Here is a 57671-nt window from a genome sequence, read left to right as displayed (position 1 = left end):
TCCGCGAGCGGGAGCGGCGGGGTTCGGGGCTACTTCTGGGGGATGAGGATCCACATCGCCAGGTAGATCAGGAACTGCGGGCCGGGGAGCAGGCAGGAGGCGACGAAGACCAGGCGGACGACGTTGGGGTTCCAGCCGTAACGTTCGGCGAGGCCACCGCAGACGCCTGCGATCCACTTGTTGCTGGTCGAACGGGTGAGGCGGCGGGCGGGGGCGGTCATGGTGTTGCCTTCCTGTGGAGCGGTGATATCTCCACTGTGCCGCCGGAGCACCCTCACCCGCATCGGTCCACAGACCCATTCACACCCTGATTTCGCAGGGCCCCGACCTCAGGGTCAGACCCCGAGACGGGCACAATTGTCGCGGTGAGCACGACATTGCACGCCAGCGGCCTGTCCGCGGGGCACGCCGAACGAACCCTGTTCGCCGACCTCGATTTCACTCTCGCCCCCGGCGATGTGATCGGACTGGTCGGGGTGAACGGCGCGGGCAAGTCGACGCTGCTGCGGATGCTGGCCGAGCGCGACCCGGGCGAGGGCACCATCGCGCTGAGTCCGCCCGACGCGACCGTCGGCTACCTGACGCAGGAGCCGGAGCGTATCGAGGGCGAGACGGTGCTCGAATTCCTGTCGCGCCGAACCGGAGTCGCGCACGCCCAGCGGGTGATGGACGCGGCGGCCGAACGCCTCGGCGACGGCGGCGACGACGACTACTCACCCGCGTTGGAACATTGGCTGGCATTGGGCGGCGCGGATCTCGATCAGCGCGCCGAAGAGGTCGCCGCGGACCTGGGACTGACCAACGGCTTGGCCAGTGGCCTCGATACCCCGATGACGGGCCTGTCCGGCGGCCAGGCGGCACGCGCGGGGCTGGCGTCGGTGTTGTTGTCGCGCTTCGACATTCTGCTGCTCGACGAGCCGACCAACGACCTCGATCTCGACGGCCTCGACCGGCTGGAACGGTTCGTCACCGGTGTGCGGGTACCGCTCATGGTGATCAGCCACGATCGAGAGTTCCTGGCGCGCACCGTCAACAGCGTCCTCGAACTCGATCTGGCTCAGCAGCAAACGGGCTTCTACGATGGCGGCTACGACGCCTACCTCGCCGAACGCGAGATCGCCCGCAAGCACGCCCGGGAGGCCTACGACGAATTCGCCGACACCAAGGCGGGTTTGGAGACGCGCGCACAGATGCAGCGCAACTGGCTCGAACACGGCGTGCGCAATGCCCGCCGCAAGGGCAAGAACGACTCCGACAAGATGGGCCGCAAAACCCGCGCGGAATCCACCGAGAAGCAGGCCGCCAAGGCCCGTCAGACCCAGCGCCGCATCGAACGCCTCGACGTGGTCGACGAGCCGCGCAAGGAATGGGAACTGCGGATGGAGATCGCGACCGCGCCCCGCAGCGGCGCGGTGGTCGCGACCGCCAACAACGCCACCCTCGCGCGCGGCGAGTTCACCCTCGGCCCCATCACCACCCAGATCGACTGGGCCGACCGGATCGTGCTCACCGGTGCCAACGGCTCGGGCAAGTCGACCCTGCTCGGACTGCTGCTCGGCAAGATCACGCCCGATTCCGGTTCGGCCGCACTGGGTTCCGGTGTCGAGATCGGTGAGGTCGACCAGGCCCGTGGGCTGTTCCGGGGCCACGACGCGCTGGCCGACACCTTCGCCGCGGCGATGCCCGACTGGCCCGACGCCGAGGTACGCACACTGCTGGCCAAGTTCGGCCTGCGCGGCCCGCACGTGACCCGCGCCTGCGACACCCTCTCGCCCGGCGAACGCACCCGCGCGGCGCTGGCCCTGCTCCAGGCGCGCGGGGTGAACCTGCTCGTCCTCGACGAACCGACCAACCACCTCGACCTGCCCGCGATCGAACAGCTCGAGCAAGCCGTCGAATCCTTCACCGGCACTTTGATTCTGGTGACACACGATCGCCGGATGCTGGATTCTGTGCGCGCGACCCGCCGTTGGCACATGTCCGGCGGGCTACTCACCGAGGAATAGGCGCATGGACTACACATTGGGCATCGATACCCGCATCACCCTGCTCATCACCGGGTTCGTCTTCCTGAGCGCATTGTTGCTCGGAGTCTGGAAATACCACGGCATCCGGGTCGACGGCGCGGCACACGTCTATGTCGACATCGCCCACCGCGCCGCGCTGATGTACTCCTTCTCGGGCATCCTGCTCGCGGTGTTCACCGAGCTCAGCGCCTGGCCGACGGCCGTCAACCTGACCGCCGACCTGATCGTGCTCGCGTTCTTCGTCGGCGCGATCGCCAGTTATGCCCGCCACGGGCTGGCCCGTGACACCACCAACCAGTTCGACGGGCAGATCTCCGCGGGACTGCGGCTGTCGATGTACGGGCTGATCGCGGGCGAGATCGGTGGGTTCGCCGTCCTGTTCAGCGGTTTCCTGGTCGGTCAGTTCTGATCAGAACGACTGCACCGCAACAGTTTCGCCGGCACCGAACAGGTCGACCTCGGAACCGAGTTTCGCCCCGATCAGGCCGACGACGACGGTGACGCCGAGTACGGCGATCACCGCGATGAACGAACGCGAACGTGGCACCCGCGCCGCCGCGAACGGCCGGGTCTGGGCTAGCGGCTCATAGGCGGACTGGCCGTAGCCTTCGTCCCGGATCGGCACGGTGTGCGAATACCCTTGCGGCACTTCCCGGCATCCCGGTCGTCCACAGGCACCGCCACAGCGGTGCGGCTGGTCGGCCTCGCCGTACTCGTACGGGTACTGATCCTGATAGCTACGGGCAGGCGGCGGCGGCACCATGTCAGCCCCCTTCGAATCGTGACTGCGCGCCGAAACAACCGCCTGCGCCGAGCAGCACACACGCGCCAGGGGGCACACAGGTCCTGATGGCGTATCCCGATACTAGTGGCGACCAGTGGAACACGCCACAGATCCCGATCACCGCGACTAGACCGCGGCGACCCGCTTGGCCAGATCGTCGGCGAGCTGACGTGCCTGCGCCGGATCGGTGGCCTCCACCATCACCCGCACCAACTGTTCGGTCCCGCTGGGCCGCAACAGAACCCGTCCGGTCTCCCCCAGGATCCGTTCCGCTTCGGCGACAGCCTCACGCACCTCCGACGCCGCCGCGACGGCGGCCTTGTCGGACACCGCGACATTCACCAGTACCTGCGGCACCGTGGTCATCACCGAGGCGAGCGAGGCCAACGTGCGCCGGGTCTGTGCCATCCGCGCCATCAATCGTAGGCCGGTGAGCACCCCGTCACCGGTGGTGCCGAACCGCGGGAACACCACGTGCCCGGACTGTTCGCCGCCCAGGCTGTACCCGCCGCGCCGCAACTCCTCGAGCACGTACCGATCGCCGACAGCGGCGGTGATCACGGTGATCTCGGCGGCGCGCATCGCGATGTGCAGGCCGAGGTTGCTCATCACGGTGGCAACGAGCGTGTTGTCGACGAGCTCGCCCGCCTCGCGCATCGCCAGCGCGAGCACAGCCATGATCGCGTCACCGTCGACGATCTCGCCCGCCGCGTCCACCGCGAGGCAACGATCGGCGTCACCGTCGAGCGCGATGCCCAGGTCGGCGCCGTGTTCGAGGACCGCGCGGCGCACCGTGTCCAGATGCGTGGAACCGCAACCATCATTGATGTTGAGCCCGTTGGGTTCGGCGTTGATCGCGATCACCCTCGCACCGGCCTCGCGATATACCTGCGGCGCCACCTCGGCGCCCGCGCCGTGAGCGCAGTCGACAACGACGGTCAGCGCGGACAGATCTTGCCCGGTGGATTCGAGCAGATGCTCGACATAGCGTTCATGGGTGCCTTCGACGGTGTAGTCACCACGCACCCGGCCGATACCCGCGCCGGTCGGGCGCACGGTCACGCCTTCGGCGACCAGGGCTTCGATCCGAGCTTCGATCACGTCGTCGAGCTTGTGCCCGCCCGCGGCGAAGATCTTGATCCCGTTGTCGGGCATGGGATTGTGCGAGGCGGAGATCATCACGCCGAAGCACGCGTCGTACAGGCCGGTCAGATAGGCCACGGCCGGAGTGGGCAGCACGCCCACCGAGAGGACATCGACGCCGACGGAGGTCAGGCCCGCGGTCACCGCGGCCTCGAGCATCTCGCCGCTGGCACGCGGATCGCGACCGAGCACCGCGACCGGGCGCTTCTTGCCGCGCGAGAGCACCTGCGCTGCCGCGGCGGCGACGCGCATCGCCAGTTCCGGGCTCAGCGACTCGTTGGCGAGCCCACGAACACCATCTGTGCCGAACAGCCGTCCCATACAACCCTCTACCCGTAGTCGATTCCCCAGATACAGCACGAGAGCAGGCGACCAGCCGTGCTGGAAGCCTGCTCTCGCACACGTGCTCCGCCGACCGTACCGTCTCGACCAAGTTAAGCGAAGACGGCGGCCGGCAGACCGTAAATCAGCGCTTCGAGTACTGAGGCGCCTTACGGGCCTTCTTCAGGCCGTACTTCTTACGCTCGGTGGCACGCGGGTCACGCGTCAGGAAGCCGGCACGCTTGAGGGCGGGACGGTCGTCCGGGGTGACCACGATCAGCGCGCGGGCGATAGCCAGACGCAGGGCGCCTGCCTGACCCGACGGGCCGCCACCGACCAGGCGAGCGTAGATGTCGAAGTTCTCGACACGCTCGACCAGAACCAGCGGGGACTTCACGAGCTGCTGGTGCACCTTGTTCGGGAAGTAATCCTCGATGGTGCGGCCGTTGAGCTCGAAGTTGCCCGAACCGGGCACCATGCGAACGCGAACGACGGCTTCCTTACGACGGCCGACGGTCTGCACCGGGCGGTCGAGGGCGAGCGGCTCGAAAGCCAGCTCTTCTTCGACGTATTCGCCTTCGGCGTAGCCTTCACCGTCTTCGACGATCTCGACGATGACCTCTTCGGCCACATCGAACTCTTCGGCTGCGAACTCTTCAGGAGCGGTCACTGGGCCACCTGCTTGATCTCGAACGGAACCGGCTGCTGCGCGGCGTGGGGGTGGTTCGGGCCTGCGTAGACCTTCAGCTTGCCCGCGATCGCGTTACCCAGCTTGTTCTTCGGGATCATGCCCTTGACGGCCTTCTCCACGAGACGATCGGGACGGGTCGCCAACACCTCGCCGACAGTGCGCGACTTGAGGCCGCCCGGGTGTCCGCTGTGGTGGTGGATGAGCTTGTCGTTCTTCTTGTTGCCGGAGATGGCAACCTTTTCCGCGTTGATGATGATGACGAAGTCGCCACCATCGACGTGGGGTGCGTAGGTCGGCTTGCCCTTGCCGCGCAGCAGGCCAGCGGCCTGCACGGCGAGACGGCCGAGGACTACGTCAGTGGCGTCGATGACGTACCACTTGCGGGTGACGTCACCCGCCTTGGGGCTGTACGTAGGCACAGTGGATCCCTGTCTGTCGTCGGTGTTGCCGGCCCTGATGTGTGGATCGAGACTGCCCTGGCGGCCGGTGGAGACCCAGGACATCGAGGAGACGCCGATCCGCGAACGGTTCGACGTTCCACACGCCAACGAGCCACGATACCAGCCACGCATCACCGACCCACCATCGGGCGATGCCGACCGCTACGGACGCGACGCGAGTGCCCCGCGGAGCTAGATGACCACCGGCGGGCCGGGGTCGGTCGCCCGCGCGGGACCGGGAATCAGGTAGCGCAGAGTGTCGATGCCGGGGGTGGCGCAGGCGCGGTCGTCGCCGATGAGCAGGCCGCGCGCGGTCGCGATGCCCTCGCGCGGGACCGTGTCGGCATACGGGGTGAACGCGCAGCTCACCTGCTCGGCGGCGGAGGCGACGGCGGGATCCGGCTGGAACGCGACCAGCGCGAGCGCGCCCACCACGGCCGGTGTGCCGAAGAACCCCTTCTTCACCTTGCCGAGCAGTTTGGCGCGACGGTCCTCGCCCTCGGCGTCGTCGTGCTCGAGCGCGTGCCGTGGTGCGCCACCGGCGGGCCTCGGGGGCTGCCCGGCGGGCGGTCCGGCCACGAAGCCGGCGGGTCCGGGCGGCTGGGCGGCGGGCGGTGCGGCGGGTTGGGCACCCCACCCGACCTGCGCGGCGACCGCCTGGCCGGGGTGGTTCGGCTCCGGGTAGTCGTCGTCTTCCTCGAGGTCGGGCTCGGTGACCAGCAGATGCGCGGCACCGAGGACCAGCGCGTGCATCGGGTGGTCGGCCACGTGCAGGCGCTGGCCGAGATGGTTCTGGAAGGCGAAGCGCAGGGCGTCGTTGAAGCAGACGTTGCCCGCGAGCAGCACCGTCGAGGTATCGGCGCCGATCGAACGGGCCGCGGCCATCGCCTCGATCACCACGTTGTCGGCGGTACGAGCGTCGCGCAGGGCCTCGGCGCCGACCGCGACCTCCGTCGATTCGGTCGGCTGCTCGTCGTCGCCGTGTACCGCGACCACGAGCAGCGACCGACCGTCGGAATAGATACCGGTGGCGCCGATACCGGTGCGATGCCGTTCGCTGGGCGGGGAGACCAGGCCGAGCGCGCGCACATAGCCCGAGAGCGCGACACTTTCCGGCAGTGGTTCCACGATCACGTCGAGTTGCTCGACGAGCGCGGCGTAGACGTCGACCTTGTCCTCGGGCCAGCTGTCCGGATACGGCAGGGCCACCACCTGCGGCTTGCCCTGTAGGTATTTGCCGATCGCCGCGAGCGGGTTGTAGAGCCGCGCCCGGAAGACCAGTTCGGCCGGCCAGGTGGCGCCGGCGATCACGATCTGCGGGTGGCCGAGGATGTCGCGCACATCGGCGATCGCCATCCCCAGATCCGGTCGCTGCCGGTCGACACCGGCGGTGTGCAATCTGCCCGCGGCATCGGCGAGCAGATAGGCGGGCGGGGTGTATGTGCCCTCGACCTGTACCGGCCGGACCGGGGTCGCGCCGCCACCCGCGGCCACGGACACCACGTCCCACCCCAGATGTAGGGCCCCAACTCGAACGGTCACAGGCTCAAGTGTGCCCGGTCGACGGCGGACACGCGCATCTTGCCCGCCGAAACGATGCTGACCTGGCGGATCGCGCCGCTCATGCCTGCGACTTCTTGAGTCGTAGTCGGCTCCAGGTGATGAGCGCGAGGATCGAGGTGATCACGACGAGCATCACGATGTCGAGAATCCAGATCCCGATCGAATGGGTCCACAGTGCGTCGTCTTGCGAGCCGAAAACCAGCGTCTTCAAATCGACGGTCGACGCACCAGCCGCGTAGCCCCAGCGTGAGGGGAACAGGTACGACACCTGCTCGAGGCCGACCCGGTCGGTCACGGGGATCAGACCGCCCGCCATCACCAGCTGCACCATGATCATCACCACGAGCATCGGCATCACCTGCTCGTTGGACTTGGCCAGACTCGACATCAGCAGGCCGAACACCACGCAGCACACCGCGGTCATCGCGATGTCGAAATACAGCTCGACGCTGCCGCTAGGAAGCAGCGCACCCGCGCCCGGCGGCTTCTTGCCGAGGAACGTGATGCCGATCAGTACCGCCGACTGCAGGAACGCAGTCACGCTGAAAACAACGATCTTGGCCATCAGATAGGCCGAGGGCAGCAGGCCGACCGCGCGTTCCCGCTGGAAGATCGACCGTTCACCGACCAGGTCACGCACGGTGAGGGTGGCGCCCATGAAGCACGCGCCGAGGATGAGCACCACCAGCAACTGCTGGGCCTCGCCGCCGCTTTCGCGCCCGAACGAGCCATCGGGCAGCTGTACCAGCGCACCTTCGGTGAACCCGTCACTACCCGGCACCACCAGCGACAACGCGCCGAGGATGAACGGCAGCACCACCAAGAAGATCAGATACCCACGGTCGGAGAAGATCAACCGCAACTGCCTGCGCGCCAACGTGCTGAACTGCCGCATCGCACTCGACTGCGGCGGCGCACCCACGTTGCCGCGGTTCGGTTGCGCGGGCGGTGGCGGCGGCACATACGCCTGCCTGGACCGATACTTCGCGAAGGCCTGATCCGGGTTCGCCGCGACCTCGGCGAAGATCTCCGCCCAGTCGCTGGTCCCCATCGCCGCACCGACACCACCCGGATGACCGGCGAAGGCCGTCTTACCACCGGGAGCGAGCAGTACCACCTGGTCACACATGTCCAGGCAGGCGACCGAGTGGGTCACCACGATCACCACCCGGCCCGCGTCGGCCAGCTCGCGCAGCATCTGCATGACCTGCCGATCCAGCGCCGGGTCCAGACCCGAGGTCGGCTCGTCGAGGATCAACAGCGACGGACCGGTGAGCAACTCCATCGCCACCGACGCGCGCTTGCGCTGACCACCGGAGAGCCGGTCCACCCTGGTGTCGGCGTGCTGGGTGAGCGAAAGCTCTTGCAGCACACCGTCGATCACCTTCTGCCGGTCGGTCTTGGTGGTATCCGGGGGCAACCGGAGCTCGGCCGCGAAGCCGAGGGCCTGGCGAACCGTGAGCTGACGGTGCAGCACGTCGTCCTGGGGCACCATGCCGATGCGCGAACGCAGCGCCTCGTACTCGGCGTGCAGATTGCGACCCTCGAAGGTCACCACACCGCCGGACGGCTGGGTATTGCCCGCGATCAGCTTCGACAGCGTCGACTTGCCCGCACCCGAGGGCCCGATCAGCGCGGTCAACGTGCCGCGCCCCGCCGTCATGTTCACATCGACGAGCAGTTGCTTGTTGTTCTCGACCGTGAACCCGACGCCGTGCACCGACAGCCCCTGCTCGGCGACCGGTTTCTGCCGATGCGCCAGCGCGCCCTGGGTGACGACGAAGTCGATGTTGCCGATGGTGACGATGTCGCGCTCGCGCAGCACCGAGCGCTGCTGACGGTGACCGTTGACGAAGGTGCCGTTGGCCGAGCCGAGATCCTCGATCACCAGGCCCTCGGGCGAGGACAGCAGCTTCGCGTGCGCACGCGAAGCCAGCGGATCGTTCACCACGATCTGGTTGTCCGAGGTGCGGCCGATGCTCAGGCCGCCGGGCGGAACACGGTCACCACGCGCGACCGGCTCGGTCGAGGCGGCCTTGCGCACCGGCGGCAGCATCGACGAATCGGCGCGGCGGGTCATGTTGATGTTGTCCTGCGGCTGCGCGGGCAATTGTGAGGTCGGCACGTACTGCGGCTGCTGCGCTTGTGGGCGCGAAGGCGGCTGGAAGCCGGGACGCTGCTGCGGCGGGCGCGGCGGTTGCTGATACGGCTGTTGCTGATGGGGCTGTTGCTGCGGCTGCGAGGGTGGTGCGACCATGGTCGCCGCGTGGCGCGCCCCCGGCGCCGCGGGAACCAGGTGCAACAGCGGTCCGGTGATCGCGTCGCCCAGACGTACCTGAGTGGGCCGGTCGATCGACACGGGCTGGTTCAGCCTGCGCGCGTCGACGAAGACGCCGTTCGTGCTCCCGTTGTCGGCGAGCACCCAGGCGCCGTTGCTGAAACGCAGGGTGGCGTGCACGCGCGAGACCAGCGGGCTGTCCACGAACAGGCTGACCTCGGGCGCGCGGCCCATGGTGATCTGCTGGCTCGCTTCGAAGACTCGTTCGGTTCCATCATGGCGCACGGTGATGGTCTGCGCCCCCGGTGAAGACATGGAGCGGATACTATGCCATCGCCCGGACATCGGCGGTGCCCCCGAGACGGCTTTGCGCCCGATCCGGCGATCGACCTGCACGTGTATCCGGCCGACCAGGGGGACGTATGCCGAAAGCCCAAGTGTTCGTTGCGATTTCTGTCGTGCTATGCGCGCTGATGGGTGTCGGCTGCACGCGGGCGATCGACGGGCACGGAGTCTCGATCTACGCCGACCCGTTCCAGGTGGCAGGCCTGCCCACCACCGGCGGGCCGAACGGTCCACGCACCGGCGTCGCCGATTCGCCCCTCACCGCCACCAATGGCGACGGCGGCGAAGTAGACCAGCTGGCGCTCAACGCGATCGCCGACATCCAGTCCTACTGGCAGGCCGGGTTCGGCGCGGAATTCCCCGGTGAGACCTTCGACCCGGTCGAGAAACTGATCTCGTGGAACGCCCGCGCCACCCGAAGCCAAGCGGTCGAATTCTGCAAGGAGACCACCTACCACCTGGTCAACGCCGCCTACTGCCGCAGCGACAACTCCATCGGCTGGGACCGCGAGATGCTGCTGCCCACCATGAGCGAGACCTTCGGCACGATGTCGGTGGTGATGGTGCTCGCCCACGAATACGGCCACGCCATCCAGACCATGGCCAAGATGGTCACCAAGAAGACGCCGGTCCTGGTGAAGGAACAGCAGGCCGACTGCTTCGCGGGCGCATTCATGCGTCACGTCGCCGAGGGCAAGTCGGAGCACTTCACGATCAACACGTCCGACGGCCTGAATTCCGTTCTCGCCGCCACTGTTTCGATTCGCGACTCCGATCCCGACGACCCGGAGAGCGTGCACGGTTCGGCCTTCGAACGCGTCACCGCCGTGCAGATCGGGTTCACCGACGGGCCGCGTGGCTGCAAGGGCATCGACGAGGACGAGATCGACTCGCGTCGCGGCACTCTCCCACAGAGCTTCTCCGGCGACAGCGGTCGCGGCGAATACCCCGTCTCCAAGGAAAACCTCGTCGAGTTGAGCAAGGCACTGCAGGCCATCCTGCCGGTGAAAGACGCGCCGACCTACGACTACGCGGGCTCGCGCATCGACTGCACAGACGGCGCGGTCACCGATCCGGTCACCTACTGCCCCGCCAAGAACACCATCGCCACCGATGTGGCGGGGCTGGCCGAACGCGGCTCCACCGGCACCGACGACGACGGCCCGCTGCCGGTGAAGGTCAGCGGCGACTACAACGGCTACGTGGTGTTCATCTCGCGCTACACCCTGGCCGTGCAGCGCAGTCAGGGCCAGCAACTGACCGGGGCGAAAACCGGCCTGCGCGCGGCCTGCCTGTCCGGGGTCGTCACCGGCCGCCTCGCCCAGCCGGGTCGCCCGGTGAGCCAGGGCGACATCCAACTGTCCGCGGGCGACCTCGACGAAGCTGTCTCCGGCCTGCTCACCGACGGACTGGCCGCCAGCGACGCCGAAGGCAACACGGTCCCCAGCGGATTCTCCCGCGTCGACGCCTTCCGAGCCGGGGTCCTCAACGGCGAAACCACCTGCATGTCCCGGTACAGCTGAATATTTGGAGCGCTGGCGCGCTCGAGTTCGCGGCCCTGGCGGTCCCGTCGATCAGGCGCCGTTGCTTGCTCCTTCGTCGCCTACGCAACGGCACCTGATCGACGGGACGGCCGCGAACCGCCGCTGCGCGGCGGACCCTCCTCAGGGTCGGGTCGTTTGGGCTGGGAGTGCGGTAGGTGCTGAGGGGTCTGTCAGCCGAAGGGGGGTGGGGCGGCGGGTTCGTAGCGTAGGACTCGGTTGCCGATCATCACCTCGGTGCCGGGGACGAGCACCATCGGCTGATTCGGTGTGAGGCGGACCCAGTCTCGATAGCCGGGGTGCCTGCTGCGGGTTCCGTTGGTGGAACCGCGGTCGATGAGCTGTACGTCCCAATTCACCAGGTGCACTTCGGCGTGCGCGCGCGACATGCCACCGGAGGTGTCGTCGATGCGCAGCGGGACGAGTCCGCGCAGGGCGGCCTCGGAGTTCTCCGGGTCACGACCGATCACCGCGTCGGCGGCCATCAGGTAGGTCATGCCGTCGTCGAGCACGAGCATGCCCAGCGGCGGGCGAACCACCTCGGCCAGCGCCTGGGTCTGGTCGACCGGCATGCCGCACACCGTGCAGAACGCCGAGCGCGGATCGCTGGGATGCGCCCGCGCGCATTTGAATCCCATCACCTTCACCGCCAGCACCGTCGATTTGGCGGTGGCCTCGAGCCTACGTTGCAGGTCGGGATCCGGTTCGGGTGCGGGATTGGTTCCGGCGAGCCGGGTTTCGGCGTGGTGCGGGTCGGCGACAGGTGTGTCGACGGTGCCGTGCGCGGTGCCGGTGACAGCGTCGAGCATCGACGTGGCCGGTTGCATTCCCGTTGCCGGCTGCTCGGCGTGACGCGAATCCGAGTGCGGCGCACGAGGTTCGCGATCGATACGCGCGGTAGGCAATGGCGGCCCCTGTGTTCGGCCCGCCGGATCCGCTGTCCGCACCCGGCTGCGCACGTCGTTGGACCACACCACGGCCCCGCCCGCCTGCGCGATTCCCTCGACCAGCCAACCGATTCCGCGCTCGGGCGGCAGATCCGGGATGCGGCCCTTCGCGTCGTCGACGAACAGCGCGACAGCCTTCGCAGGCTCCGAGGCCACCCGGTCGACGGTGAACGCGGCATCGCTGCCGCGGTAGTACTCCGACCCCCGGTCATCGGCGAGCAGCGCCGTCACCGAGCCGTGCAGGAAGATCGCCACGCCGCCGTTGTCGGCGGCCGAGAGCACCCCGAAATCGATCGGCACCCCCGGCGAGATCTGCTCGGCGTACTTCATCAGCCATCGGGTCGCCTCACGCGCCACCACCGAACCCGGCCCCGACGGCGCCTGCTCGTGTGCCTCACGCACCAACTCCGCCAGCGATTCCAGCGCGATCGCCGCGGTATCGCCCGGCGTGAGCTTGCCCTGCCCGCGATGGGCGACCACGATCACCGCGTCCGCGACCCGCGCGACCGCGTGACTTCCGAGCACCACTTCGACCTGCCGATCCCTCACAGGTATCGGCCTCCACCGGAACTGCACAGCAGGGGGGTCGCCATGTCATCCAGAGTATGGCAAGCACCCCACATCGGTCCCCCTGGGCGGGTTCGGTCCGGTAACTTCATATCGAGTGGGCGCAGCCGCGAAGCGTTCGTCGGTCTCGTGCGCGGAGCCGCACCGATGGCGGAGGTTCGTACCCGCCGAGGACATCAAGGGGCTTGTGATGATCGATTCGACCACAGTTCGCATCGCGCTCGCCATGTGTGGCGCCCTGATCACCCTCACCGGCTGTGCGGTCAGCGGCACACCCGTCGCCGGTGAACCCGATGTGCGTGGACTCGAGACCGGGACTTTCGCCACCGACCGGCACACCTACACCGACACCGCGGGCAGCAGAGGCGCGATCGTCGAAGGTGCACGGATGTCGGCGGCGGTAGTGCCCGCGGTGCGCATCGATCCCTCGCTGTCGCACGGACGCGGTGGTGTGGTCATCCCGGATATCGAACGCGCGCTGGATTTCGTGGCGAACGTGTCCGAACCCGTTCTGGACAAGCGCGGATTCATCACCGGCTACGTCGCACTCGGTGCCGACCGCGCCGATCCCGACGGCCAGACCCGTCCCGGCCCTGACACGACCGCGCTCACCACGGCCCTGTTCCGCTTCCCCACCGCGACCGCCGCCACCCTCGCCGCGCGCGAACTCGAGGAGGTCGACCTGGCCGTCTCCCCCGACAACCGCACACTCGCCTCCACCAAGTATCCCGACGCCTACCTGCATTGGCGCCCCGGCGTTCCCACCATCGGCGCGTTCCTGGCCCACGAAGAGTTCGTGATCTCGCTGTTCATCCAGCGCCCCCGCGCCGACGCGGCCGACCTCACGTCCTGGATCGACAAGAACCTCGCCGCCGAACTCGCCCAGCTCGCCCAGTTCGACCCCACCCCCACCGACAAGATCGCCGATCTGCCCGTCGACCCCACCGGGCTGCTGGCCCGCGCCGTAGTCGACGACCGTTCCACCATCCACCCCGGCCAGTTCTCGTTCGCCTCCTACGCCCCCGAACATCTCATCAACAAGGCAGCCGACCTCACCGCTCGCCAAAACCTGGTCGAGGCAACCGGAGTCGAAGCGCACGCGGTCGTCGAAGGCGGTGCCGTCACCCGGGTCCGCGACCAGTCCGCCGCTCAATCGCTCATGCGAGGGCTCATCGACTCGGCGGGCCACTATGACCCGATCACCGCCCCCGCCGACGTCCCCACCTCGACCTGCTTGAAACTCAACGACAACGGCAACAAGGAAGACGACTACGTCTACCGCTGCTATGTCGCCTACAAGCGCTATCTGGCCATGGTCAGCGCCGACGGCGAACCCGAGGTCCGTCAGAAGATCACCGCCCAGTACGCCTTGCTGGCCAACAGCCTGTGAGTCGGCTACCGGCAGGCAAGGCTGCCCCTGCGCTGATGCCGTGACGTAGGATTCCGCCCGACCATCGTTTCGGGGAGGAATGATCGCGTTGCGCGCCACGAGAGTCGCCTGTGTACTGGCGACCGCACTGCTGACCACCATCGTCGCTGCCTGCGGGGGTCCCGCCGAGGTCGCCGCCACCGATGCCCCGGTGGACCTCGCCACGCTCGACGTCGGGAACTATCCGACCCAGCCCCGCCAGGTCGGAACGGTCGCGAACATGGATCAGGCCCGATTCATCGAGGCCGAACGCCTCGGCGATTTCGTGCCGACGCCCGCCGACATCGACCCCCGGTTCGTGCACACCAATCCGTCGATCGCGTCGGTCTTCCTCGACGCCGACGCCGCGCTCGGCAAGATCATGGCAGTCGACCGCTTCGCCGAGGTCGCCCCCGATTTCATCGGCGGTTTCGTGAGCTCGGCCGCATCGAAGCCCAACAATATGGGCCTGGACATGGTGAACGCGGTGATGATCTTCCCCGACGCGCAGAAGGCCGCCACCGCGGCGACCGAACTGGAAAAACTCGATTTCGGCTACGCCCCGAACAATCAGCGCATCGAGATCCCCGGATACCCCGCGGCCATCGCTCACTGGCAACCCGACCAGCAGTCCATCGGGTCATGGTTCGCCACCGGCCATTTGGTCATCTACACCTGGTTCTACGACTACCTGAAGATCTGGCTGGAGAAGGTCGACGAACAGGCCCTGCTCGACCTCACCCGCAAGAGCCTCGACACGATCGTCCCGTCGGTCGCGAAGTTCACCCCCACCCCCAGCGCCGAGCTGATGACACTGCAACGTGACCGCGACGGCATGCTCGGCCGCACCGCACCCCGCCCCCGCGAGGATTCCTGGATCAACCCACCCGGCGTCTACGCCGGACGCACCGCCCGCCACTTCCTCTCCGACCCGGTGAGCGCCGAGAAAATGATCGACGACCACGGCGTGGACCTCTACGCGAACGACGGCGCCGAGGTCTACCGGGCCCGTGACATCGTCGGCGCCCAGGGTGTCCGCGACGAACTCGGCGGCGTCACCCGAAAATTCACCGCGTCCGCGCCACCGAAGAACCTGCCGAGCGCCCAGTGCAAGGAATACATCGGCAGGAAGCAACGGATCGCGATCCGCTTCTACTGCGCGGTGTCCTACGACCGCTACGCCGCCTACGTGTGGTCCCACCAGCTCCTCGACGCCCAGCAGCGAATCTCCGCCCAGTACGCATTGTTGGTGAACGCCCGATGAGAATCCGATATGCCCTGATAGCCGCGCTGGCCACGGTCCTGACCGCGTGTGGCTCCACCCTCTCCGGGCAGGCGCTCCCCGCAGAGATGGATGTCCGCACCCTCGACGTCGGCTCGTACCCGACCGAGCCCCTCAACGCCCACGACGACGACCCCGTTCCCCCGTTCTACGAGATGTACGAGGTAGCGGCGATGCGGATAGCCGACTACGTGATCAACTCCCGCGACGTCGACGCCCAGATGATCTACGGCAAGCGCGCCACCACCGTCTCCGCCGGTGTGATGCCCTCGGAGCTCGGCGACGGGCCCGCGATGTCGGCCGTCGCCAAGAAGCACAAGATGCTGTACGGCTTCGAGTCCAGTGGCGCCGCAATGGATTCGCGCGTCGAGAGCGACCTCGGCTGGCCGACGAAACGGCCCGACAACAAGCTCACCGCCACCACCATGGTTCTGCAGTTCCCCGATGCGGACCGCGCCGCCGCCGCGGCGAAAGAGTTCCACGACACCGACTTCGGCATGCAAGAAGGCCGCAACCAACCGGTCACGATCCCCGGACACCCCGCGGCCCTGTCTCATTGGCGCCCCGACTCCCCCTTCCTGCGCACCCTGCTCCCCCACGGCCCCTATGTGATCGCCTTCCTGCTGTCGGTGGCCACCCCCGACCAGCAAGCGCTCACCGCCCTCGCCTCGAACGCCTACACCGAGCAGATCGCCGCGCTCGCCGAAACCACACCCCTGACCGACGAACAGGTCATGACCCTGCCCTGGGACCCCGACCACCTCCTGATGCGCACCCTCAACCCGGAGCAACTGGCCACCCCCGAGGGTTCCGGCTACTACCTGGTCACCGGAAAACACGGCATCCTGCACTACTCCGGCGACCAGCTCCCGACCGACCGCCACTACGTCGACGAACAGCTCACCAAGATGAGCGCCCAACAGGTAGCACTGTCCTGGGGTTCGATCAGCATCCGCACCCCCGACCCCCGGGCAGCCCGCCGCGCGGTCACCGAACAACTGTTCCCCTGGCAGGTAGAAGCCGAAGCCGCCAACCCACCCAACCTCCCCGACGCCGCTTGCGTGGAGAACAAACGCCCAGGCGCGTCGAAACGCTTCAGCTGCGTCCTCGCCTACAACGAATACGTCGGAATAGTCAGCGGCAACCAGCTTTTGGATGCCCATCAACGTGCGGCCGCGCAATATGCATTATTCGCCAACACCCGATAATCCCACATCGGCCCGCACCCTACGAGTCCGATATGCTCCAGCCGGAATAGCGGCAGTGTGCGGAATTGAGTCAGGAGATCGTCAAAGATGGTGATGAGCCACGGCACCATCGTCGGTGGGTACCGCGTGCAGCGGGTGCTCGGCGCCGGCGGCATGGGCACGGTCTACCTGGCCAAACACCCCAGCTTGCCCCGGATGGACGCACTGAAGGTACTCAGCGCCGAGCTCAGCCGCGATCCCGAGTTCCGCGCCCGCTTCGAACGCGAGGCCAACCTCGCCGCGGGCTTGGACCACAACAACATCGTCTCGGTCTACAACCGCGGTGAAGAGCACGGCCAGCTGTGGATCGCCATGCAGTACGTCGACGGCACCGACGCCGCCGCCGAGCTCGCCCGCGACCCGCACGCCATGACCCCGCTGCGCGCTCTACGTATTACCACCGAGGTCGGCAAGGGCCTCGACTACGCCCACCGCCGCGGCCTCCTACACCGTGACGTCAAGCCCGCGAACTTCCTGCTGTCGAGCAGCGACGGCGAAGAGGAACGCGTCCTGCTCACCGACTTCGGTGTCGCGAAGTCCACCGACGACGCCACCGAGCTCACCCAAACAGGCAGCTTCCTCGCCACCATCGCCTACGCCCCGCCGGAACAGCTCAGCGGCGCCTCCCTCGATCACCGCGCCGACATCTACAGCCTCGCCTGCGCCTTCTACAAACTCCTGACGGGCCAAAACCCTTACCCGGCAGCCCAACCCGCCATGGTCATGATGGGCCACCTGCACGAGCCCCCACCCCAGGCAACCCGCATCCGCCCCGGCCTCCCCCACGCCATCGACCACGTCTTCGCCCGCGCGATGGCCAAGAACCCCGCCGAACGCTTCGCCACCTGCCGCGAATTCACCGACGCGGCAGCCGGCGCCCTCACCCCCGGGTTCAACCCGACCGGCCACAACACCTCGCCTACGTACCCGATCCAGGTGCCCGATACGCGGCCGAACACCGATCCCCGCATGTCGTATTCCGCGCTGTCAGGGAGCTACCAGAGCCCGCAACCCCAGCCGGAACGCCCGAAGAGCAGGCGGTTCGCGCTCATCGGTGCGGCAGCGGCGGTTGTCGTCGCGTTGGCCGCCGGCATCGGCATATGGGCGATCAGCGACTCGGGTGGGGACCCGGGGACCTCGCCTACGTCCGCTGCCGCGCCCTCGGCGGCGCAAACGCCGCGGGAAAAGGCGCGCGCTGAAAATCCCAGCTTCGCGGGTAAGACCATCACCATGGTCGACGTACTCACCAATCGCGAGATGGCTATATACCTCGGTGCCACTCCACAGACAACGTTCCTGCAGGACCTCGGCTTCGTCTACAACCTCGAGTACACAAAGCGCGCCGACGAAGCCTCGCCCCGTCCTCTGGATGGGGTTTTCGATCGGGTGAAGGCCGACGACAGTACCTATATTCTCGCCGTCCGTAGCGACGAAAAGGCAGGAGGTGGCGGGCTTTCGGGCCTGCCTGACGACCTCGCCCGGTCCCGGGCAACTGTCATCCCTGTCGATGATCCCGCCACCATATCCGCTATCCGGAACTGGTCGGAGAGCTCCGAGCAAGTACTGATCCAGAAGCTGGTGCCGGTGCTGCGCAACCGGATCAAGTGACCTCAGCCGGGCGATCTGAGGTCGTCTTCGCTTCGCTCGAGGTGCTATGTTGACGCGTGCGATGCTGACGGTCGGCTAGGGACCAACACGCTCGTCGCCGGGGGATCAAGCTCTGTTCGGCATGTCCTCCACCTGCGTATAGACCACTGGAGGGGATCAATTGCGGGCACCATCGACATTTGTGGCAGCGAGTCTTGCTCTGATCATATTCGGAATTGCCGGATGCGGTTCGGACGAGGCACCTAAGGTCGAACAGCCTGCGCCTGCAGATATTTCGGCACTCGACATCGGAAGCTATTCGACGGCTCCGCGAACGATCGGCAAGCAAAATGCCGACCGGGCTCGCCTGACCGAAGGCCAACGTCTCGGAAACTATCTGCCGACACCTTTCGAGGTAGACAGCCGGTTCAAATTTCAATCCGGTATGGATTCGAACTCTGTATATGGGTTCATCGAGCGGATCTACACGGTCGGCGACACCTTCACGGAAGACGCACCTGGATTTGTGGGCGGATTCTATAGCTGGGCACAATCACATGAAGATATTCTTATCTCCGAGATCCTCACGAATGCGGCAATGGTATTCGATAGCGAAGGATCAGCGACTGCCGCAGCAGCTGCACTGGCGCGCAGCCAACGGGCGAGAAAGGAAAGCCGAGTCGTTGTCGAACTTTCCGGATATCCCGAAGGTCAGGCGTTCTGGGACCCTGCCCGACAGGAGCTTTTTGCCGTAAAGGCACACAAACAGATCGTCGTATATACCACCATCAAAGACATCGCGAAGATCGAAGTAGGGACGACTGATCTCAGCGCAATGACCACAATGGCGACTAAGAACTGGGCGGCCATTCAGCCTCGTATCGAGAAGTTCGAGCCGACGCCGGTCGATAAACTCACCGAGACGGAACTCGACCGCGATCAACTTCTTGGCCATTCGCTCTCTCGCCAAGGCGAAGAATCCACGAAGAATCCACCGGGTATTTACAACCAACAAGGCGCATTGCACATCAGCACCAAACCCGAGAGCGACAAGATACTTTTCGAGACGGCCGGAGTGGAATGGCTCGGCATCAACGCCACCGAACTCTACCAAACCAAAGACGCCGAAGGCGCAGAGCTACTCAGCGAGGCGCACGGCGCACTGAACAGGAAGCTCCGATCAGCAGGTTCACCAAAGGGCCTTCCTGCTGCACGGTGCACTGAACTGAAGGTTAAAGACTCTCTCACGATGAGATTCCACTGCACCGTCGCTTACGGCCGCTATGTCATCGAGGCACGCTCCAACCAGCTGATCGATGCCCACCAGCGAATCTCTGCCCAGTACGCGATGCTCGCGGCCAAGGCCAAGTAGGGACCAGAAGAGAACTTGGAGACACCGCGATGAAAATTCCAGGTATGAGAAAAACGGCGATTGCCCTGACCGTCCTTGCGGTCAGCGCATGCGGGCAGACGGTGGCAGGGAGCCCGGGTGCCGGCGAAATCGACGTGCGAAAGCTCGAGGCAGGAAAGTACCCGACCCAGCCGATGGACTCGTACTATTCGTACACACACTCCGTCCGCAGTGGAACCAGTTTGGCCATCACCCGGCTCGCAGATCATGTCGTCCTAGGCAGCGATATTGATTCAAAGCTCCGCTACGGCACCGGAATCCACGCCGTTGACCAACCGGACGATGTTGCCAGTTCCATGGCCGAGCAAAGCAAAGACGTTGCCAAGCGCAACAAGATGCAGTTCGGATTCGTATCAGGAAGCAGCGATACCGAACCCGTTCCACACAATAAGGTTCCAGCGACATCGACACTCGTTACTGTGACCGTCTTGCAGTTTCCAAGCGCTGATGCGGCGAGCACGGCCTCACGCGAGTTCGAGGAATCGGATTTCAACGTAAATCCGGAAGAAAACAGGACGGTGCCGATCTCAAAATTTCCGACTGCCTACGCACATTGGCGTCCTGGGACACCGACCATCGGGTCGACTATCGCTCACGGAAACTACACCGTAAGCGTTTTCGTTTCGACAGCAAGTGCTGATCTGTCGATGCTGACGTCGATGGTCGAAAAGACCTACACGGTACAGTTGCCAATGCTGGATGAACTCCGACCGCTGTCACCTGAAGAAGTATTACGTGCCGAGCATGATCCAGAAGATATGAAGCGGCGAGTATTGGACCCGTCCAAAACTGCGGTACCGGGCGTCGGCGACATGGCCACGAACAGACCTCATGGGTTCTTGCACTTCGAAACTGACCGCGAATCGTCCAAGAAGCTGTACTCGGCCGGAAACGTCGAGTATGTCACGATGGGTCAGGCATACTCCTCACAGACCTACAGCTACTCCAACGGGATCGCACAGAGTTTTGGAACCGGTTCCTCGAAACTGCTGGATGGCGCAATTCTGTTCCGGAGCCGCGACGAAGACTCCGCAAAAACGCTGTGGTCCAGTTTGGTTGCCAAACCGGATGCGGCTATGAACCCGGTCGGCGTCCCTGATGCGAAGTGTGCGGAAGAGCTCATGCCTTGGTCGTCAGCGAAGCATTTCACGTGTGTTGTGCGGTATCGCAATTACGTCGGCACCGTGTGGAGCACACAACCGCAGGATGCGCAGCAGCGCGCAGCGGCTCAGTACGCTGTGCTTGCCAACAGCCAGTAGCCCGCTGGTGGAAGGGGATCGCGCACGCCCGGTCGGTTCGGTAGGGTATGTGCGGGAGCCAGCTCACTCGCCGTCGATCGGTCAGCACAGTGGGAGGAGGGGGACCAGGGGCTGACTCTCGAGATCGTCTGCGTCGGCATGCACCGACCAGAATCGATGGTTGACCAGGTTGAACGCCGCACCGCAGAGGTTCGCGAGATCTCGGTCAGCAAAAATCTGAACTTTCTGGCGATTGGATGGAACCGAAAGCAGTCGGCCGACGTCCAAGTATATGAACTGGGAAAACGATCCCAGACGAGCAGCCAGGATCGAACCCGAAAGGAAGCCACAATGGCAGGACAGCTTGACGCAAGCAACGAGAAAATCGGTGACTTCGCGAAGGACATCAAGCAGAGGCATCTCGACCTGATGTCCGCGATCAAGGCCCTCAAGACCAAGGAAGACCAGACCACCGCCACATGGAGTGGTGGGGCGCGTACCGCGTTCGACTCCTTCATGGAGCGCTACTACTTCCAGGCCGACAAGCTCAACGACAAGCTGCTCGAGACCTCTGAGAAGCTGGTCAAGGCCGGTTCCCAGTACGAGGAGCAGGACACCGACTTCGCCCAGCAGGTGAAGGCTCAGGTCTCCAGCCTCGACCTGCCCGCTCTCTGACCCACTCTCAACACAAAAACTCTTAGACAAGGAGCTCAGATGGTTGCCAACGACCCCACTCGGATTTCCGCGAATTTCGGCGAAGTCGAGGCCGGTGCACAGGCGATCGTTGCCGAAGCGCGCAACGTCATGTCCATGCTGGAAGACTTCCACAAGACGGTCACCGACTTCGTGACCAACAACTGGAAGGGTGACGCGAACGACTCGTTCACCGAGCTGCAGACCCAGTGGAACACCCACGTCCAGCAGCTGAACACCACCCTTGAAGGCGCCGGTACGCTTGTCGCCAAGGGAAACTCGGATCTGCAGGGCACCGATACCGCTCTCGCGGGTCTGTTCTGATCCCAGTACCGCAACCAGTCAGGCCCCGGCTCGTCGCCGGGGCCTGACTGGTTTCAGGACAGTCGAGGGCATTGACCAGCAACATCGACCTCGCGCCAGCTTTCGCAGCTGGACTGGTCAGACGCTGACCGCTTCAACCGGCGGGGAGAGTCTGGCCCAGACGTCACCGCCAGGGCCTGACGAGCCGCAGACGAGTGCGTCACTCGCCAGGGCGGCGTGATTCACGACCCGACGTGAACCGCTCCCACCACCTGCTCACAAGCGGAAACCACACCGTCCCAACCATTTTCGGCGTACTGACAGCCGATGCTGACCTGGACTCCGCGTTCGACGAGGACATGCCAGCGGACCGTTGATCCGTCGGCGGGGCGTTCCTCGTAGGCGAGGCCGGGGCGGCCTGCGAAGACTACGTCTTGGCGGACGGGGGTGACTGTGCCTGCCGGCTTTGTCGCGATTTGGGCGGTGAGATCGGCGGCGACCTCGTCGTAGCCTGCACCGGGAGTGACCGGTTTCTGGGTGATGGTGATGCGCTGGCGGGCGGCGTTGTCGGGGACGAGGTCGGTGCGGCTTTCGGTGGCGGTGGTGCTGTGCCAGCCTGCGGGAATCTCCAGAGCGACTCGGCCGACTGTCGCGGAGGTGGGTCGGGGCTTCGGTTTCGACGACGTGGGCGCCGGGGCCGAGGTGGACGTGGTGGTCGGCGCGGTGGTGGTCGCGACGGCGGCGGTGGTCGCGACGGCGGCGGTGGCTTCCTGGTCGCCGGAGCCGAAGAGGAAGAAGCCGCCGATCGCTGCCGCGGCGACGACGGCGGTGAGGGCCGCGGCGCCGATGTAGAGGGGGCGGCGGTCGACCGGGTTGGTGGCGGCGGCGCGTTCGCGCAGCGGCTGCATCCACTCGGCCGCGGGCGGGATGGTCGGTGTGTAGGCGGGGGCCTTCTGGGTGGGGCGCGCGAGGTCTGTTCCGGTCAGGGTGCTCACGGGCACGCCTGCACCACAAACACTTTCGACAACCGCCGTGATCGCGGCCAGTACCGCGGGATCGGTGGTGCCGAACACCTGCACGACATCGGCGGGGCGATCGGCGAGCAGGCGGCCGAGGAGTGCCGCGAGATGGCCGAAACCCTCTTCCCCGGAGAGTTCGGAGGCGGCGAGGTTGGGCTCGAACTCGACCGCCTCGACATGGGTGCCGTTCGTGTCGTAGACGACCGACGAGGCCGAGGTCGACAGCATGCCGAACTCGATGATCGCGGTGCGGCGGCTACGGCTGGCGGTGATGTCGACCGCCGACGCCCGCAGTGCGCAGGTCTCGAACACGACCTCGTGGGTGAATTGCTGTGCCGCGGTGCCGAACACATCGAGCTCGGGCTGTCCCCACGACGTGGGGTGCACGACGACGATCCGCTCACACAACGGCGTCACGCGCAGGGTGTCGATGATCGCCCCGAGTACCGCGGACAGGGCTTGGCCCACCGTCGGCATCCGAGGCGGCAGCGCGATCACACCGCCGGCCAAGTACTGCACCGCCGATACCGCCTGGCTGGGCGGGGTCAGCGCCTCACCGACGACGAGATCGGAACCGTTGCTGCCCAACACCACCGACGGCGCGACATCCCAGTGGGTGGCGGCGCCACGCGCCCACACCTTGGCTTCGCTGACAACGAGTTCGACGACGGTCATTCCGGTTGCGGCATCCAGGCGGTCTGGACCAGGCCCTCGGTATTGCGGGTGACGTAGGTGCCACGGCCGACCGGCTTGGGGCCGGGACGGGTGGTGCCGACCATGACGCCCTCGTCCTTGCTGCAGCTCATGATCAGTGCGGCTGAACCGAGGTCCTTCATCCGCGCCAGCGTCGCTTCGTACATGGCGCGGCTGGCGCCACCGGAGCGACGGGCGATGATCAGGTGGAAGCCGAGATCTCGGGCGTGCGGCAGATGCTCGACGAGCGCGGAGACCGGGTTACCCGACGAGGTGGCGACCAGGTCGTAGTCGTCGACGAGCACGTACAGCTCGGGGCCGGTCCACCACGAACGCTCACGCAACTGCTGTGGCGTCACTTCGGGACCGGGGGTCCGCTTGGCCACATAGGCCGCGAGGTCGGCCATGTTCTGGGTGAATTGCGGTGCGGTGGAACCGTATCCGGCCTGGTAACCCTCGGGGATGATGCCCAGCATCGAGCGGCGGTAGTCACCGACGATGAAGCGCGCCTCGTTCGGGGTGTTCGAGGCGGCGATGCCCTCGATGATCGAGCGCAGCAGGGTGGTCTTACCGGACTCGGAATCGCCGATGATGATGAAGTGCGGGCTCTCGGCGAAGTCGATGTAGACCGGTGCGAGCTCGGCCTCGTTGATTCCGATCGGGATGCGCATGCACTTCGTCGACGGATCGACGCGTGAGGGCCAGTTGCCCGCCAGGTACAGCAGCTGTTCGCGGGGCAGCTGGTCGGGCAGCATGCGAACCTGCGGGGCGGGACGCCCCGGGGTCATCCGCGCGATCGTCTCGACCGCGGTCGACACTGCCTGACCCAGGTTCGACGGATCGGAAGAGCCGTCGATCCGCGGCAGCGCGGTGAGCATGTGCAGGCACTCTGCGGTCATACCGCGACCGGGGCGACCCTGCGGAACCAGCGACGCGAACTTGCGGCCGAGGTCGGAATCCATCGGATCGCCGAGGCGCAGCTCGATGCGGGTACCGATCTGGTCCTTGAGCGCGGGGCGGGCTTCCGCCCAGCGGGCGAGCGCGATCACCACGTGCACACCGTACGAAAGACCCTGCACGGCAAGGTTCATGATGACCTGCTCGAGCGCGTCGAAGTCCTGGCGGATCGAGCCGTAGCCGTCGACCACCAGGAACACATCGCCGAACGGATCCTCGTGTGCGCCCGCGGCGGCGGGGCTGGACGCGGGGTCCATCGAGCGCAGTCGACGGAACTCGACCATCGACTCGATACCCAGCTGGCGGAACTTGGCTTCCCGGGTGCGCACGATCGTGGTCATCTCGGCGACGGTGCGCCGCACCTGGTCCTCGTCGAGACGGCTGGCCACCGAACCGACGTGCGGCAGGCCGAGCAGGCTGGTCATCGTGCCGCCACCGAAGTCGAGGCAGTAGAACTGCACCTGCTCGGCGGTGTGGGTGAGGGCCATCGCCATGATCATCGAGCGCAGCGCGGTCGACTTACCCGACTGCGGACCACCGACGATCGCGACGTTGCCTCGCGACCCCGACAGGTCGACGACGAACGGGTCGCGGCGCTGGTCGTAGGGACGGTCGACGATGCCCATGGGCGCCCGCAGGGTGGCGATCGCGGAGTACTCGCCGGTGAGGATCGAGCGCGGCACGAGCTGATCCATGGTCGGCGCCTCCTCGAGCGGCGGCAGCCAGATCTCGTGGGCAGGGCGGCCGTGGCCCGCGATGCGCGAGACCAGCATGTTCAGGTTCGACATCTGCTCGTTCTCATCGCCGACCGGCTCCGGCTCGAACTCGGCCTCCACCGGCAGCGGGACCCGATCGGCGGTGCGGAAGCCGACGTGGGTCGCGTTGAAAGGGCGGGCGTTGACGTCGATTTCGCCGCCGACGATGCCCGCGCTGGTGACCTCGCGGGCCGAACCGCCACCGACATACGGACCCGACACGTACGAGGCCTGGAAGCGCTGGATCTCACCGGAGTCGGATTTCAGGTAACCGCCACCGGGGGTGCTGGGCAGGTTGTAGGCGTCGGGGACGCCCAGGACCTGACGGGACTCGTTGGCGGAGAAGGTCTTCAGACCGATGCGGTAGGACAGATGCGATTCCAGGCCCTTGAGCTTGCCTTCCTCGAGACGCTGCGAGGCGAGCAGGAGGTGGACCTGCAGTGAGCGGCCGAGGCGACCGATCATCACGAACAGTTCCGCGAAGTCGGGGTGCTGGGTGAGCAGTTCGGAGAACTCGTCGAGCACGACGAACAGCGCGGGCAGCGGGTCCAGGTCGGCGCCTGCCGCACGGGCCTTCTCGTATTCGGAGACGTTGGCGAAGTTGCCCGCCTGGCGCAGGACTTCCTGGCGGCGGTTCATCTCGCCTGCCAGCGCGTCCTTCATGCGGTCGACGAGGTCGGCTTCGTCCTCGAGGTTGGTGATGACCGCGGCCACGTGCGGGACGCCGTCGAGACCGAGGAACGTCGCGCCACCCTTGAAGTCGACCAGGACCAGGTTGAGCTGGTCGGGCGAGTGGGTGGCGAGCAGGCTGAGCACCAGGGTGCGCAGGAACTCCGACTTACCGGAACCGGTCGCGCCGATACACAGGCCGTGCGGACCCATGCCGTTCTCGGCGGCTTCCTTGATGTCGAGTTCCACCGGGGCACCGTCGGCGCCGATGCCGAACGGCACGCGCAGACGTTCGCGGCCGTAGCGGGGCCGCCAGGCGCTGGCCGGGTTGAAGTTGCCGATGTCGCCCAGGCTCATCAGCTGCGACCAGGTGGAGATCGTCTCGGTCTCGTCGGTCTCGACATCGCTGCTGCGCTGGGTCGCCGCGCGGTAGGGCGCGAGCCTGCGGGCGAGCTGCTGAGCCTGCTCGGCGCTGACCCGGTCGATGGTGGCGAAGCGTTCCTGGTTGCCGGTGGCGCCGCGCCCGAGGCACTCGCCGTCTTCGACGACCATCTTGATGCCGCGCGAAACAGCAAGGCGCGGTGCGTAATTGCACAGGTCGATGATGGTGACGCCCTCGTACCCGGACTCGCGCAGCTGATCGTCCTCGGCCTCGAGCAGACCGCCGTCGACGACGATCACCACGTGCACCATGTTCGGGTTGTTCGGCTGGTTACGCGAGTAGCGCACCCGGTTGCCGAGCAGCGGATGCAGGCCGCTCATCGCCTCGCGGATGGAGCCGTAGAACATGCGCTGGGTGCCGACGCCGTCCTGCACCTCGGGGTGCTGGGTGTGGGGAAGCCACTTGGTCCACTCCCACTCGCGGGCGGTGTCGGGGCCACAGACCACGGCGACGAGCACCTGGTCGGGCGCCTGGAACATGCACAGCTGCAACAACATCGCGCGGGTCATGTCCCGCGCCTGAGCACGGTCGCCGTCGAGGGCGACGGTGCCGAAGCCCTTCACCGCGATGGCGGTGGGCAGGTCGGGAACCGTGGAATGCGCGCGCACGAAGCGACGCAGCGACACCGCGGCGATGGGCTCGAGCTCCTCGACCGGTCCGGTTTCGGGGGCAACCAGCCGGGTCGCCAGGCGCTGTCCGCCGAGGCCGATGCGCGCGTGGCAGAAATCCTTGTCGCCGGAGCGGCGCTCCCACATCCGGCTGGTGCCCGCGAGCATCCAGATCAAGCCGGGCTCGGGGTGACTCCATTCGACGGCGGCGCGTTGCTGAGCAGCGGTCTCGTCGACGTCTTTTCGGACCTGATCGAGGTAGCGCAGGTAATCCTTGCGGTCCTCGTTGGCCTCCGCGGCCTTCGCGCCTTTGCCGCCACCCTGCCCGAACATGGTGACCATCGACATGATCATCATCATCGGGAACATCATCGACATCGGGTTGGACAGCATCCCGCTGCCCTGGGTGAACATCAGCGCCATCATGCCGACCATGCCGACCACCATCACGACGGGCATCAGCTTCATCAGCAGGCTGCCCGGGGTGATCCGCGGGATCTCCGGCGGCGGCTGCAACGTGACCTCGCCGCCCGGTGTACGCGGCATCTCGCGCCGGGCACGGCGCTGGAACCTGACGGTGCTCATGGTCGAAGACTCCCCCTGCTTGACTACTCGCTCATCTATCGTCGCGACGGGCTCAGTGTAGAGGTCGCGGCCGACATGTCGTATGGTTCGTCAGGCATTCTGCTGTCCGAACGGTGGGTTCCGCAAACTGTCGACCGTTAAGAGCGGTCGAGCGGAAACACGAGGTAGAGACGGAACTGGGGGAGTTTTGACGCACGCGCGACTCGATCATGTGGAAGAGGACTCCGCGCGCGGCATCGTACGCGCGCCGGACCTTGCCCGAGTAACCATCCTGGCCAAGCACACGCAGGTAGACATGGCTATTCCGGTCGATGTGCCGGTCGCCCTCGTCATCCCCAGCGTGGTCGACATGGTCGCGCAGCACAGCCGCTCGAATGATTTCGACAACGACGGCGAACGCTACGAGCCCGCCGAATGGGTGCTCGCGCGCATCGGCCACCCGCCGTTCTCGAATTCGCTGAGCCTCGGTGAACAAGGCGTGCGCGACGGCGAACTGCTCATGCTGGAGAGCGCCTCGCACGCTGCGCCGACACCACTGTTCGACGACATCATGTACAACGTCGCGGTCGCCGACGCCGAGCACTACCGCAGCTGGACGCCGAAGACGGCGCGCATCACCGGTTCGGTGCTCGCCGCGATCACCATGCTTGTCGGGTGCTTCGGCCTGCTGGCGGCGCCGGATGCGTTGCCGTTCTGGGTATCCGGGTCGCTGGCGCTGTTCGTCGCGATCCTCTGCGTCGTGGCGGGCACGGTGCTGAGCCGCATGTACCACGACACCTCGGCCGCACTGGTACTCGGCGGCTGCGCGCTGCCGACCGCGCTCACCAGCGGCATGCTGCTGGTACCCGATCATTACGGCGCGGCGCATCTGCTGCTCGGATTCGCGCTGCTCGGCTCCATCGCGGTGCTCGCTTGGCGGGTCACCGGCATCGGCCTCGCGCTGTTCATCGGCACGGCGACCGTTTCGGTGTTCGCCGTGCCCGCCGCGCTGGTCGGATTGCTCACCGACCAGCCGGTCAAGGCGATCGGCGCGGGCGTCGCGGCGCTCGGCCTGGTCGGATTGTCACTGTCGCCCCGTGTTTCGATGCTGCTGGCCAAGCTGCCGTTGCCGCCGGTCCCCTCCCCCGGCACCCCGATCGATCCGACCGAGGACGACCCGGACGATCACCGCGCCCTGCCCACCCTCGACGCCCTGCGCGCGCGGTCGGAGCGCGCCCGTAACTATCTGGCCGGTCTGGTCAGCGCGACCACGCTGGTCACCGTGGTCGGCGCGCTGCTGGCGACCAACGCAGGCGCCGAGGATCCTTATTGGCCCGGCATCTCGCTGGCGCTGGTGTGCGCGGTAGTGCTGATGTTCCGCAGCCGCACCTACGCGGGCGCCGAGCAGGCCATCGTGTTGATCGCGGGTGGCTCGTCGATCGTGCTGATCATGCTGGTCGGCGTCGCGCTCGAAATGCGCCAGCCCCTGGTGGTTTTCGGTGCCGCGCTGGTGATTCTGATCTCGGCGCTCGTGATGGGCCTGATCGTGCCGAACCAATCCGCGACACCGCCGATGCGCCGGGCCGCCGAGTTGCTCGAGTACGCGTTCGTCGCCGCGGTGCTGCCGCTGGTGTTCTGGGTCGCCGATCTCTACTCGCTGGTTCGCGGGCTGTGAGGCTCGGCTTTCGACTGACGGCCGTCGCTCTTGTCGTCGGTCTGAACGCCGGATTCGGTCTGTCCGGCACCGCCCACGCGGACCGGCCACCTGCGATCGATCCCGGCATGCTGCCCGCCGGTGACCCCGCCGCGCCGCCGGACAAGACCGAAAAAGGCAGTGGTGCCAACGGAGCGTGCTTTCGCACCCAGGCGAGCAACGCGTTGGCGGTGATCCCGCCGAGCCAACGTTCACTCGATCTGGAGCGGGCATGGCAATTCTCCCGTGGCGCAGGACAACTCGTCGCGGTGATCGACACCGGCGTGGAACCGCATCCCCGCCTGCCCGATCTGTGGGCGGGCGGGGACTACGTAGCGGCCGGCGGCAACGGCACAGAGGACTGCGATGTTCACGGCACCGTGGTGGCGGGGATCATCGCCGCGACCCAGGTCGAAGGTCAAGGTTTCTCCGGAGTCGCACCCGAGGCCCGCATCCTCAGTATTCGCCAGAACAGCACGCTCTACCAGGCCGAAGGTGCCGGACGGAACAAGTCGCCCGATGATTTCCCGGACGGATACGGAAAGGTCTCCTCGCTCGCCAGTGCAGTTCGACGCGCGGCCGACTTCGGCGCCGGCGTGATCAATATTTCACTGGTTTCCTGCCCGACCAGTTCGCCGGCGAACGAGCCTGCTTTCCGTGCGCTCGGAGCCGCGTTGCAATACGCGGCAGTCGAGAAGAACGCGGTGATCATCAGCTCTGCCGGTAACTCCGACGGCGATTGCAAGTCAGGCAATCCCGCGCCCGACCCCCTCAAACCCGCGCAAGATCTGTGGAGCACCATCCGCACTTATGTGAACCCGGCCTGGTACGACGAGTACGTGCTCTCGGTCGGCTCGATCAGCGCCAACGGCGCACCGTCGTCGTTCACTGTCGCCGGCCCGTGGGTCGGCATTGCCGCACCAGGAGAAGGCATTACCTCGCTCGATGCCAGGACCACTGGCATCTCCGACGGTAAGTACGACAACCAGGGCAAGTACATGGCTTACAGCGGAACGAGTTTCGCCTCACCCTATGTCGCCGGTGTCGCCGCGCTGGTGCGCGACAGGTTCCCCGATCTGACCGCCAAACAGGTCATCGAGCGTCTGCAGGCCACCGCCCACGCACCGGCCGAGGGCTGGAATCCGTACATCGGTTACGGCGCGGTGGACCCTGTCGCCGCGCTGACGAACGAAGTGCCAAAGGAGCTTCCGCCGAAGCAGGCCAGCCCGGCGCGCAGCCAGCAGCTCGCGGTACCCGCACCGCCACCGCCCGCGGACAACACCGCCCGCAATGTGGCCCTGATCGGGTCCGGCGCCATCGGCCTGATCCTGGTACTCGGAGTCCTCGCGTCGTTCCCGATCCGCCGCAAGTTCGGGATGTCGGTCGACGATCTCTGACCGGCTCCACCGAAGAGCAGGGTACGGTCCTGTGGTCTGAACACCCGTCGACCCAGGTAGCTGTATGAATTCGTCAATTGAACGCCCACTCACCCGCAGGCAACAGTGGGAGCGCGCGACCAACCTGCCGTTGATGCTGCTCGCGGTGGTGTTCGTCATCATGTACGCATGGCGGGTGCTCGACACCGACGCGTCGCCACGGCTGGATGCCGCCCTGCTGTGGGCCGATGTGGCGATCTGGGTGGTGTTCGCTGTCGATTTCACGGCGCGATGGCGGCTGTCGACCGACCGGATGCGCTTCGTCCGCAAGCATCCACTCGACCTGCTGGTCGTGCTGGTGCCACCGTTTCGTCCGCTGCGCCTGCTGCGCGCGTCCCTGCTCCTGCTCGATGCCCTCAACCGCGCGACGCACCCACGCACCCGCCTGGTGACCTTCGTCGCCACCAGTTCCGTGCTCATCATGCTGCTGACGAGCCTGGCCTTCTTCGACGCCGAATACGGCGCACCCGAGAGCAAGATCGAGTCCTTCGGCGACGCGCTGTGGTGGTCCATGGTCACGGTGACCACGGTCGGCTTCGGCGATGTCTACCCGGTGACCACCGAGGGCCGCTTCGTCTCGCTGATCCTGATGACCTTGGGCATCGGCCTGATCTCGTTCGCCATCGGGACCATGACCAGCTGGGTCGTCGAACAGCTCAAGACTGTCGACGACGCCTCGGACCGCGCCGAAAACATGCTGCGCGAACTGGTGGACGAGGTCAAAGCCCTACGGACCGAGGTCGCCGAACTCCGCTCCGATTCCGGCCGACCGACGCCCCCGCCTGATTAATTCACCTCGGCGACAAGCTTTTCGGCGGGTGACGGATCCGGTGCGACACCGTAGTGCGCGACCATCGCCTCTTCCCGACTTATCCTGGCCCACCCGCGAGCAGTCCGATGATCGGCGATGTAGAACAGGCTGTCCTTGCGGCGACTGTTCGGTTCGATGCCGGTGGACTGAATAGTTCGGGCCCGCACCGAGGTGGTGCGGGCCCGAACTGCCAGCAGATCAGTAGGACGTTGCCGCGATGTACCCCGCCGGATTGTTCCAGAAGGGAAGGTGATTGCTCGCGGGGTTGTATTCGCAGTTGGCCGCGGTCGGGCGGGACTGGTTGGCCCGCCAGCTCTGGCACTCGCTCTCAGGGGGAATGAGCAGGCATACACCCGCACATCTTCCCTGGCGTTGGAGTTGCTGGTTTGACGCGAGCGGGCACGTTTCGGTTCCCTTGATTCGGAACTAATTTATCGAGGCCACCGGTTGCGGCGCCGGGGACGGGTCCGGGGCTACACCGTCGTGGGCGACCATGGCGTCCGCACGGCCCAGGCTCGGCCCACCGGCCAACAAACCCACGATCGGCCAGGGTGCGGGCTCGGCGGTCACTTCCTCGAGGCCTAGCGCCTTCACGGCGTCGGCGTCCTTGATACCGAACCGCACGCCGGTGTCGGCGATGTAGAACAGGCTGTCTTTTCGGCGGCTATCGGGTTCGATCCCGGTCGATTGCACGTAGGCGCCGACGCCGGGCGGAATGTAGACCGAATCGAGTTGCGGGCCTGCACCATCGGCCTGGGCCAGGGCCACGAGTTTGGCTTTGTCCGGGGTCGGCAGAGCGACACCGGTCGACAGGGCCAGGGTCGCGCGGGCGGTGCCGTCTGCGTTGGTGGTCGCGCCCGCGATCGGGGCCCAGGTGATGCACGAGACCGGGGCGTCCTGGGCCGCAACCAATTTCGGGACGTCCTGGGGGTAGGCGCCGGTTTTGAGCTCGGATGACCGGTTGGCGTTGGCGCCCTCGGTGGACTGGATGGTGGTGCCCGACATCGTGGAGTTGTAGCTGTAGCGAATGATCTGGGCGGTCAGCGGTGAAATCTCTTGCAACCCGGCGTGCAGAACGACGTAGTTGCGGTTCGGTTCGTTGAATACCTGCACCACGTCACCGATTTTGTGCCCGCTCACCGAGTACGACGGCGTTCCCCCGGCGTTGGTGATGGTGGGCGAGATGATCGGCAACACCTCCGGAATGGCATTCAGCAGCCCTTCACTGATCACCCGCGGGGTGGCGTCGACGATACCGAGGGCCACCACCACCGGCCGATCGGTCATGTTGACGCGGGCACGCTTGCCGTCATAGACCAGATAGGTGGCATCTTTGCCCTTCACCAGCAGCGCGCGGCCGCTATCGAGCGGGGCAGCCTTGGTGCCCAGGTCCAGCGGTCCGGCCACCACCGAGGTGGTCAGGTCGGCCGAACCATCGGCTTTGAGTTGATCGCACACCGACCAAGGGCGGCCTTCGCCACCCTTGTCGTAGAGGATCGACGACGGGGCGCCCGGGATGCCGATCAGCTGTCCGCGTGGCTTCTTGCCGAGTTCGGATTCCTTGACGATCGCCGCCTTCGACGCCTCCCCGGCTGCCAGCCGGGCCGAGGCCAGGTTCAACGCGGGGTGCACCACATTGTCGATGACCACATAGACGCCGCCGGATTCCTTGGCGATCAGAATCTTGCTGTCGCCGATCTTGTCCTGGGGGCGCAGCAGCGCGAGGATGCCGCAACCGGCGAGGACCACCAGTCCGAGCACCAGTCCGACCACGTAGGCCCGGGTCTGCGCGCGCATCGGATCGTGCAGCATTCGCACATCCCGGCGCACCAGGGCGTGCTCCATCCGCCGCACCAGGAAGCGGTATCCGCTGACCTGCCAGCGCGTTGTGGGTTTTGAAGGCATGGTTCCTCCCCCGAACAGTGCTCTCGTCCGGGCAACACAGTACAGTTCCCGGCAGCAGTTGTTCGCATTCGGCCATCGGCCGATCGACAATCGGGTACCTGGGGGAGGAACGAATGGCTGAGTTCACCGGCGCGGGACCGCGCCCGCTGTTCGGTCGAATTTCGTTGCCGCACCTACTCATTGCGCAGGTCCTCGGCCTGATCGCGGGGGTTGTTGCGCTGATCTGCGGGCTCGATCCGCTGCCGTCGCTCGGCATCGCCGTCGCGGTGGCGGTGTTGCCGCTCATCCCGATCGGCAAGCGCACGATCCTCGATTGGATCTCGACCATCCGCCGCTATTCGAGCAAGCGCGAATACACACTCGGCGACACCGTCGACTTCCGCGACACCGACGGGCGCTCGCTGGGCCTGTACTGGGACGGCAGTCGCGTGGTCACCGTCGTGGAGGTACTGCCCCCGCGCGGCGGGCTGACCAGAATCGCCCGCACGGCCGTGCACGCCTCACACCTGTTGCCGCTGCCGGAACTGGCCGCGTGCCTCAATCAGCACGACATCCTGCTCAGCGGAATCGACATCATCAGCCACGGCCACCGCAGCCGGTCGGGCACGCCCGCGGGCGCGATCTACGAATCGCTGCTCGGTCCGCTGCCCGCGACCGCGCACCGCACGGTGTGGCTCGCGATCAGTTTCGACGCGGTGGCCTGCCCGGACGCGACGGCTCGTCGCGGTGGCGGCACCGACGGCGCTTCCCGTTCGGTCACCATCGCCACCCAGCGGATCATGCGCACGCTCGAAGACGCCGATTGCAACGCGCGCATCCTCACCGCGCCGGAGATCCGCAAGGCCGTGCAGCAGATCACCGCGGGCCTCGATCCGCGCACGCTGAGCCAGCGCTGGAAGTACGCCGAGATCGGCAACGCGGTGAACATCGGCAGCGCGGTGGATCCCAAGCAACTGGGTTCGGACCTGCTCGCGCAGCTGTGGGTCGCGCCGTCGCGGGGCACCACCGTGGCCGTGCGGTTGCGTCCCGGCAGCGATGCCGAGTCCGTCAGCGTCGGTGCCGCATGGCGGTTGACCGCGCGCGAGCTGCCCGAGAAGACCAAGTCCACGGGCATGGTGTCGATGAGCGGACGTCACCGCGACGCGCTGCTGGCACACCTGCCGATCGCGGTTCCCGGCGTCGACGACACGATCCCGACCATCGAGTACCCGATCGACGTCATCGGCGCGCTGCATCTGCCGTCTTCGGGCTGCGGGCAGTTGCTCGGCTCCGATGACGAGGGCAACGGCGTCGCCACCAGGATCGTCGGCGCCGGCATCTCCACCGTGTATGTGGCCGGCGAGCTGTATCTGGCCCAGCAGTTGGTGTTCCGCGCGCTGGCTGTCGGCGAGCGCGTGCTGGTGCGGACCGACCGAGCGCAGGCCTGGGAGCAGTTGGTGACCACTGTCGGAAACCCGGAGCGGCTGACCATCGCCGTCGAAACTCACCAGTCCGACGCGGCGTTCACCGCGACGGTGGTCGACGGCGTACTCGCACCCGCCCCGCACGCCGGTGTCACCACGATCTATCTCACCGGTGACCCCAACGGCTGGCCCGCGTCCCGCCCCGACCTGGAGATTTTCCAGCCGGGTGCGATCGGCAACCGCGTCGTCCTGCGCACGGGAACGACCCGAGTGAACCTCACGCTGGTGTCGATCCCCCGGGAGTCGACCTACATCGGTCAGCCGCGCGGTCAGCGCGCGATGGCAAGCGCCTGATCGGTCAGCCCGGATAGGGTTCGACGGTGCGGGCGGCCCGCAAAGTCGTTCCCCACCAGACCAATTGGTTCAGCATGCGGTCGCAGGCGTCGATCGCGGCGGCGTCGTCGGTCATGCCGGTCGCATCGAAACGTCGCTTGGCCTGGGCGAAACTCACCGATTCGCGCACCGACACCATGTGCAGCTCGGCGACCACCTGACGCAACTGCTCGACCGCGCGCAACCCACCCGACAGCCCGCCGTAGGACACGAATCCGATCGGCTTGGCTCGCCATTCGTGTTTGGCGCTGTCGAGCGCGGTCTTCAGCGAGGCCGGATAGCCGTGGTTGTACTCGGAGGTAACGGCGACGAAGGCGTCCGCGGCGGCCAACCTGGCCCGAAATGCGTCGACCTCCGGTGTGTCGATGAGGTCGACGGGCAACGCCAGATCGCGCAGATCGAGCACGCCCACCTCGAAATCCGGCCGCTCCCCCAGTGCGGTGACCAGCCAGCCCGCCACCACCGGCGCGAATCGCTCGGGGCGGGTGCTGGCGACGATGACCTCCAAGCGCAGCGGTGCGTTCATGCCGCCGAGCTTATCGACACCGCAATGCCCCGGTACCGGAGCCGCTGGTCGACTCGTGCACGATAGGACGGTCGGTTTCGAACATGGGGCGCAGGGGGTCGCGCGTGATTATCGGACGTTGGCAACTGGTGGAGACGCTGGGGACACCACGGAGTTGGTCGATGCTGACCGCGGGCACCACGCCGCGCGAGTGGGCGTCCTATCAGCGGGCCGTTCCGGCCAGGCTGCAGCCGTTGATCGCGGCGGCACATGACACGGGCATGCCGGTGGACGAAATACTGCCGAAGTCGCGAAATCCGTGGTCGGAGTTACGATTTCGTGCTGAGCCGGTGCCGTGGCCGGGTGCGCCCGCGCATGCGGTGAAGGTGTGGGTCGGGCCCCAAGGCACCGATGACCAACTGCGCGTCGCCCCTTTTCAGGTGGATGCGCAGGCTCGCGTCGTGCGCGTGCACCCCGCCGGACTCGGGCCCCATTTCGGTTCGACACCGGTCGAATACACCGGCGCCGAGCCGTTCGAGCGAATCGAGCGCTTCGATCGGGCTCTGGAATTCGTCGACGCGCTGCATCGTTCGGAGCCCGCGAGCCGGTGGTCGGGAGTCGCCACCGTCCATTCGCGGATCGGCCCGCGTTCGCTGCTGGTGGCCGCCCGCAACGGCGACGGCGAGCAGCGGCACGCGTGGCGCGGGGTCGCTGTCGATGTCACCGACAGCGTTGCACCGCAACATAAGTCGTTCGAGGCCGCGACGCTCGAGTTGCTGCGCGAGTCCCAGCCCGGCCTCTATCTGGTCATCGTCGACACCGCACAGGTTCGGGCGGTGCGCTGGGTCACCGAGCCGATGCCGGGACTGACCTGGCGCGGGGTCGACGAGCGAACCGTCCCGCATCCCGACGACCGGCCCCGGATCGTCGCGCTGCGCGCCGAGGTGCTGGCCGGTGCCACGCGCGCCGAGTTGAGCGGGTTGCGGCTGGCCGCCGAGGCGGGCGGCTGGCTCACCGTCGACGTCGAGGTGTCACCACTGCCCGGCGGCGGTGCGGCGCCCGCCTTCGTGCTCGCTCAGTTGCAGGTCACCGCGCTCTCGGGCTGATCAGGGCAGTTCGAAGGGCAGCGAAACCCCGACGTGCACGCGGCAGCGCTCGCAGGTGTCGGTGCCGTCGACGGCGGTGACCGCGCGGCGCATGAGTTCCTTGAACGGTCCAAGGTTCTTCTTGAACTCGGCGAAGACGTCGACCGCGTGCACACCGTCGCCCTCTTCCAGGCCTGCATCCAGATCGGTGACGAGAGCGACTGCCGCGTAGCACATTTCGAGTTCGCGAGCGAGAACAGCTTCGGGATGGCCGGTCATGTTGACCAGGTCCCAGCCCTGCCCGGCGAACCAGCGGCTCTCGGCGCGGGTGGAGAAGCGCGGACCCTGCACGACGACCATCGTGCCGGCGTCCTCGACGCGAAGCTCACCGGCGGACTTCACCGCGGCGGCGCGCAGATCGTCGCAATAGGGGTCGGCGAAGGAGACATGGATGCCGCCGCCGTCGAAGTAGGTCTGTGGACGACCCGAGGTCCGATCGACGAGCTGATCCGGCACGGCCACGGTGCCCGGCCCCCAGTCGGCACGCAAGCTGCCGACCGCGCACGGCGCGAACACCCGACGCACCCCGAGCGAACGCAACGCCCACATGTTCGCCTGGTAGGGCAGGGTGTGCGGCGCGAACTCGTGCTGCTTGCCGTGCCTGGGCAGGAAAGCGACGGCACGGCCTTCGACCTCCCCGATCGCCACCGGCGCACTCGGCGCGCCATACGGTGTGTCGACCTCGACGTGTACCGCGTCGTTGTCGAAGAAGTCATAGAAACCGCTGCCGCCGATGACGGCTAGTGCGGGCCGGGGAAGCGAACTCATGGCGTCGATTCTTCCGCCCGGGCCGACCGCGCGCACCACCGGGGACCCGTCACCTGACAATATCGACGCGAAACTGTACCCTAGGGGGGTATTAGTTCGCCACGCGAGCTACCAGGCAGGCGAGGAGACCTTCGGTGACCACACCCACCCCCGACACCGCGACCGGCGACGAGCACGCGGGCCACGCAGGCCACGCAGGCCACGGCTACATCACCGCCAAGGACGACTACCTCAAGCGACTGCGCCGCATCGAAGGCCAGTCGCGCGGGCTACAGCGGATGGTCGAAGAGGAAAAGTACTGCATCGACATCCTCACCCAGGTCTCCGCGATGACCAAAGCACTACAGGCCGTCGCGATGGGACTGCTGGAGGATCACATCTCGCACTGCGTCGTCGATGCCGCGGTGGCCGGCGGACCCGAGGCCGAAGCCAAGATCAAAGAGGCCACCGACGCGATTGCGCGGTTGGTCAGGTCCTGATCCCGGTGCCACGGTGATCGCCCGATGTGACCGGCGACCGGCTCGGTCGCCTCACGCCCCCGGCAGTGCGGCGCGCACCGGTGCCCGCCGCACGATCCGACCACTCGACACCCGGAGGGGCTGCAAGCAATCCCCGCGCGAGGCGGCGGCCGTGGCCACGCGCACAGTGCGGCTGAGATCGAGATCGGCGTAGAGCAGTCCTTCCTCGCCCTCCGCCAGCGGCGCGGCGAGTTCGAGCCCACCGGGACCGAAGATCCGCGAGACCCCGCCACCGCCCCGCAGCAGGCGCCGCTCGGGCGTGCGCGCGTCGACGACCTCCCAGCCCGCCACGGGCACGACCGCGACTGGCGCGATGACATGAGTCGACCCGTCCATCGCGTAGCGGACACTGGCGGCGGTATTGAGATCGGGCCCCCACTCCTTGTCCTCGCCGTAGTACACGGTGAAGCCCGACCACGCCGAGACATGGATCTGCTCGTGCTGTTCGTGCATCTGTCCGCGCAGGTCGGCGCGGAGATGGTCGGCGCCGCCGAGCATTCCGATCCGGCCGTGCGCAGTGTCGCGAACCAGCGGCCCCCCACCGGGCGAGGCACTGAAAACGGTGCGCTCGAGCCCGGTCGGTTCAGCCTTGCGGTCGACGCCGATGGTGCCGTCGGCAGCGATCAACGCTTGGGACATGAAGACCTCGCGCCCGGCCCGCTCGGCGAAACCGATCGAGACGTGCACGCCCTTTCGACGAGCCGCGTAGGCGATGGCACGCAATTCGGGCCCGTCGACGGTCAGCGAGTTGGCCAGGTATCTGGCCAGGAATTCCTCACCCCAGTCGACCGAATTGAGCCACATCCACCACGGAAATCCGGGCAGGAAAGTCTCCGGAAAGGCAATCAGTTGCGCGCCACCACGTTCGGCCGTCTCGATGTATTCGATTGCCTGTTCGACTCCGGCGGACAGATTCAACCACTTGGGCTCGGCCTGCACCGCAGCCACGCGTACCCGACTCATCGTGCCCCCTTGTCGCTCAACCAGTGAAGAGTGTTCAATTCACTCTCTCGCAGAATGGCGCCCCGCAAACTGTCATCCTGTGCCAGCCGACTGACCGTCTGTGCCAATCCACCGTTTACGGTCGAACTCCGTTCGGGCACGCACCATTGATGTCGATGCGTTCTGTCTACCATTCTTCCGAAGCGGCATTCCGGCGGCTGATCGAAACCGTCGCGATACTCCGTGCGATGCACGGCGAGGTCAGATCGGCAGCGCGCTCGTCGCCATCATGCGGAATTCACCAGGGGTCATCCCGGTCTCCGACCGGAACGCGCGAAAGAAGTGGCGTTCGGAGGCGAACCCGGACGCGATCGCGATTGTCGCCGTCGCCCGCCCGGGGTATCGCACGAGCAGCGTGCGCGCGCATTCCACCCGCATGCGCCGCAACACGGCGCTGAGCCCATCTTCCACATCACCGAACAGCCGGTACAGCGTTCGACGCGATACCAGGCAGGCCCGCGCGATGTCGTCGATCGTCAGGCTCGGGTCGGCACATCGGGTTCGCATGAAAGCGAGCACCTGTTCCCGGGACAACGCTTGCGCGGGCTCACCCGTCGGGATCTCGCCCGATGCCAGCCGGACCGCGGAGGCGAGCAGTTTGACGCCGCTCTCGGCCAGCACCGTCGCGTGGCCGGGTGCGCTCTGCTGGATCCGAGCCAGATCACGAAAGAAGCCGGCGACCACCCCGCCCGCGCTGTCGGCGGTCACTGTCACCGCGGTCGGCAACGCCGAAAAACCGGAGCCCAGTTGCCTGCGCAGCACCTCCAACGGTGTCTGCACGACCACCTGCGCCCACGGACCACCCAAATCCCAGCGATATGGGCGCGAGGTGTCGTAGAAGACCATGTCGCCGGGCCGAACCGACGCGACCCGATCGTCTTGATGCAGCAGTCCGGAGCCTTCGGTGGGGATGGAGACCAGTAAGTACTCGCCGTCGGTCTTCGCGATCCCGCGGGGGGTGCGACGGATGCGCTGGGCGCCCGAGCTGATCGTCGACAGATCGAAGCCGGGCTGGCTGGTGCGCTCGATACGGCCGTGGAAGGCGCCCCCATCCCCCGGGTCTGCCATCAGCGGGACATAACTCTCCGAGAGCAGCGACTCCCATTCGGCAAACGATTCGCTCTCGCCGGCGCGGGTCTTCGCGACCTCCATGCCACCCACCTCGCTCCCTATCCGAACCGAACAGCAAACAGTTGGCGTCGCACAATCTTCGGGCTCCTCCATGCCGAGCCTGCCAGATCAACCGGTTCGTTTCCATCGAATGTTTCCGAACGGTATGGCCGGTCGCCACAGAATATGCAGCTAGCACCGGCAATTCCAGCGAATACCCAACAGGAGTCTTTCATTATGAACCATGCATGTGAGGCATATCACTGCACCGGACCCGGTCGTCCTCGCCATTCACCGCGAGTGCCGGAGCGAGCTACTACTCGGTATTCGCTCGGGGTCATGCCGGTCGCCGCTCTGAACACACGGTAGAACTGTCGCTCGGAGGCGAATCCGGACGCGGTCGCCACCGCCGCGACCGAACCGAAGTCGTCCGCCGCGAGCAATACCCGCGCCCGTTCCAGCCGCATCCCCCGCAGCACCGCCCCGAGTCCGCCCTCGAACTCCCCGGTCACCCGATAGAGCGTGCGCCGCGACACCCGGCAGCCGTCCGCGATCCGGTCGATCGTCAAACCGGGGTCGGTGAAATGGGCGCGCAGATAGTCCAGCACCTGTTGCCCGTTCACCGCCGCGATCTGAGCCGGGCCCGGATGCCCGCCCGCCGCGATGGTGGCCGCCGCACCGAGTAGATCGATGCCGCTGCCCGCGAGTACCGCCGCGGCCGCCGGATCGGTGCTGTGCAACTGCGCGACCTGCCGGAAGAATCTGGCCAGCATCGGCCCGACGCCACCCTCCCCGATCACCATCCCGGCAGGTAGCACGTCGGCACGAACCCCCAGGTAGTCGACCACCTGCTGCCGGGGCACCCGAATGGTGAGATCCTCGATCAAGCCCTCCGAGCGCCATCGAATCGGCTTCGAGGTGTCGTAGAAGATCATCGCGCCCGGCATCAGTTCGACGCGATTTCCCGCGTGCTCCACCTGTGCCCGCCCCGCGAGCACGACGCTGCCGATGACATGGAAATCGTCGGCTCCGGCGATATGCCGTCGCGTCCGGCGCAATTCGTGGCCCTCGGCGACCACCGTGCCCACTGAGATATCACCGAAGTCGGCCGACCTGATCCGCCCTTCGAACGCGCGCGGCACAGTCGGCGCGATCGACACCTCGGTGAGCGCACCGGTGACCAGATGTTCCCAGTACCCGAACGCATCCGGAGCCGCGATCTGCGCGGTCGAGCAGATCTCGGGAAAACCCTCGAATGCCGTCATCGTCGCCGTCGCTACGGCACCGCGACAGGGAGCGTGCTCGCGCGGATTGCCACGGCGACCGATTGTCGCGGGTCGGTCGTAAACAGCGCGGCCGCGGAGTTATCCATCGTCTGCACCTGTTTTCTGTCGCCGATGCCCTGCTCGAAAGAAATCTAGCATCGCCGGTGAATGCCACCCCCGACAACGGAAGGCGACGCGGCCGTCACTCGCCGCAGCAGCCACCGTCGGGTTGCGGCACAGTTCGGGTTTCGCGGGTTTGGCTGTTGCGCGCAGCGAGGTCGGCGTCGGCGGGATAGTCGACGGCGATGAGGCTCAAGCCGTGCGCGGGGGCGACCGTGACCGAGCTGGATCGTTCGGTTTCGGCGAGCAGGGTCTTGGTCCATTCCGGGGTGCGTCGGCCTTCACCGACCGCGAGGACGGCTCCGACGAGACTGCGGACCATCGACCAGCAGAAGGCATCGGCGCTGACATAGGCGGTGAGCAGGTCGCCGTGACGTTCCCAGTCGAAGCGCTGGAGTTCGCGGATGGTGGTCGCGCCTTCGCGGCGGCGGCAAAAAGCAGCGAAGTTGTGCAGGCCCAGCAGGTTTCGCGAGGCTTCCCGCATGGCCTCGAGGTCCACACCGGGCTTGCACGGCACCACCCCGCGCGCCTGCAGCGGCTGCGCGCCATAGGGGGCGGTGGTGAGTCGGTAGGCGTAGTGGCGGCGCATCGCGGAAAAACGGGCGTCGAATTCGGGAGGGGCCGTGCGGATTTCGGTGATCCGCACATCCTTGGGCAAGAACTTGGCCATGCGATAGATCAATTTGTCGGCATCGAATTCGCCGACCGTGTCGAAGTGCGCGACCTGCCCCTCGGCGTGGACTCCCGCGTCCGTGCGTCCGGCGACCGTCAGCGCGAGCGGCTCACGCAACACCTTCGACAGCGACTCCTCGAGCACACCCTGCACCGTGCGCAACCCCGGCTGACGTGCCCAGCCGGTGAAATCGGTGCCGTCGTAACTGATCCCGAGCCGCACCCGAGTCACTGTCTGCTCCATCGCAACCTCCCGCAATCACGCACAGAAAGAACCGAGCCCGCCACCACAGGGGTGACGGGCTCGGCAGAACTCCTGATAGTCAGGCGTCCTTCTTGTCCTCGGTGGCCTCCGCGGCCGGAGCGTCGGCCGCAGCCACGGTCTCGTCGGCGGTGGTCTCCTCGACGACCTCAGCGGCCGGAGCCTCTTCGGTCTTCTGCGAAGCGGCGACACGACGGGCCCGGTCGGCCTCGTTGGTCACGGTCTTCTCGCGGACGAGTTCGATGATGGCCATCGGCGCGTTGTCACCCTTGCGCGGCAGCGCCTTGGTGATACGCGTGTAGCCACCCTCGCGACCCTCGAACGAGGGACCGATGTCGGCGAAAAGGACATGGACGACGTCCTTGTTGCGGATGTCCTTCATGACCTCACGACGGTCGGCAAGACTGCCGGCCTTCGCCTTGGTGATGATCTTCTCGGCGTAGGGACGCACCGCCTTGGCCTTGGCCTCGGTGGTCGTGATCCGACCGTGCTCGAAAAGCGCCGTGGCCAGGTTGGCGAAGATCGCCTTCTGGTGCGACGCCGAGCCGCCGAACCGGCGACCCTTCTTGGGCTTGGGCATTGTGGGTTTCTCCTGGGCGTATTAAAGCTGTTCGGTTTCGGCGTAGTCCTGCTCGCCGCCGTCGGTATCACTGAACGTGCCGCTGTCGCTCCACGTTCCGGTGCTCGCGTCGTAACCCACCACGGAGGACGGGTCGAACGACGCCGGGCTGTCCTTGAGCGAGAGGCCCAGCGTGTGCAGCTTGACCTTCACCTCGTCGATGGACTTCTGGCCGAAGTTGCGGATGTCGAGCAGGTCCGACTCGGTGCGGGCAACGAGCTCGCCCACCGTGTGCACACCCTCGCGCTTGAGGCAGTTGTAGGACCGAACGGTGAGGTCCAGGTCCTCGATCGGCAGACCGAACGAGGCGATGTGATCCGCCTCGGCCGGGCTGGGGCCGATCTCGATGCCCTCGGCTTCGACGTTGAGCTCACGGGCCAGGCCGAAGAGCTCGACCAGGGTCTTACCGGCCGAAGCCAGCGCGTCCCGGGCCGTGATGGAGTTCTTGGTCTCCACGTCGAGGATGAGACGGTCGAAGTCGGTGCGCTGCTCGACACGGGTGGCCTCGACCTTGTAGGTCACCTTGAGCACCGGGGAGTAGATCGAATCCACCGGGATCCGGCCGATTTCCGCGCCGGTCGCCTTGTTCTGCACGGCGGGCACGTAACCGCGACCCCGCTCGACGACGAGCTCGATCTCGAGCTTGCCCTTGTCGTTGAGGGTGGCGATGTGCATGTCCGGGTTGTGCACGATGACGCCGGCGGGCGGGACGATGTCACCAGCGGTGACGGTGCCCGGGCCCTGCTTGCGCACGTACATGGTGACCGGCTCGTCCTCTTCGGAGGACACGACCAGGCCCTTGAGGTTCAGGATGATGTCGGTGACATCCTCCTTCACGCCGGGGACGGTGGTGAACTCGTGCAGGACGCCGTCGATGCGAATGCTCGTGACCGCGGCCCCCGGGATGGAGGACAGCAGGGTACGACGCAGCGAGTTGCCGAGGGTGTAACCGAAGCCCGGCTCGAGGGGTTCGATGGTGAACTTCGAGCGGTTCTCCGCCACAACCTCTTCGGTCAGTGTCGGACGCTGGGAAATCAGCATGAGGATCTACTTCCTGTTCAGGGCATCCGCTATTTGATGCCTCGTCAGTGATTGCGGGGGCCGCCGCACAGCGACCCCCACCGTTGAGCGCTTACTTCGAGTAGTACTCGACGATGAGCTGCTCGGTCAGCGGCACATCGATCTGCGCGCGCTCGGGCAGCTGGTGCACCAGGATGCGCAGGCGGCCGGGGACGACCTGCAGCCAACCGGGAACCGGACGGTCGCCGACGGTCTCGCGAGCCACCTGGAACGGCAGCGTCGAGAGCGACTTCTCCGTGACATCGATGATGTCGTACTGGGAGACCTGGTAGCTGGGGACGTTCACCTTGACACCGTTGACGATGAAGTGACCGTGGCTGACCAGCTGACGGGCCTGACGACGGGTACGGGCCAGACCGGCGCGGTACACGACGTTGTCCAGACGCGACTCGAGCAGACGCAGCAGGTTGTCGCCGGTCTTACCCTTGAGGCGGTTGGCCTCTTCGTAGTAACGACGGAACTGCTTCTCCATGACGCCGTACGAGAAGCGAGCCTTCTGCTTCTCCTGCAGCTGCATGAGGTACTCGGATTCCTTGATCCGCGCGCGGCCGTGCTGGCCGGGCGGGTAAGGACGACGCTCGAACGCCTGGTCGCCTCCGACGAGGTCGACGCGCAGACGACGCGACTTGCGGGTGATGGGGCCTGTATAACGTGCCATTTTGAGCTTTTTCCTTTCCCGCTATTAGACGCGACGCCGCTTGGGCGGACGGCAGCCGTTGTGCGGCTGGGGAGTGACATCGGAGATCGAGCCCACTTCCAGGCCTGCGGCCTGCAGCGAACGGATCGCGGTCTCGCGGCCCGAACCCGGGCCCTTCACGAACACGTCGACCTTCTTGACGCCGTTCTCCTGCGCCTTGCGGGCAGCGTTCTCGGCAGCGAGCTGCGCGGCGAACGGGGTGCTCTTACGCGAACCCTTGAAACCGACGTGGCCCGACGACGCCCACGAGATGACATTGCCCTCGGGGTCGGTGATCGAGACGATGGTGTTGTTGAACGTGCTCTTGATGTGCGCGTGGCCGTGCGGGATGTTCTTCTTATCCCGGCGACGCGACTTCTGAGTCTTCTTCGGGCCAGCGGCCCGGCTCTTCGGAGGCATACGCTATCCCTACTTCTTCTTGCCGGCGACGGTCTTCTTCGGACCCTTGCGCGTACGCGCGTTGGTCTTGGTGCGCTGACCACGAACGGGCAGGCCACGACGGTGGCGGATGCCCTGGTAGCAGCCGATCTCGATCTTGCGACGAATATCGGCCTGAACCTCGCGGCGCAGGTCACCTTCGACCTTGTAGTCCGTGCCCTCGATGAAGTCGCGGAGCTTCGACAGGTCGTCGTCGCTGAGATCCTTGGAGCGCAGGTCCGGGCTGACGCCCGTCTCGGCCAGGATCTGGGCGGCGCGGGTGCGCCCGATTCCGAAAATGTAGGTCAGCGCGATCTCCATGCGCTTTTCGCGCGGGAGATCAACGCCCATCAGACGTGCCATGTGGCAGGTTCCTTAATGGTTGCGGAGGTCTGCTCCCCGTCCGTCCCCCCGAGTACAGAATGGGGGCACCGGCCTCCGTGCCGGTGGATGGCGCGCACACGTGCGTACGCGCTGGATCTGGGAGTTCTTCTTTCGGTCATTCCGATCAGACGATCGGTGCCCGGTGGTGCTGCGTAGAACGGCCCCTCGGCAAGCCTCGGGAACGTGGAATCAGCCCTGACGCTGCTTGTGGCGCAGGTTGTCGCAGATCACCATGACCCGACCGTGACGGCGGATCACCTTGCACTTCTCGCAGATCTTCTTGACGCTCGGATTAACCTTCACGTCCGTCCAATCTTTTGTTGGTCCACACAGGGGGTGTGAACACAGTTTTTCCCCAGCCTGAGGACTGGGGAAGTCTGGGGTGCGTCCCGAAACCGGGACGCTGTGCGACGTCGCGCGCCGAAGGGCTCACGACGTCGGCAGGCTCACTTGTAGCGGTAGACAATCCGGCCGCGTGAGAGGTCGTACGGCGACAGCTCGACGACCACGCGGTCCTCCGGAAGGATACGAATGTAGTGCTGCCGCATCTTTCCGCTGATGTGCGCGAGAACCTTGTGACCGTTCTCGAGCTCGATCCGGAACATCGCATTGGGCAGCGGCTCGACAACTCGACCCTCGACCTCGATGGCCCCGTCTTTCTTCGCCATATCCTCCGCGATCCCGGTTACGCTCAACCTGAGTTTGATTACTCGTGCTGCTCACTCGCAACGGCCGACTTCGAACAGTCGACATGCATGCGAACAGTCGGCGCATAGGTGCACCGCCGCTCAAGCTTACCGGGCCGGGCGGCCAGAGGCAAAAGTGCCCCGAACCGTACACCTCGATCGGGCCTCGCGCTGCGCTATCGGCCGGGCCGATGTCCCAGATCCGGCGGGCTGACGGCGGGCGTTCGAGGGTCGGGCCCAGAGTTGAGGCGCCCACCACGTCGTCGGGGTTGTCGCGTAAACTCCACCCCGTCGGATAAGTGGGTCGATCAGAATCGGGGGACCCTGGTGAGCGAGGCGTGCCGGTGAGCCGCAACAACGACAGCCTCCCCATGCTGCCGCCGTGGCTGTCGGAAAGCGACGTCACACAGGTCGGGTACGAGGCTCCGGTCGAGAACCTGCCCCAGGACGACGAGATCGACGAGGCACCCAAACGCCGCCGCTTCATGGGCCGCGGCGATGACGCTCCCCGTAAGGAAAAGGGCAGGCGCCGCCGCAAGGCCGACGAAGAGGCCGCTCAGCAGTCCGCGCCGTCCGCCCAGCCCGTCGACCAGCGACACCATGCCGAGCCGACTCCCCAGTCCAGCTGGTCGACCCAGCCACCAGCAGACCCGCTGATCCCCGGCCCCTCTCACCAGCAGCCCAGCCGCGACTATCCACAGCCGCCGAGCCGCGAGCAGTCGCCGCCGGTGCACGAGCAGTCCCCGCACCACCGGACAGGTCGCGACGCGGCGGCGCATCAGCCGGTGCCCGGACAGCCGAGCGTCGGCAGGCAAACTGCGCCCAACCCACTCGCACCGCAGCCGAACGTGGCGTCGCCGACCGACTCGACACCGTGGTCGAACACCCACGGGCCGTCTGCGACCACAGGTCCCGCAGCGTCCGACTCGATGCCGTGGAACACCGGCCGGCCTGGGCCGACCAGCTCGGCGCCGTGGCCAACGGGTCGACCACCGGTCGAGCATGCCCCGACATCCGCGGGGCAGACGCCCTCCCACGGCACGCCTCCCTCGAACGGGCCCCTGCCCACCGGCGGAGGTACCGGTGCCGAATCGGCGGCACCCTCGCCGACGAGTGCCTCGCCGACTCAGTCCGTGCCGTCGGCTCATGCGGGCCCGGTAGTGCCCGCGCCGCCCGCCGAGTCGACCGATCACGGTGCAGGCGCGCTCCCCACGCGCACCCCTGCCCCACCGTCGAACGGCTTCACCCCACTCGGCCCGACCCAGCAGCGCCCCGAGCTGCCCCCTCCTCCTCCCCTGCCGGACCCACCCGTCCGGCCGACCCAGGCCCCACCACGCCTGACCGTTCCACCGCAGTCGGTCACCCCTAGCCGCGACATCGAGCAGCCCGCCGACTCGGCATCGCAGTCGGTGCCGCCCCGCGACGAGCACCGGCGATCCACGACCGGCACATCGACCACACCCGTTCCCGACGAGTCGGCTTCCTCTCGTCGCGAGGTGGCGCAGTCCGACTCCGGATCGCGGCCGGTGTCGTCGGGAGAGGTCGAGCAGGCCCAGTCGCAAGCCGCGCCGTCGACGCAGGCGACCGGTACACCCGACTCCGCGGCGGCGACGACCGCCGCCGAGCCGACGGATTCGCCGACGACCGGCGCACGTCATGCGGTCGGCGGATGGTCGATGCCCGACGAGGACGCCCCCGCGACCACGCCGCACTCCCCCGAAACCCCTGCGACCGCCACCGAACCGCAGGCGCCCTGGGACCCGTTCGCCGACGGCACGCCCTCGACGACTCCCGGGGACACATCGCACTCGACGCCGGCGCCGACAGCCGCGGGCGCACCCGAGTCCCAGGCGCCGACACCTGCTGTCACACCCGAGTCGCACTCGCCGTCGGACTCCGCCGGGCCTGACCCGCAACCGGATGCCGCACAGACGGGACGCCGATCCCCGCACGCCGCCGGTGAATCCGCGGCACAGGACGGGTCTCCCTACAGCTCCGGTGAATCCGTCGCGCCGCAGTCCGCGCAGCAGCGATCGCCATATGCGTCGGGCGAGACCGTGCAGCCTTCGACTTATCCTGCGACGCAGTACAACTCGGTTCCCGGCGATCCGACGCCGGTCGCGCCGACGCCCGGGCCGGATGGGCGGACCGAGGTATTCCGGTCCGACGATCCGCGGCTGCAGGGCCGTGGGCCGGGCGCGGAGCAGGCGAGCAGGCAGGGTGGCGCGCAAACCGGTTACCGCTCGGGCGAATTCGTGCAGGCGGCCGATGCCGTCTCACCGTATCCGCGTCCCGACGGCACCCCGGCGCAGCATCAACAGCCCGACGGCCTGCCCACCTACGGGCCCGACGGTGTCGCTGTGCGACCCGACGGTGCCGCACAGCAGCGGCCCGATGCCGCTCCCACCCAGCATCAGCACCCCGACGGCTCACCGGCACAGCCGTATCAGCCTGACGGCACCCCGGCTCCCCAGTACCAACAGCCGAATCAGGGTGCGCAACAGCAGTTCCTGCCGAACGGTCCGTCGCAGCCCTACCAGCCCGACAGGGCTCCCGCCCAGCAGCCCCACGGCGCCGGCCAGCAGTACCTGCCCGACGGCACCCCCGCGCCGCAGTACCAACAGCCCAACGGACCCGGCCCGCAGTACCTGCCCGACGGCACGCCCGCGCCGCAATATCAGCAGCCCAACGGGCCGGGCCAGTACCTGCCCGACGGCACCCACGCCCAGCAGTACCAACAGCCCGTTGCAGCACCGCAGCAGTATCAGCAGCCGGGCAACTACCAGCAGCCCCAGCAGCCGTACGGTCAACCGGGTTGGGGCGCACAGCCACAGGGCTACCAGCCTTCGCTGGACAACGTCCCGGTCAAGCGCGCCAAGAAGGCGCCGGGCAGCGGTTGGCGCAAGGCCGTGCACCATGTGTCCGGTGGCGCGATCAACCCCGGGATGTCCGCCGAGGAGCTGCGCCTGCAGGAACTCGTGGCCCGCATCCGCCAACCCGTGCGTGGCGACTACCGCATCGCGGTGCTCTCACTGAAGGGCGGCGTCGGCAAGACGACGACCACCACCGGTCTCGGCTCGATCTTCGCCTCGATCCGTGGCGACCGGGTCATCGCCGTCGACGCCAACCCCGACTTCGGCACCCTGTCACAGCGCGTCGCCATCCAGACTCGCTCGACCGTGCGCGACCTGCTGCTCGACCCGTCGATCCAGCGCTACTCCGATGTCCGCAGGCACACCTCGCAGGGCTCGAGCCGTCTGGAAGTGCTCGCCAGCGAACGTGATCCGGCCGCGTCGGAGGCGTTCAACGACGAGGAATACCGGGCCGTGGCCCGGATCCTGCAGCGCTTCTACAACATCATCCTCACCGACTGCGGCACCGGCCTGATGCACTCGGCGATGAGCGGCGTCCTCGACCTCGCCCACTCCCTGGTGCTGATCTCCTCGGCCGCCATCGACGGCGCCCGCAGTGCCGCCGCCACCCTGGACTGGCTGTCCCTGCACGGTCACGACCACCTGGTCCGCAACGCCGTGGTTGTCATCAACCTCCCCCGCGAGGGCTCACCCAACGTCGGCATCCAGCAGCTGCGCGAGTACTTCCTCTCCCGCTGCCGTGCGGTGCACATCATCCCCTTCGACGAACACCTCTCCGAGGGCGCCGAGATCGACCTGCACCGCCTGCACAAGGGCACCAAGCGCGCCTATGTCGAACTGGCCGCCACGGTGGCCGACGAGTTCGGCGCACAGCACCACCGCCTCAGCTGACCCGCACCACGCCCGCGTGAACAGCGTGGGCGTGGTGAGCGTCGAGCTGAGTCACCACTCCGGCAAACGCCTGCGCCCGGCCACTACGTCACGCACCAGATCGTCGTAGGCGTCGGCCAGTTCGGCCAGGTGATGCCACGCGCAATGCAACATCTCGTCGTGAGCGGCCATCGTCATCAGGGCGTGGTGCGCACGCACCGAAGCCTCGGCCATGCGGTCGATCACCGCGCCGACGGTCTCGGTGTGCAGCGTCGCGCCGAGACGGTGCTGCGGTATCGCACGCAGCACCCAGTCGTCGATCGCCAGCACCAGTTCACCACGGCGACAGTCGATTTCGCGCAGCACCTCCGGGTCGGTATCGACCCGTCCGCCGCGCCCGACCACCCGTTTCTCGTGCAGCACGGCCAGGTCGCGCGCGAACCACAGCAGCGGTCCACCGACCACCCGATGCCCACGACACGCCCGGACGAGAATGTCGGAGAGGGGTAACAGGCCAGTAGCTGCCGGGAGCCCGGCGGTATCGACACTTCGCACGGTGTCGGGGAAAGCCATTACAACTGTTGAACTCTCCGAACCAGCCACGTTGCCTCGCCGTCATCGCCGCAGAGCACCGGATCAGGACGTTCATTACAATAAACCTCGCAAGCTCTCTGTCAAGCATTACTCGGCCGTAGGTAACCGATACGAGTACACTTCGTTACCTGCACGACCTACCGAGGAGCATGATGGCGGACGGTCCGACCTATCTCCGGATCGCGAACCTTCTCCGTGAGGAGATCCGCGCGGGCACATGGAAACCGGGCGACAGGCTGCCCAGCCACTCCGAGCTGGCCGATCAGATGCAGGTCTCGATCACCACCTCGCGCAACGCGATACAAGTGCTCGTCGCCGAAAATTTGGTCTACACAGCGACTTCCCGCGGGACCATCGTGCGAAACCAAGAAGTCCTGGAGTCGGTGGTCACCGACCACATCCGGCGTGATCGGCCCAAGTCGGCGCACGACATCTTCGAAGAGATCGCCCGCGCGGCCAACCGGGAACCCTCCAAGCAATTCAGTACCAGGATGGAACCGGCGAACACCGAAGTCGCGCGCTGGCTCGGCGTCGCCACCGATTCCTGGGTACTCGCCCGCACCGTGGTGCAGTACCTGGACAACGAACCGTGGTCGTGGGAGGTGAGTTTCTACCCCCGCGACCTGGCCGAGGCCGCGGGCATCGATTCCCCCCACGACATCCCCGAGGGCACCACCCGCCGCCTGGCCGACCGCGGCTACGGCGAAACCGCCCACCGCGACACTGTGCTGGCCCGCGCCGCCACGGCCGAGGAAGCGGCGGTACTCGGCGTCGCCACCGGCACCGTCCTGCTCGACCACCTGCGTATCGGCGCCAACCACGAGCGCGTCACCCGCGCCACCCGCCACCGCTCCCTGGCAGGCCGCAACCAGCTGGCCTACCAACTGGGCGACACCACCGGCACCGACGTCATCGCCCGCACCCTCGGCATCGCACCCCGGTCGGCCGTCGCGCTGCCATGACGGTGCGCCTGCGCCCGGCCACCCTGGGCGACCTGCCGCTGATCTGCCGCCTGCGCGTGCAGCGCACGTCGTGGCTGACGGCACGCGGGTCGGATCAGTGGACGGTGGCGGGGCGCGGACGTCCGATCGAGATCTTCGCCGGTGCGGTGGGGCGGGCGCTGGATCGCGGTGAGACGTGGATCGCGGAGGTGGACGGTGAGTCGGCGGGGACGATCACTATCAACCATCGTGCGGATCCGGGTTTGTGGTCGGCGTGGGAGCTCGCGGAGTCGGTGATCGTGCATTTCATGATCGTCGATCTGCGGTTCGCGGGGCTACAGGTAGGGCACCGGATGCTCGCCCACGCCGCCCGGCTGGCCGACCAGAAGCACCGCGATTGGGTCCGCCTCGATGCCTGGACGGCCAATTGCCAACTCCACGAGTATTACCGCCGCGCGGGCTTCACCCTGGCCCGTTTCGCCGACCCGTCGACGACCGGCCCGTCCTGTGCCCTGTTCGAACGCCGCACCGACAGCTGGTTCGGGCCGCAGGTCCACCGGCCGACCCACCGCCGTTCCGGCGCCCCGGCGCTCCCGCTGATGGATCGCTTCCCCGGCTGAGCCTGCGCTACATCGGTGGCAGGTCGGCGATCTGGACGAGTTCGATGCCCTGGCTGCGGGAGATCAGCGTGCCACGGCCGGGCGGCATCTTGCTCGGGCGCACGTCGCCGATCAGCTTTCCTTCGTCCCGGGAACCGCTCATGATCAACGACTGGACCGACAGGTTCTTCATCGCGCCGAGCACCGGGTCGTACAGGGCTCGCGACGCACCGCCGATACGGCGGGTGACGACCAGGTGCAGACCGATATCGCGAGCCTGCGGCAGGTATTCCAGCAGCGGGGCGAACGGGTTGACCGATCCGGTGACCACCATGTCGTAGTCGTCGACCACGACATAGATCTCCGGGCCCGACCACCAGCTGCGTTCGCGCAGTTGCTGCTGGGTGATGTCGGAACCGGGGATTCGCTTGGACAGGTAACCCGCGACCTCGGCGATCATCGGCCCACAGGTCTGCGACGAGGTCGAGTACCCGGCCAGCTGATCACCCTCGAGCACACCGAGCATGGTGCGTCGATAGTCGATCATGATGATCCGCGCCTCGGACGCGTCGGACTGTTCGGCGATGCTCATCACGATGTTGCGCAGCAGCGTGGTCTTGCCGCATTCCACATCGGCGAAGGCCATGAAGTGCGGTTCGAGGCCGAAATCCAGGATCAGCGGCTGCAATTCGGATTCGCCGAGACCGACGACGACCTTGGTGCGGTCGAGCGTGACGCCCTGTTCCTTGGCGGTCGTGATGACCTGATCGCGGGGGAAGCTCAGCGGCAGCATGCGCACCTGCGGGGCACTGCGGCCCGGATACAGCGCGATGAGTTCCTCGCGCGCCCTGGTGACACCGTCGGCGACCGTGGACGGGTCGGAGTCGGAATCCAGGCGTGGCAGCGCGATGAGCATGTGCAGCTGCTCGGGCGTGAGGCCGCGGCCCGGCTTGCCGACCGGAACCTGGTGGGCGGTACGACGATTCATCTCCGAGTCGCCGGGGTCGCCGAGGCGCAGCTCCAGCCTGGTACCGACCTGGTCCTTGACCACCGGTCGGATCTCGGCCCAGCGCGAGGCACCGATCATCAGGTGAACGCCGAATGAAAGCCCCTGGGTGGCAATGGCGTTGATCAACGGTTCGAGGATGTCGAATTCCTCGCGGATGGCGCCCCAGCCGTCGATCACCAGGAACACGTCACCGAACTGGTCGGCGGCGAGCAGGTCGCCGGGTGCGGCGGTGGTCCCGTTGATCTGGCGCGCCTCGTGCGCGGAGAACTTGCGCCGACGGAACTCGGTCATCGATTCGATCCCGAGCTCGGCGAACCGTTCCTCGCGCTGGCGCATCAGGGAGGTGAGCTCGGCGATGGTGCGCCGCACCCGGTCGCCATCGAGACGACCGGCGACCGAACCGACGTGCGGAATCCCGACCAGACCGGCCATGCTGCCACCACCGAAGTCGAGGCAGTAGAACTGCACCTGCTCGGGAGTGTGCGTGGCGGCTGCGGCCAGAATGATCGTGCGCAGCGTGGTCGACTTACCCGACTGCGGGCCACCGACCACCGCGACATTGCCCTGCGCGCCCGCGAGATTGATGGTGAGCACGTCGCGGCGCTGCTCGTAGGGCTTGTCGACGACACCGATCGGCATCCACAGCTGGCCGTGCCGGTTCACCGGCGAACGCCAGTCCGGATCGGGCAGCAGCATATCGGCGGTCGGCGATTCGTCCAGCGGTGGCAGCCACACCTCATGGGCAGGCCTGCCGTGCCCGGTCAGCCGCTTGACCACCACGTCGAGCAACGAATCCGGGATGCCCTCCTCCGCGGCCGGGCCGCTGGGTGGCGGCGGCGGTAGTTCCGGCCGACCGCGCAGGATCGGGTCGCTGTCCTGCTGTTCCGGCTCGGCCTCGACCGCCTCGACGGGGGCCGCGGTGAACACCACCGGCCGTTGGCCGCCCATCGGCGCGCCGTCGTCGTCGATGACCGTGCCGACCGGCGCGACATAGGAACCGGAGACGTAACTGGCGTTGAACCGAAGCGGTTCGGACGCATCGCTTTTCAGGTATCCGGCGCCGGGCACGCTGGGCAGGTGGTAGGCATCGGTGATGCCGAGTACCGCGCGTGATTCGTTGGCCGAGAAGGTACGCAGACCGATCCGGTAGGACAGGTGTGATTCCAGGCCGCGCAGCTTGTTCTCCTCGAGACGCTGCGAGGCCAGCAGCAGATGCACGTGCAGCGAGCGACCGAGGCGGCCGATCATCACGAACAGCTCCGCGAAATCCGGTTTCTGCGAGAGCAGTTCGGAGAACTCGTCGACGACTACGAACAGCGCGGGCAGCGGATCGAGCGCAACGCCCGCCGCCCTCGCCTTCTCGTAGTCGGTGACATTGGCGTAGTTGCCCGCCGAGCGCAGCAGCTCCTGGCGGCGGTTCATCTCACCGGCGAGGGCGTCCTTCATGCGGTCGACCAGCGAGAGCTCGTCCTCGAGGTTGGTGATCACGGCCGCGACATGCGGCAGCGAGTCGAGGCCGAGGAAGGTCGCACCGCCCTTGAAGTCGACGAGTACCAGGTTGAGCGCGTCCGGCGAATGAGTGGTGACCAGCGAAAGCACCAGCGTGCGAAGGAATTCCGACTTGCCGGAACCAGTTGCGCCGATGCACAGGCCGTGCGGGCCCATGCCGTTCTCGGCCGATTCCTTGATGTCGATCTCGACCGGCGTGCCGTCCGGGGTGATACCGATCGGCACCCGCAGTCGCTCACGCGCGGTCCGCGGGCGCCATACCCTGGCCGGGTCGATCTGGGCGGCGTCGGGAATGCGCAACAGTGCCATCAGGCCGGGGTCGCTGGTGGTGCCCTCCCCCAGGCTGACGATCTGCGCGGCGGTGGCGAGCCGGTAGCGGGCGAGCGAGCGCGCGAAGGCCGCCGCCTCGGCCGGGCTGACCTCGTCGGCCGTGGCGAACCGTTCCACTCCCGCGGCACTGCGCGCCGACACCACACCGTCGGCGACGACCAGTTGCAGGCCGCGCCGCGCCGCGAGTCCGTTCTCGGGCGCGGTCAGATCGAGCACGGTCACCGAGTCGAGGCCGGACTCGCTGATGGTGCGCTCGTTGCCGCTGATGTAGCCGTCATCGATCACGACCACCAGGTGCAGCCTGCCCTGGGTGGGCTGCGGATTACGCATGAACCGGCCGCGTTCCATCAGCTCGGCCTGCAGCGCCGACTCCAGTTCGCCGAGCGAGGTGTACATCATCCGCGCCGAGCCGAGTCCGTCGCGCACCGACGGATGCTGTACGTGCGGAAGCCATTTCGCCCAGGCCCAGTGGGCGTCCGGGTCGGCGCAGACGATGGCGACGACGAGATTGTCCGGCCCGTGGAAGGTGGTCAGTTCCATCAGCACGGCCCGCACCAGCTCGCGTCCCTCGTCGAGGTCACCGCCGATGTTGATGGCGGGAAACGCACGCAGCGAGACCGCGGTCGGCAGTTCGTGCACCACCGAATGTGTGCGCACGAAACGGCGCAGCGCCACCGTCGACACCGGCTCGAGGTCTTCGAGCGGACCGGTTTCGGGCCTGGCCAGCTTGGTGGCGAGGCGGTGGCTGCCGACGCCGACCCGCACATGCCCGAAGTCGGGGTCGTTGGGGCGGCGTTCCCACATCCGCCTGCTGCCGATCAGCGAGGGCAGATCGGCGGGCTCGGGATGACTCCAGCCGAGGGTCTCGAGCTGTTTGACGCCGGTGGTCCGCACGTCCTTGCGCACCTGATCGAGATACCGGAAGTAGTCCTTGCGTTCCTCGTTGAGCTCGACAGCGCGCTTGGGGCCACCGCCACGCATGCCCGCCATCATGCCGACCATCGACATGAGCATCATCATCGGGAACATCATCATCATCGGATTGGCCAGCAGGTTACGGCCCATCGAGACCATCATCGCGATCATGCCGACCACCGCCACCACCATGATGACGGGCATCAGCTTCATCATCAGCGGCGACGGGATGGCGCGCTCGATCTCCGGCGGCGGGGTGAGTGCTACTTCACCGCCCGGTGCGCGGGGCGGCGCGATCCGGGGGCGACGGACGAAACCTTCGGTTGCCATCGATCCCTCTACTCCTCGAATTCCTGATTGAGGTCAACGCCGCGTCGGCGGAACGGGAACCCGAACGCGGCGCCGATTCCCAAGGCGGCCAACAGGAACACCGACCCGGCGATGGCGACCTGCCGTGGTCGCGAATCCGGTTCCGGCGCCGCGTACGGCTCGGCGATCGGATGACCCACGTCCGCGCCGCTGCTCGGCGGCTCCGCGGGCAACGGTGCGGTGAGTGCCGCGAGCGGATCGATCAGACCTGCGCCGATGCCGTCGTCGCGGCCCCGCCCCGGCGCGTGCGCGGTGCGAGTGATCCGATCGATCACCTGCTGCGCGGACAGTTCCGGAAAGCGTGACCGGATCAACGCGGCCAACCCGGCGACATACGGTGCGGCGAAACTGGTTCCGTCGATCGGCTGCACGCCCTCCATCGTCTGCACGCCGTCGACCAGCCCGGTGCCGCCGGGCTTGCTGTCCAGCGACACGATATTGCGGCCGATCGCGGCGGCCCCGACCCACGGCCCACGCAGCGACAGCGCCGAGGGTTGGCCGTTGGCGTCGACCGAGCCGACCGACAACACGTACGGGGTGAACCAGGCCGGCGACGGGACCGTGGTCACCGAACTCCAGCCGGTGCCCTCGTTCTGGTTCTGGCACGGCCCGCCCTGCTCCACGTTGCCCGCCGCCGCCACGACCACCACATTGCGGTCGTAGGCGTACTTCACGGCGGCGCCGAGCGCACCGTCGGCGGTATTGGAACCGGCTGCGGTGCAGGCCACTTCGGAGATGTTGATCACGGTGGCGCCCATGTCCACCGCGCGGACAACCGCGCCGGCGAGGGTGAGCACACTGCCGTAGCCGTCGCTGCGTAGCGCACCGTCCTCCTTGACCGCGCCCTGTCGGTCCTTGCGGTCGTAGGCGAGGCTGAGCTGGCGGATGGCCAGGATCTCCGCGTCCGGGGCGACACCGACGAACGCGTCGTCGGGTGAGGGCCGGGCGGCGATGATGCCCGCCACCAAGGTGCCGTGGCCGTCGCAGTCGACGGTGCCGTCGGAGTCGCTCACGTAGTCACCGCCCGCCTGCAGCGCGGGCAGTCGCGGATGCCGGTTGACGCCGGTATCGATCACGGCAACCTTCTGCCCGGCCCCCCGGCTGAACTGCCACGCCGAGGGCAGATCGAGAACCTGCTGCGACATCGGCGGTTCGACCGGCGCGCTACCGCGCAGCACCGGCTCGGCACACAGTTCACGCTGTTCGGTCGGTTCGAGCGGAGCAGGTCTACCGCTCAGCGCCACCGCG

47 protein-coding genes (1 of these 47 cut by a window edge) are annotated in these 57671 nt (G+C 66.9%); 20 read left to right on the top strand and 27 right to left on the bottom strand.

Features of this window, described 5'->3' with window-relative positions; all coding sequences use genetic code 11:
- Positions 1–29: 29 nt before the first annotated feature.
- Positions 30–221: a PspC domain-containing protein gene (locus ACFWUR_RS08910; RefSeq protein ID WP_378904161.1), complete on the bottom strand. Its 192-nt coding sequence runs from the start codon at positions 219–221 to the stop codon at positions 30–32.
- Positions 222–365: 144 nt separating this feature from the next.
- Here ACFWUR_RS08910 and ACFWUR_RS08905 point away from each other — a divergent pair, with 144 nt between their 5' ends.
- Both ACFWUR_RS08905 and ACFWUR_RS08900 read left to right on the top strand, forming a co-directional pair.
- The gene (locus ACFWUR_RS08905; protein WP_378904158.1) at positions 366–2006 is read left to right on the top strand and encodes an ABC-F family ATP-binding cassette domain-containing protein; all 1641 of its coding nucleotides are present in this window, start codon (positions 366–368) and stop codon (positions 2004–2006) included.
- Between the two features lie 4 nt (positions 2007–2010).
- The gene (locus tag ACFWUR_RS08900) at positions 2011–2436 is read left to right on the top strand and encodes a hypothetical protein (protein ID WP_378904155.1); all 426 of its coding nucleotides are present in this window, start codon (positions 2011–2013) and stop codon (positions 2434–2436) included.
- On the opposite strand, the gene ACFWUR_RS08895 is transcribed toward ACFWUR_RS08900, so the two are convergent.
- From ACFWUR_RS08895 to ACFWUR_RS08870, 6 genes are all read right to left on the bottom strand, one after another.
- Positions 2437–2790, bottom strand: coding sequence for a hypothetical protein (locus tag ACFWUR_RS08895; protein ID WP_378904152.1), 354 nt, complete (start codon positions 2788–2790; stop codon positions 2437–2439). It abuts the gene before it with no gap.
- Positions 2791–2937: 147 nt separating this feature from the next.
- Positions 2938–4275 (bottom strand): phosphoglucosamine mutase, encoded by a 1338-nt coding sequence (gene glmM, locus ACFWUR_RS08890; RefSeq protein ID WP_378904149.1) that lies wholly within the window; start codon positions 4273–4275, stop codon positions 2938–2940.
- Between the two features lie 145 nt (positions 4276–4420).
- On the bottom strand, positions 4421–4945 hold the full coding sequence (gene rpsI / locus ACFWUR_RS08885; RefSeq protein ID WP_378904146.1) for a 30S ribosomal protein S9: 525 nt from the start codon (positions 4943–4945) through the stop codon (positions 4421–4423).
- The gene (gene rplM, locus ACFWUR_RS08880) at positions 4942–5385 is read right to left on the bottom strand and encodes a 50S ribosomal protein L13 (protein ID WP_101468214.1); all 444 of its coding nucleotides are present in this window, start codon (positions 5383–5385) and stop codon (positions 4942–4944) included. The genes rpsI and rplM overlap by 4 nt, the downstream gene beginning before the upstream one ends.
- A gap of 213 nt (positions 5386–5598) precedes the next feature.
- Complete coding sequence (locus ACFWUR_RS08875) at positions 5599–6948, bottom strand: hypothetical protein (RefSeq protein WP_378904142.1); 1350 nt, start codon at positions 6946–6948, stop codon at positions 5599–5601.
- Positions 6949–7027: 79 nt separating this feature from the next.
- The gene (locus ACFWUR_RS08870; RefSeq protein ID WP_378904139.1) at positions 7028–9562 is read right to left on the bottom strand and encodes an ATP-binding cassette domain-containing protein; all 2535 of its coding nucleotides are present in this window, start codon (positions 9560–9562) and stop codon (positions 7028–7030) included.
- A gap of 107 nt (positions 9563–9669) precedes the next feature.
- On the opposite strand from ACFWUR_RS08870, the gene ACFWUR_RS08865 reads away from it, so the two are divergent.
- On the top strand, positions 9670–11115 hold the full coding sequence (locus ACFWUR_RS08865) for a metallopeptidase (protein ID WP_378904136.1): 1446 nt from the start codon (positions 9670–9672) through the stop codon (positions 11113–11115).
- Between the two features lie 191 nt (positions 11116–11306).
- Here ACFWUR_RS08865 and ACFWUR_RS08860 read toward each other — a convergent pair whose 3' ends face one another.
- Positions 11307–12629 (bottom strand): FHA domain-containing protein, encoded by a 1323-nt coding sequence (locus ACFWUR_RS08860; RefSeq protein WP_378904133.1) that lies wholly within the window; start codon positions 12627–12629, stop codon positions 11307–11309.
- A 208-nt stretch (positions 12630–12837) separates the two neighbouring features.
- Here ACFWUR_RS08860 and ACFWUR_RS08855 point away from each other — a divergent pair, with 208 nt between their 5' ends.
- The 8 genes from ACFWUR_RS08855 to ACFWUR_RS08820 all read left to right on the top strand — a co-directional run bounded on the left by ACFWUR_RS08855 (position 12838) and on the right by ACFWUR_RS08820 (position 21837).
- Complete coding sequence (locus tag ACFWUR_RS08855) at positions 12838–14037, top strand: hypothetical protein (RefSeq protein WP_378904130.1); 1200 nt, start codon at positions 12838–12840, stop codon at positions 14035–14037.
- 79 nt (positions 14038–14116) lie between these two features.
- Positions 14117–15319 carry a hypothetical protein gene (locus ACFWUR_RS08850; RefSeq protein WP_378904127.1) on the top strand — a complete coding sequence of 401 codons (1203 nt, stop codon included), beginning with the start codon at positions 14117–14119 and terminating at the stop codon, positions 15317–15319.
- On the top strand, positions 15316–16545 hold the full coding sequence (locus ACFWUR_RS08845) for a hypothetical protein (RefSeq protein ID WP_378904124.1): 1230 nt from the start codon (positions 15316–15318) through the stop codon (positions 16543–16545). The genes ACFWUR_RS08850 and ACFWUR_RS08845 overlap by 4 nt, the downstream gene beginning before the upstream one ends.
- 87 nt (positions 16546–16632) lie before the next feature.
- Entirely contained in the window at positions 16633–18192 is a 1560-nt protein-coding gene (locus ACFWUR_RS08840; RefSeq protein WP_378904122.1) for a serine/threonine-protein kinase, read from the top strand.
- A 181-nt stretch (positions 18193–18373) separates the two neighbouring features.
- Positions 18374–19543, top strand: a complete 1170-nt coding sequence (locus ACFWUR_RS08835) for a hypothetical protein (RefSeq protein ID WP_378904119.1) — start codon at positions 18374–18376, stop codon at positions 19541–19543.
- A gap of 29 nt (positions 19544–19572) precedes the next feature.
- Entirely contained in the window at positions 19573–20841 is a 1269-nt protein-coding gene (locus tag ACFWUR_RS08830) for a hypothetical protein (protein ID WP_378904116.1), read from the top strand.
- 330 nt (positions 20842–21171) lie between these two features.
- Positions 21172–21495, top strand: a complete 324-nt coding sequence (locus tag ACFWUR_RS08825) for a WXG100 family type VII secretion target (protein WP_378904113.1) — start codon at positions 21172–21174, stop codon at positions 21493–21495.
- Positions 21496–21534: 39 nt separating this feature from the next.
- Positions 21535–21837, top strand: a complete 303-nt coding sequence (locus ACFWUR_RS08820) for a WXG100 family type VII secretion target (protein ID WP_378904111.1) — start codon at positions 21535–21537, stop codon at positions 21835–21837.
- 221 nt (positions 21838–22058) lie between these two features.
- On the opposite strand, the gene ACFWUR_RS08815 is transcribed toward ACFWUR_RS08820, so the two are convergent.
- On the bottom strand, positions 22059–23510 hold the full coding sequence (locus tag ACFWUR_RS08815; RefSeq protein ID WP_378904108.1) for a type VII secretion-associated protein: 1452 nt from the start codon (positions 23508–23510) through the stop codon (positions 22059–22061).
- Positions 23507–27544, bottom strand: a complete 4038-nt coding sequence (eccCa, locus tag ACFWUR_RS08810) for a type VII secretion protein EccCa (RefSeq protein WP_378904105.1) — start codon at positions 27542–27544, stop codon at positions 23507–23509. Before eccCa (ACFWUR_RS08810) ends, ACFWUR_RS08815 begins: the two co-directional genes overlap by 4 nt.
- 187 nt (positions 27545–27731) lie before the next feature.
- Between eccCa (ACFWUR_RS08810) and eccD the strand changes: the two genes are divergently transcribed.
- The 3 genes from eccD (at position 27732) to ACFWUR_RS08795 (ending at position 31442) form a co-directional block, all read left to right on the top strand.
- On the top strand, positions 27732–29198 hold the full coding sequence (gene eccD / locus ACFWUR_RS08805; protein ID WP_378904102.1) for a type VII secretion integral membrane protein EccD: 1467 nt from the start codon (positions 27732–27734) through the stop codon (positions 29196–29198).
- The gene (mycP, locus tag ACFWUR_RS08800) at positions 29195–30613 is read left to right on the top strand and encodes a type VII secretion-associated serine protease mycosin (protein WP_378904098.1); all 1419 of its coding nucleotides are present in this window, start codon (positions 29195–29197) and stop codon (positions 30611–30613) included. Before eccD ends, mycP (ACFWUR_RS08800) begins: the two co-directional genes overlap by 4 nt.
- Before the next feature lie 64 nt (positions 30614–30677).
- The gene (locus ACFWUR_RS08795; RefSeq protein ID WP_378904095.1) at positions 30678–31442 is read left to right on the top strand and encodes a potassium channel family protein; all 765 of its coding nucleotides are present in this window, start codon (positions 30678–30680) and stop codon (positions 31440–31442) included.
- Positions 31443–31889: 447 nt separating this feature from the next.
- On the opposite strand, the gene eccB is transcribed toward ACFWUR_RS08795, so the two are convergent.
- Complete coding sequence (eccB, locus tag ACFWUR_RS08790; protein WP_378904092.1) at positions 31890–33368, bottom strand: type VII secretion protein EccB; 1479 nt, start codon at positions 33366–33368, stop codon at positions 31890–31892.
- Between the two features lie 113 nt (positions 33369–33481).
- Between eccB and eccE the strand changes: the two genes are divergently transcribed.
- Complete coding sequence (eccE, locus tag ACFWUR_RS08785; protein WP_378904089.1) at positions 33482–35125, top strand: type VII secretion protein EccE; 1644 nt, start codon at positions 33482–33484, stop codon at positions 35123–35125.
- A 4-nt stretch (positions 35126–35129) separates the two neighbouring features.
- Here the strand turns inward: eccE and ACFWUR_RS08780 are convergent, their stop codons facing one another.
- The gene (locus ACFWUR_RS08780; RefSeq protein ID WP_378904087.1) at positions 35130–35690 is read right to left on the bottom strand and encodes an NADPH-dependent FMN reductase; all 561 of its coding nucleotides are present in this window, start codon (positions 35688–35690) and stop codon (positions 35130–35132) included.
- Between the two features lie 104 nt (positions 35691–35794).
- On the opposite strand from ACFWUR_RS08780, the gene ACFWUR_RS08775 reads away from it, so the two are divergent.
- Positions 35795–36775 carry a GAF domain-containing protein gene (locus ACFWUR_RS08775; protein WP_378904084.1) on the top strand — a complete coding sequence of 327 codons (981 nt, stop codon included), beginning with the start codon at positions 35795–35797 and terminating at the stop codon, positions 36773–36775.
- Here ACFWUR_RS08775 and ACFWUR_RS08770 read toward each other — a convergent pair whose 3' ends face one another.
- Positions 36776–37582, bottom strand: coding sequence for an S-methyl-5'-thioadenosine phosphorylase (locus ACFWUR_RS08770; RefSeq protein ID WP_378904081.1), 807 nt, complete (start codon positions 37580–37582; stop codon positions 36776–36778).
- A gap of 134 nt (positions 37583–37716) precedes the next feature.
- On the opposite strand from ACFWUR_RS08770, the gene ACFWUR_RS08765 reads away from it, so the two are divergent.
- Positions 37717–38061 carry a metal-sensitive transcriptional regulator gene (locus tag ACFWUR_RS08765; RefSeq protein ID WP_378904078.1) on the top strand — a complete coding sequence of 115 codons (345 nt, stop codon included), beginning with the start codon at positions 37717–37719 and terminating at the stop codon, positions 38059–38061.
- A 51-nt stretch (positions 38062–38112) separates the two neighbouring features.
- On the opposite strand, the gene ACFWUR_RS08760 is transcribed toward ACFWUR_RS08765, so the two are convergent.
- From ACFWUR_RS08760 to infA, 11 genes are all read right to left on the bottom strand, one after another.
- Positions 38113–39063: a nitrilase-related carbon-nitrogen hydrolase gene (locus ACFWUR_RS08760; protein ID WP_378904075.1), complete on the bottom strand. Its 951-nt coding sequence runs from the start codon at positions 39061–39063 to the stop codon at positions 38113–38115.
- Positions 39064–39303: 240 nt separating this feature from the next.
- The gene (locus tag ACFWUR_RS08755) at positions 39304–40254 is read right to left on the bottom strand and encodes a helix-turn-helix domain-containing protein (protein WP_378904072.1); all 951 of its coding nucleotides are present in this window, start codon (positions 40252–40254) and stop codon (positions 39304–39306) included.
- 218 nt (positions 40255–40472) lie between these two features.
- On the bottom strand, positions 40473–41477 hold the full coding sequence (locus tag ACFWUR_RS08750; protein ID WP_378904069.1) for a helix-turn-helix domain-containing protein: 1005 nt from the start codon (positions 41475–41477) through the stop codon (positions 40473–40475).
- A 202-nt stretch (positions 41478–41679) separates the two neighbouring features.
- Positions 41680–42492: a tRNA pseudouridine(38-40) synthase TruA gene (gene truA / locus ACFWUR_RS08745; RefSeq protein ID WP_378904194.1), complete on the bottom strand. Its 813-nt coding sequence runs from the start codon at positions 42490–42492 to the stop codon at positions 41680–41682.
- A gap of 100 nt (positions 42493–42592) precedes the next feature.
- A complete protein-coding gene (gene rplQ / locus ACFWUR_RS08740; protein ID WP_378904066.1) occupies positions 42593–43111 on the bottom strand; it encodes a 50S ribosomal protein L17 in 519 nt (172 codons plus the stop codon).
- Positions 43112–43132: 21 nt separating this feature from the next.
- Positions 43133–44191: a DNA-directed RNA polymerase subunit alpha gene (locus ACFWUR_RS08735; RefSeq protein WP_056818293.1), complete on the bottom strand. Its 1059-nt coding sequence runs from the start codon at positions 44189–44191 to the stop codon at positions 43133–43135.
- Between the two features lie 91 nt (positions 44192–44282).
- On the bottom strand, positions 44283–44888 hold the full coding sequence (rpsD, locus tag ACFWUR_RS08730) for a 30S ribosomal protein S4 (protein ID WP_378904063.1): 606 nt from the start codon (positions 44886–44888) through the stop codon (positions 44283–44285).
- A gap of 24 nt (positions 44889–44912) precedes the next feature.
- Entirely contained in the window at positions 44913–45326 is a 414-nt protein-coding gene (rpsK, locus tag ACFWUR_RS08725) for a 30S ribosomal protein S11 (RefSeq protein WP_019045110.1), read from the bottom strand.
- A 9-nt stretch (positions 45327–45335) separates the two neighbouring features.
- On the bottom strand, positions 45336–45707 hold the full coding sequence (rpsM, locus tag ACFWUR_RS08720; RefSeq protein WP_056818296.1) for a 30S ribosomal protein S13: 372 nt from the start codon (positions 45705–45707) through the stop codon (positions 45336–45338).
- 210 nt (positions 45708–45917) lie between these two features.
- Positions 45918–46031: a 50S ribosomal protein L36 gene (rpmJ, locus tag ACFWUR_RS08715; protein WP_056818299.1), complete on the bottom strand. Its 114-nt coding sequence runs from the start codon at positions 46029–46031 to the stop codon at positions 45918–45920.
- A gap of 143 nt (positions 46032–46174) precedes the next feature.
- Positions 46175–46396: a translation initiation factor IF-1 gene (gene infA, locus ACFWUR_RS08710; protein ID WP_003418601.1), complete on the bottom strand. Its 222-nt coding sequence runs from the start codon at positions 46394–46396 to the stop codon at positions 46175–46177.
- A 362-nt stretch (positions 46397–46758) separates the two neighbouring features.
- Between infA and ACFWUR_RS08705 the strand changes: the two genes are divergently transcribed.
- Positions 46759–50178 carry an AAA family ATPase gene (locus tag ACFWUR_RS08705; protein WP_378904060.1) on the top strand — a complete coding sequence of 1140 codons (3420 nt, stop codon included), beginning with the start codon at positions 46759–46761 and terminating at the stop codon, positions 50176–50178.
- A gap of 51 nt (positions 50179–50229) precedes the next feature.
- On the opposite strand, the gene ACFWUR_RS08700 is transcribed toward ACFWUR_RS08705, so the two are convergent.
- Entirely contained in the window at positions 50230–50730 is a 501-nt protein-coding gene (locus ACFWUR_RS08700; protein ID WP_378904057.1) for a DUF4254 domain-containing protein, read from the bottom strand.
- 173 nt (positions 50731–50903) lie between these two features.
- On the opposite strand from ACFWUR_RS08700, the gene ACFWUR_RS08695 reads away from it, so the two are divergent.
- Together ACFWUR_RS08695 and ACFWUR_RS08690 are read left to right on the top strand one after the other, a co-directional pair.
- Positions 50904–51713, top strand: a complete 810-nt coding sequence (locus tag ACFWUR_RS08695; protein ID WP_378904054.1) for a GntR family transcriptional regulator — start codon at positions 50904–50906, stop codon at positions 51711–51713.
- Complete coding sequence (locus ACFWUR_RS08690) at positions 51710–52312, top strand: GNAT family N-acetyltransferase (protein ID WP_378904051.1); 603 nt, start codon at positions 51710–51712, stop codon at positions 52310–52312. Before ACFWUR_RS08695 ends, ACFWUR_RS08690 begins: the two co-directional genes overlap by 4 nt.
- 7 nt (positions 52313–52319) lie before the next feature.
- On the opposite strand, the gene eccCa (ACFWUR_RS08685) is transcribed toward ACFWUR_RS08690, so the two are convergent.
- Together eccCa (ACFWUR_RS08685) and mycP (ACFWUR_RS08680) are read right to left on the bottom strand one after the other, a co-directional pair.
- Positions 52320–56384: a type VII secretion protein EccCa gene (gene eccCa / locus ACFWUR_RS08685; RefSeq protein WP_378904048.1), complete on the bottom strand. Its 4065-nt coding sequence runs from the start codon at positions 56382–56384 to the stop codon at positions 52320–52322.
- Positions 56385–56392: 8 nt separating this feature from the next.
- Positions 56393–57671: the 3' portion of a type VII secretion-associated serine protease mycosin gene (gene mycP, locus ACFWUR_RS08680; protein ID WP_378904045.1), read on the bottom strand. Its footprint extends 134 nt past the window's final position; 1279 of the gene's 1413 nt are visible here — the last part of the coding sequence; its start codon lies off the right edge, out of view; it ends in the stop codon at positions 56393–56395.

Origin of the sequence: Nocardia sp. NPDC058633 (assembly GCF_042717045.1) — a bacterium.
Lineage (GTDB): Bacteria > Actinomycetota > Actinomycetes > Mycobacteriales > Mycobacteriaceae > Nocardia.
Note: the sequence above shows the minus strand (reverse complement) of the source record. Positions and strands in the feature narration are given on the sequence as shown.

What these genes read in the sequence shown, in the direction of transcription:
- ACFWUR_RS08735 (WP_056818293.1), bottom strand. Translation starts at nt 44,191, where the DNA reads ATGCTGATTTCCCAGCGTCCGACACTGACCGAAGAGGTTGTGGCGGAG.
- ACFWUR_RS08750 (WP_378904069.1), bottom strand. Translation starts at nt 41,477, where the DNA reads ATGACGGCATTCGAGGGTTTTCCCGAGATCTGCTCGACCGCGCAGATC.
- ACFWUR_RS08850 (WP_378904127.1), top strand. Translation starts at nt 14,117, where the DNA reads ATGATCGCGTTGCGCGCCACGAGAGTCGCCTGTGTACTGGCGACCGCA.
- ACFWUR_RS08865 (WP_378904136.1), top strand. Translation starts at nt 9,670, where the DNA reads ATGCCGAAAGCCCAAGTGTTCGTTGCGATTTCTGTCGTGCTATGCGCG.
- ACFWUR_RS08695 (WP_378904054.1), top strand. Translation starts at nt 50,904, where the DNA reads ATGGCGGACGGTCCGACCTATCTCCGGATCGCGAACCTTCTCCGTGAG.
- eccCa (WP_378904048.1), bottom strand. Translation starts at nt 56,384, where the DNA reads ATGGCAACCGAAGGTTTCGTCCGTCGCCCCCGGATCGCGCCGCCCCGC.
- rpsK (WP_019045110.1), bottom strand. Translation starts at nt 45,326, where the DNA reads ATGCCTCCGAAGAGCCGGGCCGCTGGCCCGAAGAAGACTCAGAAGTCG.
- ACFWUR_RS08825 (WP_378904113.1), top strand. Translation starts at nt 21,172, where the DNA reads ATGGCAGGACAGCTTGACGCAAGCAACGAGAAAATCGGTGACTTCGCG.
- ACFWUR_RS08840 (WP_378904122.1), top strand. Translation starts at nt 16,633, where the DNA reads ATGGTGATGAGCCACGGCACCATCGTCGGTGGGTACCGCGTGCAGCGG.
- eccE (WP_378904089.1), top strand. Translation starts at nt 33,482, where the DNA reads ATGGCTGAGTTCACCGGCGCGGGACCGCGCCCGCTGTTCGGTCGAATT.
- ACFWUR_RS08830 (WP_378904116.1), top strand. Translation starts at nt 19,573, where the DNA reads ATGAAAATTCCAGGTATGAGAAAAACGGCGATTGCCCTGACCGTCCTT.
- ACFWUR_RS08900 (WP_378904155.1), top strand. Translation starts at nt 2,011, where the DNA reads ATGGACTACACATTGGGCATCGATACCCGCATCACCCTGCTCATCACC.
- glmM (WP_378904149.1), bottom strand. Translation starts at nt 4,275, where the DNA reads ATGGGACGGCTGTTCGGCACAGATGGTGTTCGTGGGCTCGCCAACGAG.
- eccCa (WP_378904105.1), bottom strand. Translation starts at nt 27,544, where the DNA reads ATGAGCACCGTCAGGTTCCAGCGCCGTGCCCGGCGCGAGATGCCGCGT.
- ACFWUR_RS08780 (WP_378904087.1), bottom strand. Translation starts at nt 35,690, where the DNA reads ATGAACGCACCGCTGCGCTTGGAGGTCATCGTCGCCAGCACCCGCCCC.
- ACFWUR_RS08755 (WP_378904072.1), bottom strand. Translation starts at nt 40,254, where the DNA reads ATGGAGGTCGCGAAGACCCGCGCCGGCGAGAGCGAATCGTTTGCCGAA.
- rplQ (WP_378904066.1), bottom strand. Translation starts at nt 43,111, where the DNA reads ATGCCCAAGCCCAAGAAGGGTCGCCGGTTCGGCGGCTCGGCGTCGCAC.
- ACFWUR_RS08795 (WP_378904095.1), top strand. Translation starts at nt 30,678, where the DNA reads ATGAATTCGTCAATTGAACGCCCACTCACCCGCAGGCAACAGTGGGAG.
- ACFWUR_RS08760 (WP_378904075.1), bottom strand. Translation starts at nt 39,063, where the DNA reads ATGAGTCGGGTACGCGTGGCTGCGGTGCAGGCCGAGCCCAAGTGGTTG.
- ACFWUR_RS08855 (WP_378904130.1), top strand. Translation starts at nt 12,838, where the DNA reads ATGATCGATTCGACCACAGTTCGCATCGCGCTCGCCATGTGTGGCGCC.
- rpsD (WP_378904063.1), bottom strand. Translation starts at nt 44,888, where the DNA reads ATGGCACGTTATACAGGCCCCATCACCCGCAAGTCGCGTCGTCTGCGC.
- ACFWUR_RS08895 (WP_378904152.1), bottom strand. Translation starts at nt 2,790, where the DNA reads ATGGTGCCGCCGCCGCCTGCCCGTAGCTATCAGGATCAGTACCCGTAC.
- ACFWUR_RS08700 (WP_378904057.1), bottom strand. Translation starts at nt 50,730, where the DNA reads ATGGCTTTCCCCGACACCGTGCGAAGTGTCGATACCGCCGGGCTCCCG.
- ACFWUR_RS08770 (WP_378904081.1), bottom strand. Translation starts at nt 37,582, where the DNA reads ATGAGTTCGCTTCCCCGGCCCGCACTAGCCGTCATCGGCGGCAGCGGT.
- ACFWUR_RS08820 (WP_378904111.1), top strand. Translation starts at nt 21,535, where the DNA reads ATGGTTGCCAACGACCCCACTCGGATTTCCGCGAATTTCGGCGAAGTC.
- ACFWUR_RS08845 (WP_378904124.1), top strand. Translation starts at nt 15,316, where the DNA reads ATGAGAATCCGATATGCCCTGATAGCCGCGCTGGCCACGGTCCTGACC.
- ACFWUR_RS08870 (WP_378904139.1), bottom strand. Translation starts at nt 9,562, where the DNA reads ATGTCTTCACCGGGGGCGCAGACCATCACCGTGCGCCATGATGGAACC.
- infA (WP_003418601.1), bottom strand. Translation starts at nt 46,396, where the DNA reads ATGGCGAAGAAAGACGGGGCCATCGAGGTCGAGGGTCGAGTTGTCGAG.
- eccB (WP_378904092.1), bottom strand. Translation starts at nt 33,368, where the DNA reads ATGCCTTCAAAACCCACAACGCGCTGGCAGGTCAGCGGATACCGCTTC.
- ACFWUR_RS08910 (WP_378904161.1), bottom strand. Translation starts at nt 221, where the DNA reads ATGACCGCCCCCGCCCGCCGCCTCACCCGTTCGACCAGCAACAAGTGG.
- rpsM (WP_056818296.1), bottom strand. Translation starts at nt 45,707, where the DNA reads ATGGCACGTCTGATGGGCGTTGATCTCCCGCGCGAAAAGCGCATGGAG.
- ACFWUR_RS08690 (WP_378904051.1), top strand. Translation starts at nt 51,710, where the DNA reads ATGACGGTGCGCCTGCGCCCGGCCACCCTGGGCGACCTGCCGCTGATC.
- ACFWUR_RS08815 (WP_378904108.1), bottom strand. Translation starts at nt 23,510, where the DNA reads ATGACCGTCGTCGAACTCGTTGTCAGCGAAGCCAAGGTGTGGGCGCGT.